Annotated in this window: 55 protein-coding genes, 1 tRNA gene and 1 riboswitch (1 of these 57 only partly in view); of the genes, 29 read left to right on the top strand and 27 right to left on the bottom strand. The window is 66.8% G+C overall.

Translation table 11 applies throughout. The annotated features are described in order from the left end of the window. A protein-coding gene (locus tag ACXAJT_RS24525; protein ID WP_475240512.1) for a serine protease crosses the window boundary here: on the bottom strand, positions 1–293 show its start. It extends 1,504 nt beyond the left edge of the window; only the first 293 of its 1,797 coding nucleotides appear in the window; its start codon is at positions 291–293; its stop codon lies off the left edge, out of view. Between the two features lie 234 nt (positions 294–527). On the opposite strand from ACXAJT_RS24525, the gene ACXAJT_RS24520 reads away from it, so the two are divergent. Both ACXAJT_RS24520 and ACXAJT_RS24515 read left to right on the top strand, forming a co-directional pair. After that, positions 528–1,475 (top strand): glycine--tRNA ligase subunit alpha, encoded by a 948-nt coding sequence (locus ACXAJT_RS24520; protein WP_475240547.1) that lies wholly within the window; start codon positions 528–530, stop codon positions 1,473–1,475. Continuing rightward, positions 1,472–1,984 (top strand): DUF6446 family protein, encoded by a 513-nt coding sequence (locus ACXAJT_RS24515; RefSeq protein ID WP_475240508.1) that lies wholly within the window; start codon positions 1,472–1,474, stop codon positions 1,982–1,984. Before ACXAJT_RS24520 ends, ACXAJT_RS24515 begins: the two co-directional genes overlap by 4 nt. 225 nt (positions 1,985–2,209) lie before the next feature. Here the strand turns inward: ACXAJT_RS24515 and hemC are convergent, their stop codons facing one another. Next, positions 2,210–3,184, bottom strand: coding sequence for a hydroxymethylbilane synthase (gene hemC, locus ACXAJT_RS24510; RefSeq protein WP_475240504.1), 975 nt, complete (start codon positions 3,182–3,184; stop codon positions 2,210–2,212). A gap of 97 nt (positions 3,185–3,281) precedes the next feature. Between hemC and hemE the strand changes: the two genes are divergently transcribed. Beyond that, complete coding sequence (gene hemE / locus ACXAJT_RS24505; RefSeq protein WP_475240502.1) at positions 3,282–4,319, top strand: uroporphyrinogen decarboxylase; 1,038 nt, start codon at positions 3,282–3,284, stop codon at positions 4,317–4,319. Between the two features lie 25 nt (positions 4,320–4,344). On the opposite strand, the gene ACXAJT_RS24500 is transcribed toward hemE, so the two are convergent. Then, positions 4,345–5,340 (bottom strand): DMT family transporter, encoded by a 996-nt coding sequence (locus ACXAJT_RS24500; protein ID WP_475240498.1) that lies wholly within the window; start codon positions 5,338–5,340, stop codon positions 4,345–4,347. Between the two features lie 310 nt (positions 5,341–5,650). Here ACXAJT_RS24500 and ACXAJT_RS24495 point away from each other — a divergent pair, with 310 nt between their 5' ends. The 4 genes from ACXAJT_RS24495 to cobO all read left to right on the top strand — a co-directional run bounded on the left by ACXAJT_RS24495 (position 5,651) and on the right by cobO (position 9,047). Continuing rightward, on the top strand, positions 5,651–6,148 hold the full coding sequence (locus ACXAJT_RS24495) for a MarR family winged helix-turn-helix transcriptional regulator (protein WP_475240493.1): 498 nt from the start codon (positions 5,651–5,653) through the stop codon (positions 6,146–6,148). Next, the gene (locus tag ACXAJT_RS24490) at positions 6,139–6,849 is read left to right on the top strand and encodes an SDR family NAD(P)-dependent oxidoreductase (protein ID WP_475240490.1); all 711 of its coding nucleotides are present in this window, start codon (positions 6,139–6,141) and stop codon (positions 6,847–6,849) included. Before ACXAJT_RS24495 ends, ACXAJT_RS24490 begins: the two co-directional genes overlap by 10 nt. Before the next feature lie 120 nt (positions 6,850–6,969). Next, complete coding sequence (locus tag ACXAJT_RS24485) at positions 6,970–8,322, top strand: NAD(P)/FAD-dependent oxidoreductase (RefSeq protein ID WP_475240485.1); 1,353 nt, start codon at positions 6,970–6,972, stop codon at positions 8,320–8,322. A 113-nt stretch (positions 8,323–8,435) separates the two neighbouring features. Beyond that, positions 8,436–9,047, top strand: a complete 612-nt coding sequence (cobO, locus tag ACXAJT_RS24480; RefSeq protein ID WP_475240480.1) for a cob(I)yrinic acid a,c-diamide adenosyltransferase — start codon at positions 8,436–8,438, stop codon at positions 9,045–9,047. Positions 9,048–9,051: 4 nt separating this feature from the next. On the opposite strand, the gene cobD is transcribed toward cobO, so the two are convergent. Genes cobD through ACXAJT_RS24460 form a run of 4 tightly spaced genes read right to left on the bottom strand, consistent with a single transcriptional unit; the run spans position 9,052 to position 12,357 of the window. Next, on the bottom strand, positions 9,052–10,047 hold the full coding sequence (gene cobD / locus ACXAJT_RS24475; RefSeq protein ID WP_475240476.1) for a threonine-phosphate decarboxylase CobD: 996 nt from the start codon (positions 10,045–10,047) through the stop codon (positions 9,052–9,054). After that, positions 10,044–10,994 (bottom strand): adenosylcobinamide-phosphate synthase CbiB, encoded by a 951-nt coding sequence (gene cbiB / locus ACXAJT_RS24470; protein WP_475240472.1) that lies wholly within the window; start codon positions 10,992–10,994, stop codon positions 10,044–10,046. Before cbiB ends, cobD begins: the two co-directional genes overlap by 4 nt. Continuing rightward, positions 10,991–11,773 carry a propanediol utilization protein gene (locus tag ACXAJT_RS24465; RefSeq protein WP_475240469.1) on the bottom strand — a complete coding sequence of 261 codons (783 nt, stop codon included), beginning with the start codon at positions 11,771–11,773 and terminating at the stop codon, positions 10,991–10,993. The genes cbiB and ACXAJT_RS24465 overlap by 4 nt, the downstream gene beginning before the upstream one ends. Then, a complete protein-coding gene (locus tag ACXAJT_RS24460) occupies positions 11,770–12,357 on the bottom strand; it encodes a histidine phosphatase family protein (protein WP_475240466.1) in 588 nt (195 codons plus the stop codon). Before ACXAJT_RS24460 ends, ACXAJT_RS24465 begins: the two co-directional genes overlap by 4 nt. Positions 12,358–12,409: 52 nt before the next feature. Between ACXAJT_RS24460 and cobU the strand changes: the two genes are divergently transcribed. The 3 genes from cobU to cobS are packed head-to-tail and all read left to right on the top strand — an operon-like array spanning position 12,410 to position 14,701. Continuing rightward, positions 12,410–12,949 carry a bifunctional adenosylcobinamide kinase/adenosylcobinamide-phosphate guanylyltransferase gene (cobU, locus tag ACXAJT_RS24455; RefSeq protein ID WP_475240461.1) on the top strand — a complete coding sequence of 180 codons (540 nt, stop codon included), beginning with the start codon at positions 12,410–12,412 and terminating at the stop codon, positions 12,947–12,949. Then, complete coding sequence (gene cobT / locus ACXAJT_RS24450) at positions 12,933–13,949, top strand: nicotinate-nucleotide--dimethylbenzimidazole phosphoribosyltransferase (protein ID WP_475240457.1); 1,017 nt, start codon at positions 12,933–12,935, stop codon at positions 13,947–13,949. The genes cobU and cobT overlap by 17 nt, the downstream gene beginning before the upstream one ends. After that, positions 13,946–14,701: an adenosylcobinamide-GDP ribazoletransferase gene (cobS, locus tag ACXAJT_RS24445; RefSeq protein WP_475240452.1), complete on the top strand. Its 756-nt coding sequence runs from the start codon at positions 13,946–13,948 to the stop codon at positions 14,699–14,701. The genes cobT and cobS overlap by 4 nt, the downstream gene beginning before the upstream one ends. Positions 14,702–14,707: 6 nt before the next feature. Here cobS and ACXAJT_RS24440 read toward each other — a convergent pair whose 3' ends face one another. The 5 genes from ACXAJT_RS24440 to ACXAJT_RS24420 form a co-directional block, all read right to left on the bottom strand. Continuing rightward, complete coding sequence (locus ACXAJT_RS24440; protein WP_475240446.1) at positions 14,708–15,445, bottom strand: ABC transporter ATP-binding protein; 738 nt, start codon at positions 15,443–15,445, stop codon at positions 14,708–14,710. Beyond that, positions 15,442–16,425 (bottom strand): FecCD family ABC transporter permease, encoded by a 984-nt coding sequence (locus ACXAJT_RS24435; protein WP_475240442.1) that lies wholly within the window; start codon positions 16,423–16,425, stop codon positions 15,442–15,444. The genes ACXAJT_RS24440 and ACXAJT_RS24435 overlap by 4 nt, the downstream gene beginning before the upstream one ends. Beyond that, entirely contained in the window at positions 16,422–17,249 is an 828-nt protein-coding gene (locus tag ACXAJT_RS24430) for an ABC transporter substrate-binding protein (protein WP_475240439.1), read from the bottom strand. Before ACXAJT_RS24430 ends, ACXAJT_RS24435 begins: the two co-directional genes overlap by 4 nt. Further along, positions 17,249–19,081 carry a TonB-dependent receptor plug domain-containing protein gene (locus ACXAJT_RS24425; RefSeq protein ID WP_475240436.1) on the bottom strand — a complete coding sequence of 611 codons (1,833 nt, stop codon included), beginning with the start codon at positions 19,079–19,081 and terminating at the stop codon, positions 17,249–17,251. The genes ACXAJT_RS24430 and ACXAJT_RS24425 overlap by 1 nt, the downstream gene beginning before the upstream one ends. A 113-nt stretch (positions 19,082–19,194) precedes the next feature. After that, positions 19,195–19,400: riboswitch (cobalamin riboswitch) on the bottom strand. A 99-nt stretch (positions 19,401–19,499) separates the two neighbouring features. Further along, positions 19,500–20,420 carry a LysR substrate-binding domain-containing protein gene (locus ACXAJT_RS24420; RefSeq protein WP_475240432.1) on the bottom strand — a complete coding sequence of 307 codons (921 nt, stop codon included), beginning with the start codon at positions 20,418–20,420 and terminating at the stop codon, positions 19,500–19,502. Between the two features lie 208 nt (positions 20,421–20,628). On the opposite strand from ACXAJT_RS24420, the gene ACXAJT_RS24415 reads away from it, so the two are divergent. Then, entirely contained in the window at positions 20,629–21,063 is a 435-nt protein-coding gene (locus tag ACXAJT_RS24415; RefSeq protein WP_475240428.1) for a cupin domain-containing protein, read from the top strand. 127 nt (positions 21,064–21,190) lie between these two features. Here the strand turns inward: ACXAJT_RS24415 and ACXAJT_RS24410 are convergent, their stop codons facing one another. The 5 genes from ACXAJT_RS24410 to ACXAJT_RS24390 form a co-directional block, all read right to left on the bottom strand. Next, positions 21,191–22,519: an ABC transporter permease gene (locus ACXAJT_RS24410; RefSeq protein ID WP_475240423.1), complete on the bottom strand. Its 1,329-nt coding sequence runs from the start codon at positions 22,517–22,519 to the stop codon at positions 21,191–21,193. Continuing rightward, positions 22,516–23,196, bottom strand: a complete 681-nt coding sequence (locus ACXAJT_RS24405; protein ID WP_475240419.1) for an ABC transporter ATP-binding protein — start codon at positions 23,194–23,196, stop codon at positions 22,516–22,518. The genes ACXAJT_RS24410 and ACXAJT_RS24405 overlap by 4 nt, the downstream gene beginning before the upstream one ends. A 4-nt stretch (positions 23,197–23,200) precedes the next feature. Further along, the gene (locus ACXAJT_RS24400; RefSeq protein WP_475240416.1) at positions 23,201–23,623 is read right to left on the bottom strand and encodes a hypothetical protein; all 423 of its coding nucleotides are present in this window, start codon (positions 23,621–23,623) and stop codon (positions 23,201–23,203) included. Positions 23,624–23,695: 72 nt separating this feature from the next. Next, a complete protein-coding gene (locus ACXAJT_RS24395; RefSeq protein ID WP_475240543.1) occupies positions 23,696–25,168 on the bottom strand; it encodes an alkaline phosphatase in 1,473 nt (490 codons plus the stop codon). A gap of 302 nt (positions 25,169–25,470) precedes the next feature. Next, positions 25,471–26,643, bottom strand: coding sequence for an ROK family transcriptional regulator (locus ACXAJT_RS24390; protein ID WP_475240413.1), 1,173 nt, complete (start codon positions 26,641–26,643; stop codon positions 25,471–25,473). Between the two features lie 177 nt (positions 26,644–26,820). On the opposite strand from ACXAJT_RS24390, the gene ACXAJT_RS24385 reads away from it, so the two are divergent. The 4 genes from ACXAJT_RS24385 (at position 26,821) to ACXAJT_RS24370 (ending at position 31,116) form a co-directional block, all read left to right on the top strand. After that, on the top strand, positions 26,821–27,837 hold the full coding sequence (locus ACXAJT_RS24385; protein WP_475240410.1) for a substrate-binding domain-containing protein: 1,017 nt from the start codon (positions 26,821–26,823) through the stop codon (positions 27,835–27,837). A 115-nt stretch (positions 27,838–27,952) separates the two neighbouring features. Then, a complete protein-coding gene (locus ACXAJT_RS24380) occupies positions 27,953–29,023 on the top strand; it encodes an ABC transporter permease (RefSeq protein ID WP_475240407.1) in 1,071 nt (356 codons plus the stop codon). Beyond that, positions 29,020–29,814, top strand: a complete 795-nt coding sequence (locus ACXAJT_RS24375; protein WP_475240402.1) for an ATP-binding cassette domain-containing protein — start codon at positions 29,020–29,022, stop codon at positions 29,812–29,814. Before ACXAJT_RS24380 ends, ACXAJT_RS24375 begins: the two co-directional genes overlap by 4 nt. A 258-nt stretch (positions 29,815–30,072) precedes the next feature. After that, the gene (locus ACXAJT_RS24370) at positions 30,073–31,116 is read left to right on the top strand and encodes an L-idonate 5-dehydrogenase (RefSeq protein ID WP_475240398.1); all 1,044 of its coding nucleotides are present in this window, start codon (positions 30,073–30,075) and stop codon (positions 31,114–31,116) included. Between the two features lie 9 nt (positions 31,117–31,125). On the opposite strand, the gene ACXAJT_RS24365 is transcribed toward ACXAJT_RS24370, so the two are convergent. The 4 genes from ACXAJT_RS24365 to ACXAJT_RS24350 are packed head-to-tail and all read right to left on the bottom strand — an operon-like array spanning position 31,126 to position 34,617. Then, positions 31,126–31,959: a metal ABC transporter permease gene (locus ACXAJT_RS24365; protein WP_475240395.1), complete on the bottom strand. Its 834-nt coding sequence runs from the start codon at positions 31,957–31,959 to the stop codon at positions 31,126–31,128. After that, entirely contained in the window at positions 31,956–32,810 is an 855-nt protein-coding gene (locus tag ACXAJT_RS24360; protein WP_475240393.1) for a metal ABC transporter permease, read from the bottom strand. The genes ACXAJT_RS24365 and ACXAJT_RS24360 overlap by 4 nt, the downstream gene beginning before the upstream one ends. Further along, positions 32,807–33,685 (bottom strand): manganese/iron ABC transporter ATP-binding protein, encoded by an 879-nt coding sequence (locus ACXAJT_RS24355; protein ID WP_475240388.1) that lies wholly within the window; start codon positions 33,683–33,685, stop codon positions 32,807–32,809. Before ACXAJT_RS24355 ends, ACXAJT_RS24360 begins: the two co-directional genes overlap by 4 nt. A gap of 23 nt (positions 33,686–33,708) precedes the next feature. Further along, entirely contained in the window at positions 33,709–34,617 is a 909-nt protein-coding gene (locus ACXAJT_RS24350) for a metal ABC transporter substrate-binding protein (RefSeq protein ID WP_475240381.1), read from the bottom strand. Between the two features lie 161 nt (positions 34,618–34,778). Here ACXAJT_RS24350 and ACXAJT_RS24345 point away from each other — a divergent pair, with 161 nt between their 5' ends. From ACXAJT_RS24345 to ACXAJT_RS24320, 6 genes are all read left to right on the top strand, one after another. Continuing rightward, positions 34,779–35,201 (top strand): Fur family transcriptional regulator, encoded by a 423-nt coding sequence (locus ACXAJT_RS24345; RefSeq protein WP_475240374.1) that lies wholly within the window; start codon positions 34,779–34,781, stop codon positions 35,199–35,201. A 143-nt stretch (positions 35,202–35,344) separates the two neighbouring features. Continuing rightward, on the top strand, positions 35,345–36,139 hold the full coding sequence (locus ACXAJT_RS24340) for a uracil-DNA glycosylase (RefSeq protein ID WP_475240367.1): 795 nt from the start codon (positions 35,345–35,347) through the stop codon (positions 36,137–36,139). Then, positions 36,136–36,729 (top strand): hypothetical protein, encoded by a 594-nt coding sequence (locus ACXAJT_RS24335; protein WP_475240364.1) that lies wholly within the window; start codon positions 36,136–36,138, stop codon positions 36,727–36,729. Before ACXAJT_RS24340 ends, ACXAJT_RS24335 begins: the two co-directional genes overlap by 4 nt. Positions 36,730–36,751: 22 nt before the next feature. After that, positions 36,752–37,294 carry a molybdenum cofactor biosynthesis protein B gene (moaB, locus tag ACXAJT_RS24330; protein WP_475240362.1) on the top strand — a complete coding sequence of 181 codons (543 nt, stop codon included), beginning with the start codon at positions 36,752–36,754 and terminating at the stop codon, positions 37,292–37,294. A 108-nt stretch (positions 37,295–37,402) separates the two neighbouring features. Continuing rightward, the gene (locus ACXAJT_RS24325; RefSeq protein WP_475240358.1) at positions 37,403–38,881 is read left to right on the top strand and encodes an efflux RND transporter periplasmic adaptor subunit; all 1,479 of its coding nucleotides are present in this window, start codon (positions 37,403–37,405) and stop codon (positions 38,879–38,881) included. A 4-nt stretch (positions 38,882–38,885) separates the two neighbouring features. Beyond that, positions 38,886–42,269 (top strand): efflux RND transporter permease subunit, encoded by a 3,384-nt coding sequence (locus tag ACXAJT_RS24320; protein WP_475240352.1) that lies wholly within the window; start codon positions 38,886–38,888, stop codon positions 42,267–42,269. Positions 42,270–42,294: 25 nt separating this feature from the next. On the opposite strand, the gene ACXAJT_RS24315 is transcribed toward ACXAJT_RS24320, so the two are convergent. Then, the gene (locus ACXAJT_RS24315; RefSeq protein ID WP_475240348.1) at positions 42,295–43,101 is read right to left on the bottom strand and encodes a protein-disulfide reductase DsbD domain-containing protein; all 807 of its coding nucleotides are present in this window, start codon (positions 43,099–43,101) and stop codon (positions 42,295–42,297) included. A gap of 135 nt (positions 43,102–43,236) precedes the next feature. Between ACXAJT_RS24315 and ACXAJT_RS24310 the strand changes: the two genes are divergently transcribed. Beyond that, entirely contained in the window at positions 43,237–43,821 is a 585-nt protein-coding gene (locus tag ACXAJT_RS24310; protein ID WP_475240345.1) for a YqgE/AlgH family protein, read from the top strand. 124 nt (positions 43,822–43,945) lie between these two features. Here the strand turns inward: ACXAJT_RS24310 and ACXAJT_RS24305 are convergent, their stop codons facing one another. Next, positions 43,946–44,893 (bottom strand): L-threonylcarbamoyladenylate synthase, encoded by a 948-nt coding sequence (locus ACXAJT_RS24305; protein ID WP_475240342.1) that lies wholly within the window; start codon positions 44,891–44,893, stop codon positions 43,946–43,948. 127 nt (positions 44,894–45,020) lie between these two features. Between ACXAJT_RS24305 and ACXAJT_RS24300 the strand changes: the two genes are divergently transcribed. The 4 genes from ACXAJT_RS24300 (at position 45,021) to ACXAJT_RS24285 (ending at position 48,714) form a co-directional block, all read left to right on the top strand. Beyond that, positions 45,021–46,721: an acyl-CoA dehydrogenase gene (locus ACXAJT_RS24300; RefSeq protein ID WP_475240340.1), complete on the top strand. Its 1,701-nt coding sequence runs from the start codon at positions 45,021–45,023 to the stop codon at positions 46,719–46,721. After that, complete coding sequence (locus ACXAJT_RS24295) at positions 46,721–47,755, top strand: MBL fold metallo-hydrolase (protein ID WP_475240338.1); 1,035 nt, start codon at positions 46,721–46,723, stop codon at positions 47,753–47,755. Before ACXAJT_RS24300 ends, ACXAJT_RS24295 begins: the two co-directional genes overlap by 1 nt. A 104-nt stretch (positions 47,756–47,859) precedes the next feature. Next, positions 47,860–47,994 carry an aa3-type cytochrome c oxidase subunit IV gene (locus tag ACXAJT_RS24290; RefSeq protein ID WP_475177407.1) on the top strand — a complete coding sequence of 45 codons (135 nt, stop codon included), beginning with the start codon at positions 47,860–47,862 and terminating at the stop codon, positions 47,992–47,994. Positions 47,995–48,087: 93 nt separating this feature from the next. Beyond that, the gene (locus ACXAJT_RS24285; protein WP_475240334.1) at positions 48,088–48,714 is read left to right on the top strand and encodes a hypothetical protein; all 627 of its coding nucleotides are present in this window, start codon (positions 48,088–48,090) and stop codon (positions 48,712–48,714) included. Between the two features lie 17 nt (positions 48,715–48,731). On the opposite strand, the gene ACXAJT_RS24280 is transcribed toward ACXAJT_RS24285, so the two are convergent. From ACXAJT_RS24280 to greA, 4 genes are all read right to left on the bottom strand, one after another. Further along, the gene (locus ACXAJT_RS24280) at positions 48,732–49,058 is read right to left on the bottom strand and encodes an AzlD domain-containing protein (protein WP_475240332.1); all 327 of its coding nucleotides are present in this window, start codon (positions 49,056–49,058) and stop codon (positions 48,732–48,734) included. Continuing rightward, complete coding sequence (locus ACXAJT_RS24275) at positions 49,055–49,756, bottom strand: AzlC family ABC transporter permease (RefSeq protein WP_475240329.1); 702 nt, start codon at positions 49,754–49,756, stop codon at positions 49,055–49,057. The genes ACXAJT_RS24280 and ACXAJT_RS24275 overlap by 4 nt, the downstream gene beginning before the upstream one ends. Positions 49,757–49,830: 74 nt before the next feature. Further along, the gene (locus tag ACXAJT_RS24270) at positions 49,831–50,850 is read right to left on the bottom strand and encodes a hypothetical protein (RefSeq protein ID WP_475240326.1); all 1,020 of its coding nucleotides are present in this window, start codon (positions 50,848–50,850) and stop codon (positions 49,831–49,833) included. Positions 50,851–50,878: 28 nt separating this feature from the next. After that, the gene (gene greA / locus ACXAJT_RS24265) at positions 50,879–51,349 is read right to left on the bottom strand and encodes a transcription elongation factor GreA (RefSeq protein WP_475240323.1); all 471 of its coding nucleotides are present in this window, start codon (positions 51,347–51,349) and stop codon (positions 50,879–50,881) included. A gap of 318 nt (positions 51,350–51,667) precedes the next feature. Between greA and ACXAJT_RS24260 the strand changes: the two genes are divergently transcribed. The 3 genes from ACXAJT_RS24260 to ACXAJT_RS24250 form a co-directional block, all read left to right on the top strand. Then, positions 51,668–53,314 (top strand): electron transfer flavoprotein-ubiquinone oxidoreductase, encoded by a 1,647-nt coding sequence (locus ACXAJT_RS24260; RefSeq protein ID WP_475240320.1) that lies wholly within the window; start codon positions 51,668–51,670, stop codon positions 53,312–53,314. A 132-nt stretch (positions 53,315–53,446) separates the two neighbouring features. Beyond that, positions 53,447–53,536 (top strand) — tRNA-Ser (locus ACXAJT_RS24255). Positions 53,537–54,035: 499 nt separating this feature from the next. After that, positions 54,036–54,399, top strand: a 364-nt coding sequence (locus ACXAJT_RS24250) for a DUF6880 family protein (protein WP_475240317.1), incomplete at its 3' end; no start/stop codon positions are given.

Here is a 54,399-nt window from a genome sequence, read left to right as displayed (position 1 = left end):
GCGGCGGCGAGATAGGAGTCGCGCGGGATTTGCCCCGCCGCGCGCAGGGCGCGCAGCCGGTCCGCCGCGACCTCTGGATCGAACGGGCCAAGCGCGATGCCGTACCAGCCGCCGCCAAGCGAAAAGCCATTCACGTTCTGCAGACCGCCCGCATAGTCGCGCAGCCGGGCTTCGGCCTCGGTCAGACTGGGCTGGGCCTCGATCTGGATATAGACCACGTCGCCCTGCTGCGCCGCCGCGCCCTGCGCCAGCATCAGCGCCGCCGTGCCTGCAAAAAGAATGGATCTCAACATCAATAAACTCGCTCCTCGGGCCGGACGTCTGCGCGCCGTTTCTCGTCTCTGTCTGCCGTTCAGGAAAAGGATGTAGCAGACGCCCGCCTCGCGTCATCTCAAAAGATGGTCAGGGCTGCGCATTGACCCTTGACCGTTGCACGCATAATCAGGCAGCCGATCAATCGACGAGCGGCGCACGCCCTGTGCCGCGGGCGAGGACGCTAGGAAAAGGATGCCATGACGATGCCCAGCATGAGCGAGAGCAGCAAGCCGCGCAGTTTTCAGGAGATCATCCTGCGTCTGCAGACCTACTGGGCCAGCAAGGGGTGCGCCGTGTTGCAGCCCTACGACATGGAGGTCGGCGCGGGCACCTTCCACCCGGCGACCACGCTGCGCGCGCTCGGCTCGAAGCCCTGGGCCGCGGCCTACGTGCAGCCCTCGCGCCGCCCCACCGATGGGCGCTATGGCGAGAACCCCAACCGCCTGCAGCATTATTACCAGTTTCAGGTGCTGATCAAACCGAGCCCGCCGGACCTGCAGGCGCTCTACCTCGGCTCGCTCGAAGCGATCGGCATCGACATGGCCAGCCACGACATCCGATTTGTCGAGGACGACTGGGAAAGCCCGACACTGGGCGCATGGGGCCTTGGCTGGGAGGTCTGGTGCGACGGCATGGAGGTGTCGCAGTTCACCTATTTCCAGCAGGTCGGCGGGCACGACTGCCACCCGGTCTCGGGCGAGCTGACCTACGGGCTCGAACGGCTCGCCATGTACGTGCTTGGCATCGACCACGTTATGGAAATGCCGTTCAATGACCCCGACGCGCCGATCGCGTTGAAATACGGCGATGTGTTCCGCCAGACCGAAGAGGAATACTCGCGCTTCAACTTCGACGTCGCCGACACCGACGTGCTGCTGCGCCACTTCGAAGAGGCCGAAGCGGAATGCGAGGCGATCCTTGCCCGTGAAGAGAGCGATCCGAAGACCGGCAAGCGCATCGTCATGGCGCACCCGGCCTATGATCAGTGCATCAAGGCCTCGCATCTGTTCAACCTGCTCGACGCGCGTGGCGTGATCTCGGTCACCGAGCGGCAGGCCTACATCGGGCGCGTGCGGGCGCTGGCGAAGAAATGCGCCGATGCCTTCGTCAGCACCGAGGCCGGCGGCTGGACCCCCGAGGCGGCGGAAAGCGCCGCATGAGCGGCAAGATCCTCGGGATCGGCATTCTTGCGGCCGCGCTCATTTTTGGCGCGGTCGTCTATTACACGCAGGTCTTTTATTACTATTACGACCTGCCGGCAGAGGAGGCGGAGGTTCTTCTGACCCCGCGCGATGGCGCTGCACCCCGTGCCATCGCCTTTGAAGGTTTCGAAGGGATCGATGCGACCTCCTCGCCCATCCGCTACCGCGCCTGTTTCGCCACCTCGGAGACTCCCGAGACGCTTGATCCCCTGTTCGAGCGCTACGAAGGCGCCGAGCCGCGCAATGCGCCGTTCTGGTTCGGCTGTTTCGACGCCGAGGAGATTGGCGACGAGATCGCCGCGGGCACCGCGCATGTCTACGCTTCGCAGCGAAACATCGAGTTTGGCATCGACCGAGTGGTGGCGGTGACCGAGGACGGGCGTGGCTATATCTGGGAAGAGATCAACGACTGTGGCGACAAGGCCTATGACGGCACGCCGCTGGGTGAGGATTGCCCGGAGCGGTAAATCGCCAGTTGTGTGGCAGGAGCCGGGCGAGCGCCGTCCCGTGGGAGGGCGCACCGGCATCTGAGCGAGGCGCTTTATGCCTGCCAAATCCGAATGACATCGGAACTTTGCGCGCGGGTGAAAGAGCGCCATCCCGTGGGGACGGCGTCGTCCATCGGGCTTGAACCGATGGCGCCAGAATAGACGACCGCTCGCCCGGCGGCTTCGCCTTGATTCCGGGCGAGTTTAGCCCTCGCGCCAGTCGAAGAACCCGTCACCCGCCTGCGCCAGAAGCTCGCGCGCCAGATCGGCGCCCATGCGCGTGCCCTCGGCGATCGGGCCGCGGCGCTCGCCCTTCAGGGCCTCGCTGCCGTCGGTGCGCAGGATCTCGCCGCGCAGCCAGATCTCGTCTTCGTCGAGCAGCGCCAGCCCGGCAATCGGTGTCTCGCAGCTGCCATCGAGCGTGGCGAGGAAGGCGCGTTCCGCGTCCAGCCGGTGCTGCGTCGGGCGGTGGTGTATCGCCGAGAGCATCGCGGCCACGCGGGCGTCGCTGGTGCGCCGCTCGATGCCGATGGCGCCCTGCGCGATGGCCGGCAGCATGTCCTCGGGGGCGATCGGCGTCATGTGCTCGCCCGCCATGTTCATGCGGTTGAGCCCGGCCATGGCAAGGAAACTACAGGCGGCGACACCGTCCTCGAGCTTTTTCAGGCGGGTTTGCACGTTGCCGCGGAAATCCACCACCTTCAGGTCGGGTCGGCGGTTGAGCAGTTGTGCGCGGCGGCGCAGCGACGAGGTGCCGACCACCGTGCCCTCGGGCAGATCGGCGATCGCCGCATGCGTCGGCGAGATGAAACAGTCGCGCACGTCCTCGCGCGGGAGGTAGCAATCGAGGATCAGCCCCTCGGGTTGCTCGGTCGGCATGTCCTTCATCGAGTGCACCGCGATGTCGATGCCGCCCGACAGAAGCTGCTCTTCGATCTCGCGGGTGAACAGGCCCTTGTTGCCGATCTCCTTCAGAGGCCGGTCGGCGGCGATCATCGCGCGATCATCGCCCATGGTCTTGATCACCTTTACCTCGAAGGCGTCGGCGGGCAGGTCGAAATGCGCGGCCAGACGGTCGCGGGTCTCATGGGCCTGCGCCAGCGCCAGCGGCGAGCCGCGGGTGCCGATCTTCAGCGGGGCGTCGGGCGAGGGCAGGGCGATGGGGGTCTCGATTGTCATGGGCAGAGCTTTATGTCGCGGGAAGAGATGTGGCAATGGGGGGCGTTTTGACATATTGCCGCCCCGACGAGATAGGCAATTCAGACGGGGGTTTCCCATGACCAAGACGATCCTGCGCGCACTGGCTGGCGAGACCCTGCCGACCCCGCCGATCTGGATGATGCGACAGGCCGGGCGCTACCTGCCCGAGTACCGCGCCACCCGCGCCGAGGCCGGGGATTTCCTGTCGCTGTGCTACAATCCGCAGCTTGCCGCCGAGGTGACGCTGCAGCCGATCCGCCGCTACGGTTTCGATGCGGCGATCCTCTTTGCCGACATCCTGCTGCTGCCGCAGGCGCTGGGGCTTGATCTGTGGTTCGTTACCGGCGAGGGGCCGCGGCTGTCGACCATCCAGAGCGATGCGGATTTCGATGCGCTGAAGCCGGTGTCGGCGATCCACGACACGCTGAACCCGATCTACGACACCGTCGGCATCCTGTCGCGCGAGTTGCCGAAAGACACCACGCTGATCGGCTTCGCCGGGGCGCCGTGGACCGTGGCGACCTATATGATCGCCGGGCGCGGCACCAAGGATCAGGGCCCGGCGCATGCGCTCAAGGCCGAGAACCGCGCTTTGTTCGAGAAGGTCATCGACCGGCTCACCGAGGGCACCATCGAGTACCTGTCAAAACAGGTCGAGGCGGGCGCCGAGGTGGTGAAGATCTTCGACAGCTGGGCCGGATCGCTCGAGGGCGACGATTTCCGCAGATATGCGCTCGAGCCCGCCAAGGTGATCACGCAGGAGCTGAAATCGCGCTATCCCGGCCTGCCGGTCATCGTCTTCCCGCGTCAGGCGGGTGAGAATTACATCGGTTTCCACGAGGCCACCGGCGCCGATTGCGTCGCTGTCGATGACAGCGTGTCGCCGGAATGGGCTGCGGCGAACGTGCAGACCTCGGGGTGCGTGCAGGGCAATTTGGCCTCGTCGCATATGGTTACCGGCGGCGAGGATCTGGTCCGCGAGACGCAGCGCGTGGTGCAGGCCTTTTCGAAGGGGCCGCATATCTTCAACCTCGGCCATGGCATCACCCCCGATGCCGACCCCGAGAACGTCAAGCTGATGATCGACACCGTGCGCAGCACGGTCACCGTCTGATCAGCGCCTGATCAGGAACTGACCCTCAACGCCTGACGGCGGTGCTGCCGCGCCGCCGTCCCGGCTGTGGCCGGGCCTTGGCGCGTTCGCGCAGGAACACCATCAGACCAGCACCGACGATCAGCGCGCAGCCCGCCCATGTGGCGGGCACCGGCCATTCGCCGAACATCGTCCAGCCCCAGAAGATTGCCAGCGGCAGGCCGACGTATTCGAACGGTGCGATCACCGCCGCATCGGCCAGCCGGTACGAGGCGCTCAGCGCGTAGCCGACGAAGCCGGAAATGCAGCCGAGCGCCACAAAGACCAGCATGTCCTGAGCGCCGGGCATGACCCATGGGCGCAGCAGAAAGCGCACCGCGTCGCTTTCGAAACTGTCCATGTAGCGCCCGTCTCCGGCGAAGATGTAGAACGCTGCCGATACCACGAGGAACATCACCTGCAGGTGGACCGCCAGCGCCGATGCGCGCGAGGTGACCCCCAACTTGCGCGTCAGCACCTGCAGCAGCGCGTAGAGCAGCGCCGAGAGCACCGGCAGCAGCAGAACCAGCCGCGCGCCGCCCGCGGTCTCCTGCCAAGGCTGCTGCATGATGATCACCCCGGCAAAGCCTGCGCAGACCGCGCCAAGCCGCCATGGCCCGACCTTTTCGCCCAAAAGCGGCACCGACAGCAGCGTGATGAACAGCGGCGCGACAAAGAACAGCGCCGTCGCCTGTCCCAGCGGCATCACCGCCACCGAGGCGTAGAAGGTCATGTTGGCCAGAACCACCAGAACGCCGCGCGCCAGATGCAGCCACGGTGTGCTGCTGCGCAGCAGCCGCCAGCCGCCTTCGATCTGCAGCATCACAAGGATGATGCACAGCCCCACCGCCGAGCGCGTACCGACGATCTGGTGCAGCGGATAGCCATCCGACAGCATCTTGATCAGCATGTCGTTGATCGAAATTCCGACAACGCCCGCGCAGATCAGCGCGATGCCGACGCCGGGGCGATTGAGGCTGGAGATTTGGGTCGCTGTGCTCATACCACGGCTCTAGCCCGGTGCGCTGCTCCGCGTCACGGGAATTTTCGCGACGGTGTGGTACGCGCCTGCGGGCGTGAATCGCCGAACTGGCGAAGATGGCGGGACGCGCGGCGGATGAATCGCCGTGCAGCAGACGGCCGGGGGCGCCGCGGCAGCGCCCTCGGCCGGGGCATCTGCTTTGATCCTGCCCGCAAATCTTGCGCAAGGGCCGTGGTATGCGGTCATATGGTTGTGAAACACAATCTTTTACTTGCGTTCAGGGGCGCTGTCCGGGCGTGATGCCCCCGATGACATGCACAGGTTTGCCTTGATGACGGCTTCTGACCCGCCGCAGGACGATCCGCCGATCGAAATTGGCGGCCTTAGGATAGACATCCTTGAAGGGGCTTTGAGCTGGTACATCCGGTCTCTGGATACGGCGGTCTCGCGCGATCTCGACAGGCGCATGGCGCATCTGGAGATCGCCAAAGGCAAGGGCAAGATCACCACGCTGCTGCTGGTCGACGACTACCCCGGCATCCGCCCGTCGCAGATCGCCGAGGTGCTGCTGCGCGACCGCCCGGCGACCGGGCGGATCATCGACCGCATGGTCGAGGCCGGGTTGATCCGCCGCGAGACCGCGTCCGACGATCAACGCGCCCAAGCGCTGTTCATTACTGACCGGGGCCACGCGCTGTCGCAGGAGGTGCGCGAGATCGTCCGTCAGCAGGAAGCGGAGTTCTTCGACTTCATCGCGCCGGAGGACCGCGAGCAATTCATGCGCATGCTCAAGCGCGCCTATCTGAACATGAGGACAAAATGGAACTGACATCCCAGCGCGTCGCGCTTGTTTCCGGTGCCGCACGCGGCATTGGTGCCGCCACCGCCAAGGCTTTGTTCGATGCGGGCTGGACCGTGTCGCTGGGCATGCGCCGCCTGGAGATGCCGGACTGGGCGCAAGCGGCGCCGGAGCGGGTGCATCTTTACACCTATGAGGCGACGGACCCGGCCACCGCCACTGGCTGGGCGCAGGACGTCATGGACAAGCTGGGCCGCATCGATGCAGTGGTCGCCAGCGCGGGGATCTCGCTGCGCAAGACCCCGGTCGAGATCACCGACGAAGAGATGGCCCACCTGCTTGAGGTCAACGTGCAGGGACCGCGCCGCCTCGCGGCGGCCTGCTGGGAGCCGCTCGCTGCCTCGGGGCGTGGCCGGGTGGTTTTGCTGGGATCGCTGTCGGGCAAGCGGATCAAATCGGCCGGAGCCGGGTCTTATGCGGTGTCGAAGTTCGCCGTCGTCGGGCTGGCGCATGCGCTGCGCCACGCAGGGTACGAGCAGGGCATTCGGGCCGTTGCTGTCTGTCCTGGGTTCGTGGCCACCGATATGGCGACCGCTGTCGCTGGCCGCGACGCCGCAAGCATGACTCAGCCCGAGGATCTGGCCCGGGTCATCCATATGCTGATCGATTTGCCCAACGAGGCGAGCGTCGCCGAGTTTCACGTCAACTGTCAGCTTGGGGAAACCTTCTGATATTTCCAAGCTCGAAGTTGCGCGCTTAGCGCGCGCTGCTTTGCCCGGCACCGATCCAAGCGGCTTGGGCAGAGCAAGAAAGACCCATGGCGCGCAAGGCGCCGAACTAGGAGAAAGACGATGCCAGGACCGACACCGGATCCGGTAGAAAGCAGTGCTGCGCTGCCCGAACGCGCCGACGTCGTGATCATCGGTGGCGGGATCGCCGGGGTTTGCGCAGGGCTGGAACTGGCCGATCAGGGGCTGAAGGTGGCGATCTGCGAGAAGGGCCACGTGGCGGGTGAGCAGTCGAGCCGCAACTGGGGCTGGGTGCGCCTGACGCATCGCGACACCCGCGAGCTGCCGCTGATGGTTGAAGCGCAGCGCATCTGGCAGGGGCTGGACGCGCGTATCGGTGCGGACACGGGCTATACCCGCTGCGGCGCGACCTTCACGGTGACCACCGACGCGGGTCTTGCCTACGAGCGCGAGTCGCTCGACGAGTTGCAACCCTATCAGATCCCCGCGCGGATGCTGGGCCGCGACGAGGTGCTTGGCATGTTTCCGGGCCTGTCGCTCGACATCAAGGGCGCGCTGCACAACCCGTATGACGGCCGCGCCGAACCGCAGAAGGCCGCCCCGGCCATCGCCCGTGCGGTGCAGGCCCGCGCCGGCACCGTGCATCAGAATTGCGCGGTGCGGGTTGTGGAGACCGAAGCGGGCCGGGTGTCTGGCGTCGTGACGGAAAAGGGCCGCATCGCCTGTTCAGCCGTGCTTGTGGCCGGGGGCGTCTGGTCGCGGCTCTTCCTTGGCAATCTCGGGATCGACCTGCCGCAGCTGCGCACCAAGGGCAATGTGCTGCGCACCGATCCGGTGCCAGGCGGGCCCGAGGGCACGCTCAAATACCCCGAGTTCGCCATGCGCAAGCGTGCCGACGGCGGCTATACCATCGCCTCGTCGCTGCCGAGCCGTTACCAGCTCACGCCCGACAGCTTTCGCCTGCTGAAATCCTTCTTGCCCGCGCTCAGGAACGAATGGCGCAGCATCAACCTCGGGGTCGGCCCGTCGTTCTTTGAAGCGCTGCGCACACCGCGTCATTGGAGCGGTGCCGAGGTGAGCCCGTTCGAGAAGACCCGGGTGCTCGACCCCGCGCCTGACAGCACGCTGATCGACCGCGCGTTGCAGGTGGTCACATCGTCTTATCCGGCCTTCGCCAAGGCCACTGTGGCGCAGAAATGGGCCGGATACATCGACGTTCTGCCCGACATCATTCCGGTGATCTCTGCCACCGAGGGCGTGAAGAACGGCATTCCGGGGCTTTACGTGGCAAGCGGCTTCTCTGGGCATGGTTTCGGTTTGGGCACCGGCGCCGGGCGGTTGGCGGCGGATCTGATCGCCGGCCGTAGCCCGGTCGTCGACCCCGCGCCGTTCCGCCTGCACCGCTTCTCGGACGGCTCGAAGATCAGTCCCAAGGCGGGCGTCATTCAGCGCTGAGGGGCGGGCGGAACCTTCCGGCTGCACATTTCCGCTTCGTGCGTTTACACCGGCGGTAGCCTGCGGTCAGATCGACCGGATTTCCCAAAGCTGCCGAAAGCGCGAAGAAGAGCATGAGCGAAGAAGACAACATCCGCCACACCGAGAAGATGAAGAAGATCAAGGCAGCCCGCGACAAGATGATCGCCGGCATGACCGAGGAGAAGGGCCTCATCCTCGTGCACACCGGCCCCGGCAAGGGCAAGTCGTCCTCGGGGTTCGGGATGATCATGCGCTGCATCGCGCATGGCATGCCCTGCGCCGTGGTGCAGTTCATCAAGGGCACATGGGTCACCGGCGAGTCCAAGATGCTGCGTGAGAGATTCTCGGACGAGTGTCGTTTCTTCGTATCGGGCGAGGGCTTCACGTGGGAGACGCAGGACCGAGAGCGCGACATCGCGGCAGCGCAGCGCGGCTGGAAGATCGCGCAGGAGCAGATCCTCGACCCCGAAAACCGCTTCGTGCTGCTGGACGAGATCAACATCGCCCTGCGCTATGACTATCTGGACATCGACGAGGTCGTGTCCTTCCTGCTCGAGCACAAGCCGCCGATGACCCATGTCTGCCTCACCGGCCGCAACGCCAAGCCCGAACTGATCGAGGCGGCGGATCTGGTCACCGAGATGACCATGGTCAAGCACCCGTTCCGCGATGGCATCAAGGCGCAGCAAGGCGTCGAGTTCTGAGCCGCTAAAGCGCGGCGAAGGCGTCTTCAAGCTGCGGCCAGCCTGCCGACGGTGGCAGTCCGATGCGGAGCCAGTTGCCGGAATAGGGAAAGATGCGGGTCCAGACGCGCTGCGCCGCGAGCCTGCGCTGCGCGGTGGGCGCATCCGGGCAGGCGTAGGTTCGAAACAGTGCCGAGGCCCCGATGCGCTGCCATCCTGCCGCAGCCGCCAGCGCATCCAGCCGACGCACGTCGGTGTCGAGGCGGGCTGTGGTTTCGGTCTGCCAGCGGCGGTCGGTGAGCGCGGCGCTGGCGATCTCGATCGCCGGGCCGGAGACAGGCCATGGCCCGGTGAGGTCGGCCACCCTTTGGCCCAAGGGCGCCTCGGCGAGCGCAAATCCCAGTCGCAGACCTGCGAGCCCGTAGAACTTGCCGAAAGAGCGCAACACCACGACGTTCGGCAGCGCGGAGCCGAGGCGGGGCGCGATGGAGAGATCCGGCTCGGGATCGGCGAAGCTCTCGTCGACCACCAGCAGCCCGACCCGTCCCGCCAGCGCGCAAAGCGCTTCGGGGGATGTGCGCCGCCCGTCGGGATTGTTCGGATTGACCACCACGGCCAGATCGGTGCCTGTCAGCGCGGCCATGTCGGCAACCTCGGTGACCTTCCATCCGCCCGTCCGCAGCGCCGCGGCGTGTTCGTTGTAGGTCGGCGCCAGCACTGCGGCGCGCCCGGGCGCGCGCAGCATGGGCACCATCTGGATCGCACCTTGCGCGCCATTCATCGGCACGATGCGGGCTGTGCAGCCATAAGCGTCGCGCGCGGCAGCGATGAGCCGGTCCATATCTGTCTTGCGGGGCAAGGCGGCCCATGCCTCTGCGGGGATCGCGGGCACGGGGTAAGGCTCTGGGTTGATCCCGGTCGAGAGATCGAGCCAGTCGGCGCGATGGCCGCCGAAGCGCGCTATCGCGGCATCGAGATTGCCGCCGTGGTCGCGGGGCTTGGTCTGGGGGCGCACTGTCATGCGGCGCAGCGGAACAGGATCAGCGCCAAGAGCGCAAGGGCACAGAGCGCCATCGTGCGCCGGTAGAGGCGCAGCGCATCGGCAAGATCGCTCGGCGTCGGGTCTGGGGCGGTGGCGTTGAGCCACGGCTCATCGGCGACATGTGTGCCGTAGATCCTTGGCCCCGAGAGGCGCACATCAAGCGCCGCCGCCATGGCGCCCTCGGGCCAGCCGGCGTTGGGCGAACGGTGTTTTGGCGCGTCGCGGCGCATCACCCGCAGCCCCTGCCTCGCGCGCGGTCCCGAAGCAATGGCAAAGAGCGCACCGGTCAGCCGTGCCGGAATCCAGTTCGCCGCGTCGTCGAGCCGGGCGGCGCATTTCCCGAAAGCCTCGAACCGCGCGCTGCGGTGGCCGATCATCGAGTCGAGCGTGTTGATCGCCTTGTAGCCCGCGATACCGGGCAGCCCTGCCACAGCGCCCCAGAACAGCGGCGCGACGATTCCGTCCGAGGTGTTCTCGGCCAAGCTTTCGATGGCGGCCCGGGCGATGCCCGGGGCGTTCAGCTGTGCCGGATCGCGCCCGACGATCATCGCTACGGCGTGTCGCGCGCCCGCCAGATCCCCGCGCGATAGCGGCGTGGCCACCGCCGCGACATGCGTGTGCATCGATCGCATGGCGATCAGCGGCCATGCCAGTAGGGCGCCGATCATGTTGCCCGCCAAACTGTCCGGCAGGGCATTCTGCACGGCCAGTGCCGGAAGCATCGCCAGCGCCACGATCAGCGCGGTTGCGAGCGCCCCGAGCGCCAACTTCCGGCGTCGCCTGCCATTATTCCAGCGCTGCTCGAGCACGGTGATCGCCCGGCCGAGCCATGTCACCGGGTGGCCGATCCTCGCATAGAGGCGATCCGGCCAGCCCATAGCGAGATCGAGCGCGAGCCCGCCCAGCATCATCAGCGCAAAACTCATGCCGTCCCCGCCCGAAAGCTGAGGATGCGAGTCAGCCCGGCCTCGGCCAAAGTTTTGGCGCCATGCGGGGGAAGAGACCCTGCCGCAAAGATCAGCCCACGGGCCGATCCGGTGTGGGCGCGCAGCCAGCCAAGCGCGCCGAGCGCGCGCGCAAGCTCGGGCATCGGGCAGGCGGGCCCGCGGCGGGCGGTGCAGCGACGCGCCGACTCGGAGGCCATCGCAGCCCGCCGCTCGAGGCTGGCAGAGGGATGGGACCAGTCCGCCACAAGGTCGGAGATATCGTCAAATTCGCCATCGGCAGGGTCGGTCTGCTGAGGCGCGCCCCAAAAGCCGCCAAGGATCTCACACGTTGGAACCGGGGGCAGGCGGCGCAGCACCCGCGTCTCGCGCGAGGCCCAGAGCAGGCGGTCGGGGTGGGGATACATCAGCGGATCGGTCGCGCCCTCGATGGCCAAGCAGGCGCGGGCGAGAGTCTCTGGATCGCCGCGAAAGCCAGATGCGCGGGCCAAGGCGACCAGCGTGGCGGTGGAGGCCCCGGCACCAAGCCCGGGCGCAAAGTTGCGCGCCGCGTCGGGCAAGTCACCGGCAATGCCCAGCAGCCGGGCAAAGTGGTCACGCGCCGCGGGGCTGAATATTTGCGGGTCGGTGCCTGCTTCGGTCGGTGCCTGTACAGTGAGCTTGGGGCAGGGAAGCGTGACCAGAGCCACTGGCCCGTCCGGGCCCATGCGCCCTTGCAGCCACTCACCGAAATGGCCGAAAACCGTGACTGCGGCCTTCATAGGCTACCGCTCCCGATCACCGAGACCGGCCCTGCAGGGCCGCAGCGCAGCCGGGTCACCGAGAGCGGCGCGACTTCGAAAGCGAGCCCGGCGTGGACCGCGCCGCAGACCTGAGACAGCGCCGCTCGGACCACTCCGGCGTGCACCATCAGGATCACCGGCGCGCGAAGGTCCGCCGCCACGCGGCCATGCTCGATGAGCGCGGGCGATACACGGCTGCAGAGATCTGCAAAGCTTTCGCCCTCGGGCGGACGCCAGCGCGCCAGATCGGGGCCCTCCAGCGTGCCGATATCGGGAAGCTCGTCGAACCGCAGCCCGTCATGGGCACCAAAATCCTGCTCCCACAGCCGCGCGTCCGGCTGCGCGTGCAGGCCGGGCCAGAGCGCCGCGGCGGTCTGCTGGCAGCGCTGGGCGGGGCTGCAGATCAGCGCGGTGGGCGCGGGAAGGCGGGCGCGCAGCGCGGCGATGTCCGCCGCCGCGATGCGCGCGGCGGCATCGGTGCGGCCAAACAGCCGTCCGGCTTCGGCGAGCGGGGCATGACGGATCAGGATCAGCTCTGCTGTGCGGGGCGGGCGGTTGTGCAACGGACTGCTTTGGCCTTTTCTTTTTCCAACTTTGGTGGTTTCCCATGCGGTGATGAAAAGGTCGATCCTCATTACCGGCGGGGCCCGCTCTGGCAAATCGACCCTTGCGGAACGCAAGGCGCTGTCGGCGTGCGGGCAGGCCATCTATATCGCCACCGCAAGGATTTACGAGGGCGATGCGGAGATGGAAGCGCGGATCGCCGAACACCGGGCCCGGCGCGGGGCCGCGTGGCAGACGCTGCACGCGCCGCGCGACCTGTGTGACGCGCTTGACGCCAGCGATGACGGCGACGGCGGGCGGCCCCGGCTGGTTGATTGCCTGACGCTGTGGCTGACCAACTTGCTGCTCGAAGAGGCCGACTGGCGCGACGAGACGCAGGCGCTGGTCACTGCAATTGCGCGGCAGCGCGCGCCGGTGATTTTCGTCACCAATGAGGTGGGCGCGGGGATCGTGCCGGAGAACCGCCTCGCGCGGGAGTTCCGCGACGCGGCGGGATGGATGAATCAGGCTGTCGCCACGGCCTGCGACGAGGTCTGGCTGGCGGTGGCCGGGTATCCAATGAAGGTGAAACCGAATGAGCATTCTTTCTGAGGTGACCTCGCTGGCCGCAGTGGCCGGGCTTGGCGAAACGCTGCCCGTAGCCGATGAGGCCGCGGCGCAGGCCGCGCGCACGCGGCAGATGAGCCTGACCAAGCCGCCGGGCTCGCTGGGGCGTCTGGAGGATTTGGCGGTGTTCATGGCCGGCTGGCAAGGCACGCCGCGCCCCGAAATCAACCACGCGCAGGCCTTGGTCTTTGCCGGAAACCACGGCGTCTGCGCGCAGGGGGTGAACCCGTTCCCGCAGGAGGTCACGGCGCAGATGGTGGCCAATTTCGAGGCTGGCGGTGCGGCGATCAACCAATTGTGCCGCGCGTCGGGCGCCGAACTGGCGGTCATCGCCTGCGATCTCGACCGGCCCACCGCCGACATCACCGAAAGCGCCGCGATGACCGAGGCAGAGACGCTGGCCGAGATGCGCCGCGGCGCCGATGCGGTGCCTGCCGGGGCGCAGGTGCTGGTCCTTGGCGAGATGGGCATCGGCAATTCGACCATTGCCGCGGCCCTGGCCTGTGCCAGCTTCGGCGGCGATGTCGAGAGTTGGATCGGGCGGGGCACGGGCTCGGATACGGCCGGGCTGGCGCGCAAGGCGGACGCTGTGCGCCGAGCCTGCGCGCGTCATGCGGATGTGACCGGCGCGGGCCTGCTGGCGGCTCTGGGCGGGCGTGAGCAGGCCGCGATCTGCGGCGCGGTTCTGGAGGCGCGGGCGCAGCGCATTCCGGTGCTCCTTGACGGGTTCATCTGCACGGCGGCGACGGCGCCGCTCTACAAGGCCGATCCGACGCTGCTGGATCATTGCCTGGTTGGCCATGTCAGCCGCGAGCCGGGGCATGCGCGGCTGCTTGAGGCGATGGGGAAATCGCCTGTGCTGGCGCTCGACATGGCGCTTGGCGAAGGCTCGGGCGCGGCGCTGGCGCTTGGGGTGCTGCGCGCGGCGTTGGAATGCCACAACGGCATGGCGACCTTTGCCGAGGCCGGAGTCGCGGGCGGATGAGCGGCCTGCGCGAGCGGCGGCGCGAGGTGCAGGTGGCGCTGATGCTGCTGACGCGTCTGCCCGCGGGGCGCCTGACCGGGACCGCGCCGTCGCTGCGGGATGCCCGCTGGGCGTTTCCTTTGGTGGGCGCTTTGATCGGCCTGATTGGCTGGGCGGTATTCGCCGGCGCGTTGGCCGCTGGCGCCTCGGGTCTGCTGGCCGCGCTTTTGTGCCTGACGATCACTGTGCTGGTGACCGGCGCGCTGCATGTGGACGGGCTGGCGGATTTCGCCGATGGCATCGGCGGCGGGCGCGACCGCGCCCATGCTCTGGAAATCATGCGCGACAGCCGCATCGGCAGCTACGGTGTTATAGCGTTGATCCTTGCCGCCGGACTTTGGGGGGCTGCGCTGGCCGATCTGGGGCACGCCGCGGGGCCTGAGGTCTTTGCGGCGATCGGGGCGCTCAGCCGCGGCGCGATGGTGGTCTTGCAGGAAACTCTGCCTCCGGCGCGCGTGGATGGCATGGGCCACCTCGCGGCAGGGCGCAGCCGCGCGGGACGGGTGGCCGTGATCGGCGCGGCGCTGATCGTCGTGCTGGTTTGCGGTGCTGCCGGGATCGTGTTGGCCGCGACATGCGGCTTCGTGGCGCTGGCGCTTGGCGCGCTCGCGCGGCGGCGCTTGGGCGGGATCACCGGCGACGTGCTGGGCGCGGCGCAGCTGTTGTCGGAAGTTGCCTCGTGGACGTTGCTGGCGATCCTGTTGACCGGCTGATTTTGCTTAGCGCGCCCGGCCCATCGGCTGGAACACCGGCCCGTCGGGGGTTTGCGCGTGATAGGCGGTGATGCCGAAGCCGCGCGCCAGAAGGTCGTCGGTCAGCACGTCTTCGGGCCTGCCGTCGGCCAGCAGTCCGCCCTCGGCCAGCAGCACCAGCCGTGTGCAGTGCCGCGCGGCCAAGCCAATGTCATGCAGAGATAGCAGCACGCCGCGGCCTTCCGCGGCGAGATCGCGGAACACTTCCATCGTGGCGATCTGATGCGCCGGATCGAGCCCGGCGTTGGGCTCGTCGGCCATCAGCAGCGGCGTCTCCTGCGCCAGCGCACGGGCGATCAGCGCGCGCGCCTGTTCGCCGCCCGAGAGGTTGGTGGCGCGGCGCTTGCGCAGCGGGCCGAGCCCCATCTTGGCAATCGCCGCCTCGACCGGCGCGGTCGCGCGGTCGCCATGCGGCAGGCGCCCCAGCGCCACGAGGTCTTCGACCTTTACCGGCCACGCGATTTCGCGCGCCTGCGGCATCCATGCGGCGGCCTTGGCGCGTTGCTCCGGGGTAAGGGCGGCCAGCGAGCTGTGGCCCTGCGCCGGGATCAGCCCGAGCGCGGCGCGCATGAGGCTGGTCTTGCCCGCGCCGTTCGGGCCGATAAGGCCGACCACCTCGCGTTCGGCAATGTCCAGCGAGAGGCCCGAAAAGACCGGGCGGTTGCGCAGGGTGACTGACAGGTCGGAGAGGCTGAGCAGGGTCATGCGCGCTCTCCGCGGCTGCGCCAGACGAGATGCAGGAAGAAGGGGGCACCGACCAGCGCGGTCAGCACGCCGAGCTTCAGGTCCCGCTCGGGGGCGACCAGCCGCACAGCGATATCGGCAGCCAGCAGCATCGCCGCGCCGCCCGCCGCCGAGACCCAGAGCAGCGGTCCGGGCCGACCGCCGACCGCGCCGCGCAGCAAATGCGGCACGACAAGCCCGACAAAGCCGATCGCTCCGGCCACCGCGGTGCCCGCGCCCACCACGCAGGCGGTGCCCAGCACCACGCGCAGCCGCAGCCGCTGCAGGTTAACCCCCATGGAGGCGGCGGCGTCCTCGCCCAAGGTCAGCGCGTCCAGCCCCCGTCCGACGCCTGCCAGCAGCAGCGCGCCCACCACCATGAACGGCAGCGCCAGCCAGACGTGCAGCATCGAGCGGTCGGCCAGCGAGCCCATCATCCAGAACACGATCTCGCTGGCGGCAAAGGGGTTGGGCGACAGGTTCAGCACCAGCTGCGTCAGTGCGCCCGCCACCGCCGAAAGCGCGATCCCGGCGAGGATCAGCGTCAGCGTCTCGCCGCGGCGCCCCGCCAGCACCAGCAGGATCAGCACGGCGACCACCGCCGCCGCCAATGCGCTCAGCGGCAGGGCGAGGGCGAAGGCGGCGGATAGCCCGGTCTGGATCGCCAGAACGGCGCCGAGCGCGGCGCTGGCGGAGATGCCCAGCAATCCCGGTTCGGCCAGCGGATTGCGCAGATAGCCCTGCAGCGCTGCGCCCGCCAGCCCCAGCGAGCCACCGATCATCAGCGCCAGCAGCATGCGCGGCAGACGGATTTCGCGCATCACCATCGGCAGCGGGCCATCGCCCCCGGCGACAAGCGCGCGTAGGCTGTCGGGCAGGGTCGCCTCGGCCGGGCCGAGCGACAGGGAGATCCCCGCGAGGGCCAGCACCAGCGGCAGAAGGAGCGCGAGGGCGCGGATCATTTGATCTCCTTGCGGAAGTCGCTCAGGTCGTTGATCGCCCGTAGCACGTGCGGGGTGCCGCAGATCCAGTCACTGCCGGTCATCGTGTGCCCGGCGCGTGCCTCGCGGATTTGCCGCAGCACCGGGTGTTCAAGGATTTCCTCGGACCGCGAAGCGCCGGGGTAGGGCCGGGCGGTGATCAGTGCGTCGGGGTCCGCCATGGCCAGCGCCTCGAGCGGCAGGTGACCGCCGCCGCCGGGACCGGCGATATTGTCGAACCCGGCGGCTAGCAGGATCTCCCCGGCGAGCGTGTTGTCCCCGGTGGTGTAGCCATTGGCGTAATAGAGCGCTGCCGAAGGGTGCTGTGTGGTCTCGTCGCGCAGTGCCGTCAGCCGTGCCTCGAACTCGGCGATCAGCGCCTCGGCCTGCGGCTCGCGCCCCAGCGCCTTGCCGACGCTGCGGATGCGATCGGGCACGTCGTCGAGTGAATAGGCGGGGGGCAGCGTCAGCACCTCGGTGCCCAGACGGCGCAGCATTTGTACCGCCGCCTGTGCGGTGAAACTGCCCGAGAGCACCAGATCGGGGCTCAGCAGCCAGATTTGCTCGGCCTGCCCGTGGTTGGCGGGATAGCCGCGCGCTTGCTCGGCCATGGCGGAACTGTGTGGGTCTTGCGCGAGATGGGAAACCGACACGAGTTGCCCCGGCCCAGCAAGCAGCATTGCCAGTTGATCCGTGCAGAGGTTCATCGACACGACGCGCGCCGGTGCTGTGCCCGTCGCCTCCTCCGCCGCGCCCGCAAGCGGGGCGGTGGCAAGGCTCAGGCAAACCAGCGCGCGCCGCAACATCAGAAGCTGCCCCGGACGCCGAAGTAGGCGGCGCGGTCGGACGTGCCGTAGCCGGTCACCGTCTGATACTGCTCGTCGAAGAGGTTCTCGACCCGCAGATAGAGTTCGGCGCTGCCGCTCAGCGCGTAGCGCAGGTTCATGTCGGCGACGGTGTAGTCGGGCAGCGAGGCGTTGGTGTCTTCGACCCCGGCCACATGGCGCACGCGCAGCGCGCCGCGGAACGCGTCGGTGAACTCGGCATCCAGCGTCAGCGCCAGATCATGCAGTGGGACGCGGGTCATCCGATCACCGGTTCCGGCGTCTTCGCTGTCCGTCCACGTGTAGGCCGCGGCGAGGCCAAACCGATCGGTGATTTGCGTGCCCGCCGAAAGCTCAAGCCCCTGCATCCAGCTTGTCCCGTCGACCTGAGAGTAGGCGTAGGTGTCGTAGTTGTAGTCGATCAGGTCGGTGATCTCGGTCCGGAACAGCGTGGCGGCGATCTTGCCACTCTCGAAGCGCTTCTCGGCGCCAAGCTCGTAGCTGAGCGAGGTTTCCGCTTCGAGGTCGGGGTTGCCCGCGTAGCCGTTGTAGCGCTCGTAAAGCGACGGCGCGCGGAAGCCGGTGCCGACGCTGGCGCGCAGGGTCACATCGTCGCTGGGCAGATAGGCCAGCGAGACGCGGCCGGTGGTCTTGCCGCCGAAGTCGGAATGGTCGTCATGGCGCAGGGCGGTCACCAGCTCGAGCTGCTCCGACAGGTGCCAGTTGGCCTGGCCCCAGATGCCGTAGGTGTCCTGATCGCCGTCGTCCGCCTCGTTCTCATAGCTCTCACGCGTGGCGTCGGCGCCGAAGGTGAGCGTCGTGGCCGACAATTCTGCCTGACCTTGGTAGCCCAGCGTCCAGCGCTGCCCGAAGAACGGGTACTCAATGCCATCGCCCCAGCTCGACCGGTCATTCTCGAAGTACTGCGCCGAAAATTCATGGCTGAGCGCGCCTGCGTCGACGCGGGCAAACCCGCGCAAGCCGTATTGGTCGCTTTCCGTGAACTCGTCATGTGTGCCATCGGCAAGCACCGGGTAGCTTTCGTCATACTCGGTTTCGGTTTCCTGCCAGAAGCCCGAAGCGCCCAGTGTGACCGTGTCGGTCAGCGCGTAATCCCCCGCGAAGCTGAGGCGGGTGGATTCGTGCCCGTCCGCCTCGTCGTTGCCGTCGTTCTCGTCGGCGGCAGAGAACCCGTCGGTTTCAACCCGGCTCAGGGTGGTGGCAAAGCTGCCGCGCTCGCCCAGATAGCCGAGGTTGTAGCTCAGCTTGCGGGTGTTGTAGCTGCCGTATTCGGCGGCGATGTTCTGGCTCAGGCCCGGCTCGGTCGGGCGCGCGGTGGTGATGTTGATCACCCCGGCGATCGCCTCGGAGCCGTAAAGCGCCGATTGCGAGCCCTTCAGCACCTCGATGCGGCTGATGTCGGTGGTGGTCAGCGCGCCGAAGTCATACTCCATCTGCGTGCCCGAAGGGTCGTTGACGTTGATCCCGTCAATGTAGACGCCGATGTACTGGCCGCTGGCGCCACGAATGCGCAGCGCGGTGTTGGTGCCGATACCGCCGTTGGTGGTGACGCTGATCCCCGGCAGGCTGGCGAGGTAGTCGGCGACGCGGGTCTCGCCGGTCTGGTCGAGGTCCTGCTTGGTGATCACCTCCACCGTCGCGCCGCTGCGCTCGAGTTCGGTGCTTTCGCCGCGGTTGGCGCTCAGCGTGATGGTGCCAAGATCATAGCCATCCTGCGCGAAGGCCGCGCCGGAGAGGCTGACTGCCGTAAGGGCAGTGGCGGCGCGCAGGCCGAATAGGGTGGGTCGCTTCATGGTCCCTTTTCCGTTCTTTATATGTCGCGGGAAGGGACTCGTCCCTCCGCAGACGGTTAGCGTGATGCCACCTCTACGGAAGGTCCGTTGCCCGCGGCGCTCCCCGCACCGGGACTGGGTGATCGGCTTCGGCAGGTCTCCTGACTTGCGGGTCACAGCTTCGCCGGGTCTTCCCGCCCCCGAAAGGAGCAGTGACATGGTCCGGCCTCGCTCTCCGCCTACAGTTGCGGGGGCAGTCGCGGAGTTGGGCCGTGGCCCGCACCGCATTCCCTATTCACCGAGCGGCAGGCCGCCCGGAACCGAAGCAGCCACCGAATAGCGACTTGCCCCCCGCCGCGCAACAATCACAAACGGTCAAGGGCTGTGAAATCAGCGGCCAGATGTCGCGGCCCGGGCGGTGCGCGCGGCGGGGCGGCCTTCAGTATCCTGCGCGTTCTGGGCTGTGCGCCTGCGGCGCAAACCCCTCGCGATCAACCTCGGCGTGGATCCAGTCGGAAAATTCGCGGATCATCGGATCGTCGCCACGGGCCTCGGGGAAGGCCACCGAGTAGATCACGAAGGGCATCACCACGGTGTCGAAGAGGCGCACCAACCGGCCTTCGCGCAAAGTGCCCTGCACCACCGCATCATAGGCCAGCGCAACCCCTTGGCCACGTTCGGCGGCGGTGGTGGCGAGCTCGCAATTGGGGAAGGTGGGGCCACGGGGAAACACCGGCGGCGAAAGTCCGGCGGCCTCGAACCAACTGCCCCATGCATCCATCGTTTCGTCATGCATCAGCGTCAGCCGGGCAAGGTCGGCGGGTTCGCTCACGCCTTCACGGTCGCGCAGTTCCGGGCTGATCACCGGGTAGCGCCCCGATTGCATCAGCGGTAGCGTCACCACGCCCGACACCGGATCATCCGCCCATTGGATCACAAGATCGGCGTCGTTCGAGGCAAAGTCGAGGGAGGGGGCGCCGTCGGACACCCGCAGCCGCACACGGTCGCCAAAGCTCAGACGGTCGAGCCGGGGGACGAGCCAGCGCGCGGCGAACCCCGGGGTCGAGAGCACACGGAAGGGGCGATGCCCCGCCTCCCGCACTGCGCGTGTCGACTCGTCGAACGCGTCCAACAGCCGGGTCATCTTGCCTGCATAGGCGCGGCCGGTCAGAGTCAGCGCAAGCCTGTTGCCGCTGCGCTCGAAGAGCGCGGTGTCGAAATAGCCTTCCAGCGCGCGGATCTGATGGCTCACCGCCGAGGGGCTGAGGCAGAGTTCCTCGGCTGCGGCGGTGACGCTCAGATGTCGCGCGACCGCCTCGAACGCTCGTACCGCTGCAAAGGGGGGAAGTTTCCGTGCCATGTGGCGGCGCCCTCCGGTCTGCGTCGTCGCGGATGTCGGGTCAGACTAACATGCCCGCCCGGCGGGACAAAATTCCGGTTTGTGCCGGATGTCTGGGGCGCGCCTGAATCCCTTTCAACCTTCATTGAAAAAGACGCATTCGGCGGGGGCGCTTGGGGCTGCTAGCGTCGGGTCATACCAAAAAATCTTTTGAATAAGGGAGTTCACCATGCCGCGTCATCTTCAGGTCATACCCACCGGTGCGCTGTGCGCCATCGTTGGCGCCGCCGCCGTCTCCGCGCCTATCGCGCTCGCGCAGATGTCCGGGCCGTCCGAACACGCGGGCCTTGCCGTGGATCTGCTCGAGGAATTGCCAGCCGAGACCATGGCAGCGACCATCGGTCTGGAGGGGTACACGCTGCGGATGCGGGCGATCGAGATCGCGCCGGGGGGACAGATCGCCGAACACGGCCATGCCGAGCGTCCGGGGATCGTCACGGTCATCGATGGCGCGTGGGTCGAAGGCCGGCCCTCGGGGGAACGGACCTTTGAGTCCGCCAGCCTCGGCACCTTTCCTGAGAAGGAGGATACTGTGCATTGGGTTTACAACCGCAGCGATGCTCCGGCGACCGCTCTGGTCTGCGACATCGCGAAAGTGGAGTAGCCCGCGGGCTGCGAGGGCCAATGCGGCCCTCGCCGGGAGCGCGCCGGTACAATTCTGCTCCCTGCCAGCGCGCTTCCCTCAATTCGTCGCCGCTATATATCTCGGGCCGCCCCGAAAGGCGGCCCGTTCAGCTGCGAAGTCCGTCGACCACCGGCTGGCGCAGCACCACGGCGGCGGGCAGCAGCGATAGTAGCATGGTCACCGACACGAAGCCGGCGAGGAAATGCAGCTCGCCCCATCCCAGCGGCGCGGAAATGGCGATGTCGGTGCGCGCCGTGACCAGCTTCGAGAGCAGCTGTGCCGCGCCCCAGCCGACGCCCAGGCCCAGCACCGCACCACTCAGCAGCAGCGCCGCGCTGAACGCCCAGACCGTGGCAAAGACAAAGCGGCGCGGCGCCCCGAGTGCGCGGAGCAGCGCGATCTGGCGACGGAACAGGCGCGTGAGTATGAACAGGCCCAGCAGAACCGACGCGGCAACCAGCACCTGCGTGACCAGCGCCATCAGCGACATCGCCTGCCGGACATCGCCCATCACCCGGTAAAGCCCGGCCAATACGGCTCCGGGGAAGAAGGCCATCGTCTCGCCGTCGCGGGTGAACTCCGAGCGCAGGGCATAGTTCGCCCAAAGCTCGTTCGAGCGGATCACCACCGCAGGGGTGCCGGGAAAATACTCGGGATCGAAGGGCGGGCCGATTTGCGCCTCTCGCTCCGGCGCATGGCCGTTGGCAAGGCCATGGACTTCCCAGACGAATTCGACGGGTATAAGGATTGCCCGGTCCCAAGGCGTGCCGGTGGCGGCCATGCGCCCGGTCACGCTGATGCCGCCGTCGTGGTCGTGATCGCCGCCGTGCGCGTCTGCATCGGCGGCATCGCCGACTCCATGTGCTGGGGTGAACCGCGCGCCGATCTCCAGCGGGACAAGCGCACCGACCACCGCTTCGGTGTGGTCCTCCCAGAGCCTGCCTTCGATCCGATCCTCCGAAAGATGACGCAGGAACTGCGCCGTGGTGCCCACCACTGGCGCAGTTCCGTAGCTGTCGCCAAAGGCCAGCGGCGCGGCAATGGACACGTGTTCGTGGTTCTCGATCTCTGCGTAGGCAGGCCCCGAGATGAGCGCCATGTCGGACGGCTGCAGGAACACCGATGCGAAAAGCGCAGTGAGTTCGCTGCCCGGCGCAGCGACGATGAGGTCGAACTTGTCGGCAGCCTGCGCGGTGCCATGGCGCAGCCCGCGTTCCTGCGCCAGAAGTCCGACGCCCATGCCAACCGAGATGGCGATGAGCAGAACAAAGAGCGCGGCGCTGGTGCGAAACCGCCCAAGAAAGCCACGCAGCAGCGGCCAAGGCGCGTAGCCGCGCAGGACCAACGCGCCGGTGATCAGTGCGGGCAGCAGCAGCAGGATCAGAAGCATAATGTCTTGCGCCAGCGCCGGCAGAGAGTCCCAGAGCAGCCTCATGCCGCCACCTCGTCCTGCACAAGCCGCCCGTCCGCGATGGTCAGAACCCGGTCCATGCGTGCCAGCAGGGCGGCATCGTGGCTGACGGCGATCAGCGTCGTGCCCTGCCTGCGCACAAGTGGCACCAGATCGTCGATCAGCCGGTCGGCGTTGGGGCGGTCAAGGCTTGCCGTCGGCTCGTCGGCCAACAGCACCGGCGCCTCGGCGGCCATGGCCCGTGCGATGGCCACCCGCTGACGTTCGCCGCCGGAGAAGCTGGTGACGCGCCGGTCGGTGTCGGCGAGGCCAAGCGCGGCGAGGCGCTGGGCGGCACGTTGGCGCAGGGCGCTGCGTTCGGCGCGGGGATGGAAGAGCGCGGTGAGCGCCGCGTTGTCCAATGCGCCAAGCTCTTCGAAGAGAAGGAAGTCTTGGAAAATCATGCCGATGTTGGATGCGCGAAAACGGGCGCGGCGTTCGGGGCTCTGCGCCAGCAGCTCGGTCTCGCCCCAGCAGATGGCGCCGTCTGCCCGCTCCAGCAGTCCGGCAAGGGCGTAGAGCAAGGTGGATTTGCCAGCGCCAGAGGCGCCGCGGATGCCGATCAGCGCGCCGGCGGGCACGTGGAGGCTGGGCACATCCAGCAGCAGCCGGCCGCGCGGGCTGCGCACCGACAGGCCGGAGATCTCGAGAGGCAGGGACATCAGCTCAGCCGTAGGTCGCGTCGGTGAGGCGCATCATGCTGACAAAGCCGGTGTCGGGGTCGGTGTACGCCCCCAGTTCCAGAACGCCGCTGGTGACGATCTTCACGTTGAACGGGATCACGTCGACGATGCGCTTGGTGTAGACGGCGACGATGTCGTTGGGCCATTCGGCCTCGGTTTCGCAGAACGGGCAGACCGCCATGGGCATCTTCGTGAGCACGAAAAACCGGCTCTGGGCTTTCAGGGGCGGCGCCATGAAGCCCTCGACGGTCAGCCGCTTCCCGGTGCTGGTCTTGGCGAGGTCCGACAGGCCGCGACCCTTGGCCTGATAAAGCTCGCGCACTTTCAGGGGGTCTTCGGCCGCGGCGGTGGAGGCAATGAAGGGCGTGGCGATGGCGGAGGCGATCAGCCTGCGGCGGGTCAGCATAAGCGGTACCTATTGGTCGGAACGGCAGCGGGGGCGGTTGGTGCCGCCCCCGCGCATCCTATCAGATCGTGATCACTCGGCGGTGACGGCGTGGTGCATCACGTGGAAGATCACGTTCTGCTCGATGGTGCCGTCGAACAGATGCGCCCAAGGGCCCTTGGCATAGACGGCGACGTCTTCGCCCGAGTGGCTTTCCGACGACTTGGGGATCAGTGCCTGCTGGACATAGTCCAGATCGGTTGCGTCTTCCTGCGTCACGTCGGGGCGCGAGCCGGAGTAATCGTTCTCGCCTTCGCCCGCCTTGAGGACCGAGCCCGAGCCGTTCAGGAAGCCGATCACGGTGTAGGGCTTGCCATCGTCGGCAAGCACCAGCTCGCCGGAGTGCTTGTCGCCCTTTTGGGCCACATCGTAGCACAGGCCGTCGATCGGGGTGCCGCGACCGCAGTAGCCGTTGAAGGCGATCGAGTGCTCGTGGTCGGCGGTGACGATGATCAGCGTGTCGGCGTCATCGGTCAGCTCGTCGGCCATGGCGACGGCGTCGGCGAAGGCCATGCCGTCGATCATCGTGCGCTTGGCGTTGCCGGCGTGGTTGGCGTGGTCGACGCGGCCTGCTTCGATCTCGAGGTAATAGCCGTTTTCATTGTTCGACAGGTATTCGATCGCCGCCTTGGTCATATCGGCCAGCGACGGCTCGTCATCGTCGGCGCGGTCGGCTTCGTATTCCATGTGGCTGTCGTTGAAGAGGGCCAGCACCGGGGTTTCGCCGTCGAGGCTCAGAGCGTCGAAGGTTTCGGTGTTCCACGCGTATTGCGCGCCCATGCCGGTGGCCGTCTCGATCAGGTTGGCGCCGTCGGCGCGGCGACCCGAGCCACCCTCGTCGGTCTCGGCGCCCTCGGGGACGAAATGGCGGCGCCCGCCGCCCATGGCGAGATCGACGACACCGGCCTCCATCTGGTCGATCAGCTGGCTGGCGATGTCTTTCTGGGCGGTGCAGCCCTCGGGCACGGCGTCTTCCCAGTTGCGGTTGGCGGTCTTGGCGTAGACGCCCGCGGGGGTGGCGTGGGTGAGGCGTGCGGTCGACACGACGCCCACCGATTTGTCCATGCCGGTGACGATCTCGCCGAAGGTGGTCAGCTCGTTGCCTTCTACGGTCGAGCAATCATCGTGGATCGCATCGCCGCCGAGGTTGATCAGGTTGAAGCGCTGCTTCACGCCGGTGTTCATCGCGCCCGCGGTCGGGGCGGAGTCGGGGGTCTGGGCGTTGATGTTGTAGGTCTTCACCAGCGCGCTGTGAAAATCGGGCGTCTCGTAGGGCAGCACGTGCTCTTCGCCCAGCTGGCCTTGCTGCTGACCGGCGAAGAGGCGGGTGGCGTAGTTGGTGCCGACGCCGTTGCCGTCAGCGACGAGCAGAATGACGTTCTTGGCGCGGCCGGTGTTCATCTCGCGGTCGATGATCGCCTGAATGGCGTCCTGACCGGCGGTGAACCACGCGCTGTCGGCCTGCGGCAGGTCTTGGGCGCTGGCCGCGCCGGCGGCGAGGATCATGGCGAGAGAAGTGGTGGTGAAGATCGATTTCACGGCTGTGACGCTCCGAAGTTCGGGGGCAGGGCCCATTGCACGGTTGAAGGTGTCAGGTGCCTGAGACCGCAACTTCGTCACGAGCATGTGATGTCTGGATGACAAGACGATGACAGCTCACGCCGCCGCCCCCAAAGATTGGAGCCGGGCGCAATTCCTGTGCAAAATACCACCTGGGCACGAGCCATTTGCAGCGTCAGTACAGGTTGATTTGGTTATGATATAACATGCCCATGCGTCTGTCGAGACTCACCGGCGCCTGTTTCGCTCTACTGGAAGAAATACTGCGCGTAGATCGGTGCGCAGGCGGCGCCGAGGGCACGGGCATTGGCGCCGACCTGCGCCGCCTCGGGGCGCGGCGGCAGCATGCCGCGGGTGTCGAGCCGGTCGAGCGCCTCTTGCGTATGCGCCACCACCCGCGCGCGCACGTCGTCCGGCATTGCGCCGTCGATCAGCGCCACCTCGAAATCCATCACCGAACCAATCGAGCGGATCGCGTGGGCCAGCGCGTCGCCGGTGCGCGCCACCCATGGGCCGATCTGCGCCTCGAAGGCGCGCCAGTCCTGCGGCTGCGTCCAGAGCGCCGAGGCGTCGAGTCCGTCGGCGACGATCGCGGCCTCCAGCAGGTAGAGCGAGGCGGCATCCAGAAGCGGCACCTCGCCGCCGTCCGGCGCCGGAACGCGCAGCGAGCCGAAGGCGCCGGCATTGTTGTGCGCGCCGACGGTGACGCTGGAATTGAGCACCACGCCGCCGCCGATGAAGGAGCCGATAAAGAAATACGCGTAGTCGCCGAACTCGCGACCCCGGCCAAAGACGTGCTCGGCGCGGCAGGCGGCGGTGCCGTCATTTTCAGTGAAGAGCGGCAGGTCCGAGGTCTTGGCAATTTCTTGCTGTACGTCGATCTCGGCCCAGACGCTGAAATCGACCGGCGCGCCCAGAACCTCGGTCCAGCTCCATATCTCGGAGGGGGCGGCGATGCCGATGCCGCACAGGCGCTCGCGCTGATAGGCGCTCAGGCCCTGCGAGAGCGCCTCCATCCCGGCGCCGAGGTAGTCAAAGATCTCGGCCGGCATCGGGTAGCGGTAGGTGGTCTGCGACTGGCCCAGCACATCGCCCAGCAGGTTCATCACCACGAGGTCTGCAGACCGACGGCCGATTTTCAGCCCGAAGGACAGCGCCGCGTCAGGGTTCAGCGTCATCGGCACCGAGGGCTTGCCGACACGGCCGCGTTTCGGCTCGCCGCGCAGCAGGAACTCCTCGGCTTCGAGCTTGCGCAGGATGTTCGACACGGTCTGCGCCGACAGGCCCGTGTGCTTGGCGATGTCGCTGCCGGGCAGGGCGCCGTAGCGCTGGATCAGCGACAGGATCAGCCGCTCGTTATGAGCGCGCACACCGATCTGGTTGGCGCCGTCGCTGAGCTTGCGGATCTCGCAAATGTCCATGGTCCGTGCCTCCTCGTGATCGGGCTCAGACTAACCGCTCGGGTTAATAAATCAATTTTAATTATTTATTGACGCGAAGTCAGAATCGCCGCTATCAACGGGGCAATCCGTTGGAGGACGGAGATGTTTCGCAACGGCCAAGCGCCGCGCGACGACCAAGAGGGAGGAGAAGACCCAATGAACAAGCTGCTTTCCGTCAGCGCATTTGCGCTGCTCGCATCCACCGCCGGTGCCTATGCGCAGGAAGGTGCCAGCGCCTGCCTGATCACCAAGACCGACACCAACCCGTTCTTCGTGAAGATGCGCGAAGGTGCGTCTGCTAAGGCCGAGGAGCTGGGCATGACGCTCAACTCCTATGCCGGCAAAGTGGATGGCGATAACGAGACACAGGTGGCCGCTGTCGAGACCTGTATCGCCAATGGCGTCGACGGGATCCTGATCACCGCGTCCAGCACCTCGGCCATTGTGCCTTCAATCCAGCAGGCGCGCGACGCGGGCATTCTGGTGATCGCGCTCGACACGCCGCTCGATCCGATCGACGCCGCCGACATGACCTTCGCCACCGACAACTACCTTGCTGGCGAGCTGATCGGCCAATGGGCGGCGGCAAAGCTCGGTGACGCGGCTGCGGATGCGAAGATCGCCTTCCTCGATCTCGACGTCAGCCAGCCCACGGTGGGCGTGCTGCGCGATCAGGGCTTCATGTCGGGCTTCGGCATCGACACCGGCGACGAGAACAAATGGGGCGACGAGGACGACCCGCGCATCGTCGGCCACGACGTGACGCAGGGCAACGAGGAGGGTGGCCGCAAGGCGATGGAGAACCTTCTCGCCACCGACCCGATGATCAACGTGGTCTACACGATCAACGAACCCGCCGCCGCCGGCGCCTATGAGGCGCTGAAGTCGATCGGCCGCGAAGGCGACGTGCTGATCGTTTCGGTCGATGGCGGCTGCCCCGGTGTGCAGAACGTCGCCGACGGTGTGATCGGTGCCACCTCGCAGCAATACCCGCTGCTCATGGCCTCGAAGGGCATGGAAGCGATCGCCGCCTACGCCAAGGACGGCACCAAGCCCGAGGCCACCGAAGGCAAGAACTTCTTCGACACCGGCGTGGCGCTGGTGACCGATCAGCCCGTCGAGGGCGTCGACTCGATCTCGGTCGAGGAAGGCACGGACCTCTGCTGGGGCTGAACCCGGCAGGCGCGGCCCGTCCCTGACCGGGGCGGGCCGGGTCCGATCATTCGCAATTCATTCGCGCGGCTGCCGGTGAGGGGCCGCCGCGCAAACGCGAGAGGAGGGGCTCCAGATGGCCAGCTCGGACAGATACGAAGACGTTGTCCGAACCCGCAGCGACGAGAAGTTCGCGGAGTTCGAGGATACCGGCAAGGGCTTGTGGGGGCGGTTTCACGAACTGCTGCACACCACCCCGGCCATCGTGCCGCTGATCGTGCTGATCGGCGCCGGCGTGGTGTTCGGGCTGGTGCTGGGCTCGAAATTCTTCTCGCCCTTCGCGCTGACGCTGATCTTGCAGCAGGTGCAGATCGTCGGCGTTCTGGCTGCGGCGCAGGCGCTGATCATCCTGACCGCCGGCATCGACCTGTCCGTCGGCGCGGTGGCGGTGCTCTGCTCGGTGATCATGGGGCAGGTGACCTTCCGCTATGGCGTGCCCGCCGGGCTTGCTGTGCCCATCGGGCTGGCCTGCGGTACCGCCATCGGCGCGGTCAACGGCTGGCTGGTCAGCAAAGTGAAGCTGCCGCCCTTCATCGTCACCCTCGGCATGTGGCAGATTGTGCTTGCAGTGAACTACCTCTACTCGGCCAACGAGACGATCCGCGCGCAGGACATCGAGGCCCAAGCCCCGTTCCTGCAGTTCCTCGGCACCAAGTTCAACGTCGGCGGCGCGGTGTTCACCCTTGGCGTGGTGCTGATGCTCGGTCTCGTGCTGGTGCTGGCCTATGCGCTGCGTTCGACCTCGTGGGGGCGGCACGTCTATGCCGTGGGCGATGACCCCGAGGCGGCACAGCTGGCGGGTGTCGACCGCCACAAGACAATTATGTCGGTCTACATGCTGGTCGGCTTTATTTGCGGCCTTGCAGGCTGGGTGATGATCGGACGTTTCGGCTCGGTCTCGCCTTCGGCCACGACCGGCGTCATCGGCAATATTCAGGCGATCACCGCAGTGGTGATCGGGGGCATCTCGCTCTTCGGCGGGCGCGGCTCGATCCTCGGGGCTTTCTTCGGGGCGCTGATCGTCGGCGTGTTCGAGCTTGGCCTGCGCATGGCCGGGGCCGACCCGCAGTGGACCTATCTTCTCATCGGCGTGCTGATCATCGGCGCGGTGACCGTGGACCAGTGGATCAGGAAGGTGACGGCATGAGCTCTGCAGATCAGACCAAACCCATTCTCGAAGGCCGGGGCCTCGTGAAGCGCTACGGCAAGGTGACCGCCCTTGATCATTGCGATTTCGACCTGATGCCGGGGGAAATCCTCGCCGTCATCGGCGACAATGGGGCCGGCAAGTCGACGCTGATCAAGGCGCTCTCGGGCGCGATCCAGCCCAACGCGGGGGAAATCTTCCTCGAGGGGCGACCGGTTGCCTTCGACTCGCCCAATGATGCCCGCGCCGAGGGGATCGAGACGGTCTACCAGACCCTCGCCATGTCGCCCGCGTTGTCTATCGCCGACAATATGTTTATGGGGCGCGAACTGCGCATGCCGGGGGTGATGGGCTCGGTCTTCCGCAAGCTCGACCGCAAGCGCATGGAGGATTTTTCGCGGCAGAAGCTGGCCGAACTGGGACTGATGACCATCCAGAACATCAACCAGCCGGTGGAAACCCTCTCGGGCGGCCAGCGGCAGGGCGTGGCGGTGGCGCGTGCAGCGGCCTTCGGCTCGCGCGTGGTGATCCTCGACGAGCCGACGGCGGCCTTGGGTGTGAAAGAAAGCCGCCGGGTGCTCGACCTGATCCAAGAGGTGCGGGCGCGGGGAATTCCGATCATCCTGATCTCGCACAATATGCCGCATGTCTTCGAAGTGGCCGACCGGGTGCATGTGCACCGTCTGGGCAAACGGTTGTGCGTGATCGACCCCAAGCAGCACAGCATGTCCGACGCGGTGGCCTATATGACCGGCGCGGCGGTGCCCGAAGGCGTGGCCGAGCCCGCCTGACAGCGGCGCGACCTTTGGCATGGACTTGGAGGGGCGGCCTTGCGGCGGCCCCTCTTTGCGTATGTGGGTGCCAGGGAAAGCGGTATTGCACCGCGTAGAGTTGCGGGTGCCCGCGTTTCACCTTGAAACTCAACCGCCTGCCTGTCTAGCTGGCTCCGAGGAACGGCGCGTCCGCGCCAGTGAGGAGACCCCCGTGATCATGCCCAACGCCGAAATGCCCCGACCCTCTGCCGCTCAGACCCTCGGAGGGAGGCGCTAATGGACGCTGTTGTCATCCACGCCCCCAAGGATCTGCGGCTCGACACGATCACGGCGGCGCCCGCCCCCGGCCCCGGCGAAGTGCGGATCGCGGTCAGCCACGGCGGCATCTGCGGCTCGGACCTGCACTACTACCTGCACGGAGGCTTTGGCACGATCCGCATCCGCGAGCCGATGGCGCTGGGGCACGAGGTGTCGGGGATCATCACGGATATCGGTGCCGGGGTCAGCGGGCTGTCGGAGGGGGACAAGGTGGCGATCAACCCCTCGCGCCCCTGCGGCGAGTGCGAGTACTGCCTGCGCGGCATGGCCAACCACTGCCTCGATATGCGCTTTGCCGGCTCGGCGATGCGCATGCCGCATGAACAGGGGTTCTTCCGGGCGCAGCTGACCCTGCCGGCGCGGCAGGCGGTGCTGCTGTCGCATGGTGCCGATCTGGCGCTCACCGCCATGTCCGAGCCACTCGCCGTTTGTCTGCACGCGGTGCGGCAGGCGGGCAGCCTCATCGGCAAACGCGTTGCAGTCTCGGGCTGCGGCCCCATCGGCTGCCTGACCATCGCGGCGGCAAAGCTCGCCGGGGCAGAGGAGATCATCGCCACCGACATCTCCGCTGCAGCGCTGGAGGCGGCAAAAACCATGGGTGCGGACCGGGTGCTGAACCTTGCAGAGCACGAGGGGGCGCTGACGCCGCTGCAGGCGGGCAAAGGGCAGGTCGACGTGGTGTTCGAGTGCTCCGGCGCGCCGGTTGCGGTGGGCGCGGCCTGCTCGATCCTGCGCCCGCGCGGCGCACTGGTGAGCGTGGGCCTTGGCCCCGAGACGCCGCTGCCGATGACGGTGATCGTCTCGAAGGAACTACGGCTTATGGGCAGCTTCCGCTTCGATCCCGAGTTTGCGACCGCCGCGCGGCTGATCGACAGCGGGCGGCTCGACGTGAAGCCGCTGCTCACCGGCGTGCTGCCGGTGGCGCAGGCGCAGGAGGCGTTTGAACTGGCCGCCGACAAAAGCCGGGCGATGAAAGTGCAGATCGCCTTCCCGGCACCGTAACTGCGCGTCTTACCCCTGCGCCGAAGCCCGGCGGGTGAGGATTATGCGCCGGGCCAGCGCCGCGAGGAACATCGCAGTGAGGATCAGGATGATCGTCGGCGCCGGAGCACTGTCGATGTGAAAGCTCAGGTAGGTGCCGGCCAGCATCGCCGACAAGCAGGCCGCGCAGGCCGCCGCCATCATCTTGCCGAAGCTGCGGGTCAACAGAAAGCCGATGGCGCCCGGCGCGATCAGCAGCCCCACGGCGAGGATCAGCCCGGTGGCCGCAAGTGTCGCCACGATGGTCAGCGAGATCAGCGTCAGCAGCCCGTAGTGCAGCAGGGCCACAGGCAGGCCGCTGGCCTGCGCTTGCGCCGGGTCGAAGGCGTGCAGAAGCAGGTCCTTCCACTTCAAAAATAGCGCAGCGCTGACGAACAGAGAGATCAGTCCGGCGGACCAGAGGTCCTCCGCGCCCACGCCCAGCATGTTGCCAAAGAGGATGTGGTCGAGGTGCACATTGGTGTGGATCTGCGTGTAAAGCACGATCCCCAGCGCAAACATCCCCGAGAAGACCACGCCCATCACCGTATCCTGCTTCACCCGGCTGTTGCCCGCAAGAAATCCGGTGGCCAGCGCCGTGATCATGCCGGCGGCGAAGGCGCCGAGGATCAGCGGCAGGTTCAGGATATAGGCCAGCACCACGCCGGGGAGGATGGCATGGCTGACCGCATCGCCCATCAGCGCCCAGCCCTTGAGCACCAGAAAGCACGAGAGCAGCGCAGTAGGAATGGCGACGAGCACGCAGATCGCGAAGGCATTCTGCATGAAGGGAAACTGGAAGGGCAGGGTAAGCGTCTCCATCATGCCGCGTCCTCCAGCGCAGCGCGCGCCTTGCGTTTCGCCGCAAGGCGCCCGTGTTTCGGTGCGAAGACGAAGGTCAGCAGGAAGATCAGCGTCTGCAGCAGCACGATGATGCCGCCGGTCGCGCCGTCGAGGAAGTAACTGAGATAGGCGCCGGCGAAGCTGGTCACCGTGCCGATCGCCACCGAGGCAATGATCAGCCGCGGAAACCGGTCGCACAGCAGGTAGGCGGTGGCCCCAGGCGTGACCACCATAGCGACCACCAGAAACGCGCCCACCGTCTGCATCGCCGCCACCACGCAGGCCGAGAGCAGCACGAAGAACAGCGCCTTCAGCAGCCCCGGTCGCAGCCCGATCGAGCGCGCGTGGCTCTCGTCGAAGAATACGACCATCAGGTCTTTCCACTTGGCTAGAAGTACCGTCAGCGACACCACGCCGATGATCGCCAGCTGCAACGTGTCGCCCGGCGTGATGGCTAGGATGTTGCCCATGGTGATGGTCTGGATCGACACCGCCATGGGGTTCACCGAGGCCATGAACAGACCCAGGCCGAAAAAGGAGGTGAAGATCAGCCCGATAATCACGTCGCTCTTCAGCCCCGAGCGGTCCGACAGCAGCAGCATCGCCGCCGCCGCCAGCCCGCCCGACAAGAAGGCCCCCAGGGCGAAGGGCAGGCCAAGCATGTAGGCGCCGGCAACCCCCGGCACCACCGAGTGTGAAAGCGCGTCGCCGATCAGCGACCAGCCTTTGAGCATCAGATAACTCGACAGAAAGGCACAGACCGCGCCGACCAGCGCCGAGACCCACATGGCGTTGGTCATGTAGCCGTAGGTGAAAGGCTCAAGCAGGCTCATTCCTCGCGCTCCTTGGCGGCGCGGCGGGTTTCGCCGCCGTAGCGCACCAGCGGGCGCTCGTCGTCGGTGAGGATCGACACGCGGCGCGGGTCTTCGTCGTCGTGCAGGTCCGGCCCTTCGATGGTGAAATGCCGCAGCACCCCGCCAAAGGCTTCCTCCAGCGCGGCGCGGGTGAACGTGGTTTCCGTCGGGCCGTGGGCAAGCACCGTGCCCTTCACCAGCACCGTGCGGTCGCAAAATTCGGGAACCGTGCCGAGGTTGTGGGTCGACACCAGCATGACGCGGCCCTCGGCCTTCAGTTCGCGCAGCAGGGCGATGATCTGCGCCTCGGTCTTCACATCAACGCCGGTGAAGGGCTCGTCGAGCAAGATCACCTGCCCCTCCTGCGCCAGCGCGCGGGCGAGGAAGACGCGCTTCTTCTGCCCGCCCGACAGCTCGCCGATCTGACGGTGGCGAAAGTCGCTCATGTTGACCCGCGCCAGCGCTGCCTCGACCGCGGCATAATCGGTCTTTGACGGGCGGCGCAGAAAGCCCATATGTCCGTAGCGGCCCATCATCACCACGTCTTCGACCAGCACCGGGAAGGACCAGTCGACCTCTTCCGACTGCGGCACATAGGCGACGAGGTTGCGCTTCAGCGCCGCCTTCACCGACTGGCCAAGCAGGGTGATATCGCCCTGTGCCACCGGCACAAAACCCATGATCGCCTTGAACAGCGTCGATTTGCCCGCGCCGTTGACCCCCACGAGCGCGGTGATCGTGCCGCGTGGGATCTCGAAACTGGCGCGGCGCAGGGCGGTGTGGCCGTTGCGGTAGGTGACGGTGACGTCCGCGACGCGGAGGCCGTCCCCGGTGCTGACTGGGCTGTCCTTCATCCTAGCCTCCCCGGGCTTTAGGGTCATTGCGCCGCGATGCCGTCCGAAAGACCCGTGGCGATGGTCTCGGAGGTCACGCGCAGCAGATCAAGGTAGCTCGGCACCGGGCCGCCGGGCTCCGACAGGCTGTCGACATAGAGCACGCCGCCATAGGCGGCGCCGGTCTCGCGCGCCACTTGCTCGGCGGGGCGGGTGCTGACCGTGCTCTCGCAGAACACCGTTGGAATATCGTTGTCTCGGACTCCGTCGATCACCGCGCGCACCTGCTGTGGCGTGCCCATCTGGTCGGCGTTCATCGGCCAGAGGTACAGTTCCTGCATGCCGAAATCGCGCGCCAGATAGCTGAAGGCGCCCTCGCAGGTGACCAGCCAGCGCTGCGCCTCCGGGATTTGCGCGATCTGATCGCGCAGCGGCTCGATCGTGCCCCGCAGCCGCGCCTTGTACGCTTCGGCGTTGGCCGCGTAGGTGTCGGCGTTTTCCGGGTCCTGTTCGGCGAAGGCGGCGGCAATGTTGTCGATATAGACTTGCGCGTTCTCCAGCCCCATCCATGCGTGCGGATTGGGCTGGCCCTCGTAAGCGCCCGCCGCGATCGGGATGGGATCGATGCCGTCCGACAAGGTGACCGAGGGCACGTCTCTGAGGTTCGAAAGGAATTGCTCGAACCACAGTTCGAGGTTCAGCCCGTTCCACAACACCAGATCGGCGCCTTGTGCCCGGACAATGTCGCGCGGCGTCGGGGCGTAGCCGTGGATCTCGGCGCCCGGCTTGGTGATCGAGACCACCTCGGCGGCATCGCCGGCCACCTGTGCCGCCATGTCGGCCAGCACCGTGAACGTGGTGACGACCTTCAGCTTTTCCTCCGCCGCGGCCTGCTGGGCGACGAGCAAGCCAAGCGCGGTGAGCGCGGCGATGTGGCGAGGGGTGGCGGGCATGGGGCTCTCCTGGGCAGTTCGATATCAGATGTAAATGCGAGGCATTCGCAGAAGTCAAGGCAGATGCGAGCCGTTCGCATCTTTTTGTGGAGCCTCCGCTGCGGCGTGGTTGCCTCGCCATGGGGCAGGAGATAGAAAACGGCTCTGAACAGGAGATGCTCATGACCTCGGTGTCATCGGATTTTGCACAGGCGCTGCGGGATGCGGGGCTGCGCGTGACGCAGCAACGCATGATCGTGCTGTCGGTGCTGATGGAATCCGGGGATCATCCCAACGCCGACGAGCTTTTCGCCCGCACCAAGGTGATCGATGGCTCGGTGTCCTTCGCCACCGTTTACCGCACGCTTTCGGCGCTGGAAGAGGCGGGGTTGATCCGCAAGCTCAGCTTTGAGCACGAACCGGCGCGCTTTGAACTGACCCCGGCGGCCGAGCACGATCATCTGGTCGACGTCGACACCGGGGAGGTGATCGAGATTGAGAGCGAGGAGATCGAACGTCTGCGCCGCGATCTGGTCGAGCGCCTCGGCTACGAGATCATCAGTCACAATACGCTGATCCGCGCTCGCAAGAAGCCGCGCTCGTGAGGATCTGTTTGGGAGATCTGATCTTTCATTGTTCTAAGAAAACGCATGGCATTCGCTTCGGCCAATGCGGCACCACGCGTATTTCGGGAACAATGAAGTCAGGGGCGATTTGCTCTGCCGTCGGGCTCGGCTAGGGTCAGAATATGGATTCGGGGATGGATTGGCACTGGGCCCGCGCGGCGCTCGACTGGCAGGTCGAACTGGGCATCGACGAGGCGATCGGCGAGGCGCCGGTGGACCGTTTCGCGCATGAAGCGGCAGAGCAGGCGGCGCGCGCCGCGCCCGCCGCCGCGCCCGAGCCTCAGGGCGGTGGCGTTGCGCCGCCCCCAGCCGAGCCGGCTGGTCCCGATCCCGTGGCGCTGGCCCGCGATGCCGCGCGTGGTGCCGGCAGTCTCGAGGCGCTGCGCGAGGCGATGGCGGCGTTCGAGCATTGCGAGCTTCGCCGCGGCGCGCGCAACCTTGTGTTCTGCGATGGTGTGCCCGAGGCGCGGGTGATGATCGTCGGAGAGGCACCGGGACGCGACGAGGATCGGCAGGGCAAACCCTTCGTCGGTCGCGCCGGTCAGTTGCTGGACCGCATGCTGGAGGCCATTGGGCTCAGCCGGTCCCAGTCGGTCTATATCACCAACGTTCTGCCGTGGCGTCCGCCACAGAACCGCGATCCGCGCCCCGACGAGATCGCCATGATGACGCCGTTCCTGCTGCGGCACATCGAACTGGCCGACCCCGATCTGCTGGTGATCATGGGCAATATTTCCTGCGATGCGCTCTTGGGCAAACGCGGCATCACCCGCCTGCGCGGCACGTGGGCCGAGACGGCGGGCCGGCCGGCGATGCCGATGTTCCACCCCGCCTACCTGCTGCGCCAACCGGGCATGAAGCGGCACGCCTGGGCCGATCTGCTGGAGCTTCAGGCCAAGCTCAAGGCGTTGGGGTGAGGCCGCCTGCGGCGCGCGCCGGGGCCGGGTTGCTCTGCGTCCTGCTGGGCGGCGGGTTGGCGGCGGGCGCGTTCGCGAAAACCGAGGCGCGGGGCTTTCAGCCCGACTTCGAGGCGCTTTTCGCGGATCACTCTGGCCAAGTTGCGTCTCCGGCGCCGGGGGTGGAGGTGCTGGAACTGCCGGGGCCGGTGATCGTCACCCGCAGTAGCGGGCGGCACGTCCGCGCCGAAGACCAGAGTGGCCATGGCCGCGCCGGATGCGCGCTGGAGCGGCTGATCGAGATCACCGCCGCGGTTCAGATATGTCCCGAGCTGCTGAGCCAGCACGCGCGCGACCGGTTGGCGAGCCTTCTGCTGCGCGCCGCCGCGTTCGCGGGCCGCAACACCTATCCGCCGCTCACTTCAACGGAGCAGAAGAGCGCGCTGCGCGCGGCGCTCGCCACCGCGCGAAAGGACGAGGCCGGTCTGTGTCCGGCGCCCGACGCCGATTGGGTGCGCTTCGCCCGTAACTTGGCCACTGACGCGGCGGCGCGCCGTTTCGATCGTATCTTCTCGGTGCCGCGCCTGCCGCTGGCGCAGCCCTGTCCCTGACCCCCAGACCTGCGGAGGCCGTATGAGCCGTATCGACGAAACCCAAGAGTTCATCCCCGTGCGCATCGCCGTGCTGACCGTGAGCGACACCCGCAGCCTTGCCGACGACCGCTCGGGCGACACGCTGGTGGCGCGGCTGACCGACGCGGGGCATAAGCTGGCGGATCGCGCAATCGTGAAGGACGACCGCGCGGGAATTGCCGAGCAATTGCGGGTCTGGATCGCGGATCCGGACGTGGATGTGATCCTGTCCACCGGTGGCACCGGGCTGACCGGGCGCGACGTCACCGTCGAAGCGCATCGCGACGTCTACGAAAAGGAAATCGAAGCGTTTGGCACCGTCTTCACCATTGTTTCCGTGCAGAAAATCGGCACCTCTGCGGTGCAGTCGCGGGCCACGGGCGGGGTTGCGGGCGGCACCTATCTGTTCGCTTTGCCCGGCAGCACCGGGGCCTGCAAGGACGCATGGGACGAGATCCTGCGCTGGCAACTCGACTATCGGCACCGCCCTTGCAACTTTGTGGAAATTTTTCCGCGTCTGGACGAGCACAAGCGACGGAAATGACCCGCGCCCGCGTATACTTGTCACGGCTTTCATTGCGCGCAAGCTCGGGCATAAGGTGGTAGCAGCCAGACAGAGGGGCAACGCTCCTCCATTTCGCGGGACGATCACATGCGGTTTCTTCGGCGGAGCCTGACCGGGCTCTTTCTTCTTTCGCTGACGCTGGGCCTGCTGGTCTGGGCCGGGCTTTTGGTGCGGGACGCCGTGCAGACGCGGCTGTCGGATGAGCCAAATATCCCCGAGGCGCGCGAGCGGGTGTTCGCGGTCAATGTGGTGGAGGCACGGCAGGGCCGCCTATCGCCTGAGATGACCGCTTTTGGCGAGATCCAGAGCCGCCGGACTCTGGAATTGCGCACAGCCGTGGGCGGTACGCTGATCGATCTTGCGCCGGAGTTTGTCGAGGGCGGGCGCGTTGCGGCGGGCACGCTGTTGGCGCGGATCGACCCGGCGGACTCGCAAGCGGAGCTGGAGCGTGCGCAGAGCGCTTTAGAGGATGCCGAAGCCGAGCGGCGCGAGGCAATCCGTGCGGTTGAGCTGGAAAAGGATGCTCTGGCGGCGGCCGATGAACAGGCCGCGCTGCGGCAGCGCGCCTATCAGCGGCAAACCGATCTGCAGTCGCGCGGTGTCGGCACCTCGGCGCTGGTGGAAGAGGCCGAACTGTCGGCCTCTTCGGCGCGGCAGGCGGTGGTCACCCGGCGACAGGCGCTGGCACTGGCCGAGGCGCGGGTCAACCAGAGCGCCACGGCGCTCGCGCGGGCACGCATCGCGCTCGACGAGGCGCAGCGGCGGCTCGACGAGACCGAGATCCGCGCCGGGTTCGATGCCCAACTCGAAGATGTTTCTGTTGTCGCCGGACGCCGGGTCTCGGCCAACGAACAGTTGGCCACGCTGATTGACCCGCAAGCGCTGGAGGTGGCGTTCCGGGTTTCCACCCAGCAGTATCTGCAATTGCTCAACGCTTCGGATCGCCCGCGCGAACTGCCGGTGACGGTGACGCTCGACTTCTATGGCGCTTCGGTTAGTAGCGCGGGCACGCTCACCCGCGAGGGCGCGGCCGTGGGCGAGGGGCAGACCGGGCGTCTGCTGTTTGCGTCGCTGGAGGCTCCGCGCGGCTTCAAGCCCGGCGATTTTGTCACCGTGAAGATCGCCGAACCCGCGCTGGAGCAGGTGGTGCGCCTGCCCGCGACAGCGCTGGGGGCGGATGGCGATGTGCTGGTGATCGACGCCGACGCGCGGCTCGAGGCGGTGCCGGTGGAGCTTTTGCGGCGGCAGGGGGATGAGGTCATCGTGCGGGCCGCGGCCCTCGACGGGCGGCTCGTCGTCTCTGAGCGTACGCCGCTGCTGGGCGCGGGGATCAAGGTGCGTGCGCTCAACGCCGAGGCGTCGGCGGGCGGGCCGGGCGCACCGGATGCCGCCACCGAGGCGGCGATGCTGGAGCTTAGCGCCGAGCGCCGCGCCCAGCTTGTCGCCTTTATCGAGGGCAGCAATGGCATGCCCGCGGACGCCAAGCAGCGGTTGCTGGCGCAACTGTCGGAGCCCAAGGTGCCGGCGCAGGTGATCGAACGGCTTGAAGCGCGGATGGGAGGCTGAGCCCATGCGCCATATCCCCGGATCCGCCAGCGGCCTGCTGAGCTATTTCACCCGCCACCGCACTGTGGCCAACCTGCTTCTGGTGATCCTTCTGGGTGCGGGCCTTCTGGCAGTGCCCAACATGCGGGCGCAGTATTTCCCGGACGTAGTGGAAGACGAGATCGACGTGAGGGTCAACTGGGATGGCGCCGGGGCGCAAGACGTCGACAACGCCATCGTACAGCTGCTCGAACCAACGCTACTGGCGGTCGAGGGGGTGGTGGCCACCGAGAGCCGTTCGCGCGAGGGTTCGGCGCGGATCGAGCTGGAGTTCGAGCCGAACTACAACATGGCCAAGGCACTGGACGATGTGCAGACCGCCGTGGACAGCGTCGATAACCTTCCCGAAGAGGCAGATGATCCGCGCGTCACCTCCGGCGGTTGGCGCGACCGGGTGACCGATGTTGTGGTCTCGGGGCCGGTGGCGGTGGACCAACTGGGGCGCTTTGCCGACGAGTTCGTCGTGCGCCTGTTTGCCGAGGGCGTCACGCGCACCACCATCCGCGGCGTCGCCGCGCCGCAGATCATCGTCGAGGTGCCGACGGCCAATCTGCTGGGGTACGATGTGACCATGCAGCAGATCTCAGAGGCGATCGCCGCCGAGGTGGACGCCGCACCCGCCGGGGATGTGACCGGGGCCAACGCCCGCGTGCGGGCCGGGGTCGAGAAACGCGCGCTGCGCGACATTGCCGCCATCGTGCTGCGCTCACAGCCGGACGGCACCAAGCTGACCATCGGTGATGTGGCGCGTCTGCGCGAAGAGGGGATCGACCGCGAACGCGCCTATTTCGTCGGCGACAACCCGGCGATCTCGGTGCGGGTCGACCGCTCTGCCGACGGCGATGCCATCGACATCCAGCAGACCGTGGCCGAGGTCGCGCAGGAATTTCAGCCGGTGCTGCCTGAGGGCACGACGATCGAGCTGATCCGCACCCGTGCAGAGGCGATCACCAATCGGCTCGATCTGCTGCTGGGCAACGGCCTGACGGGGCTCGTGCTGGTGGTGGGGCTGCTGTTCCTCTTCCTCAACGCCCGCACCGCCCTTTGGGTGGCGGCGGGGATCCCGACTGCGATGCTTGCGGCGCTGGCGCTGATGTATGCCTCGGGGCTGACGCTTAATATGATCTCGCTGTTCGCGCTGATCATCACGCTGGGCATCGTTGTGGATGATGCCATCGTGGTGGGCGAGCACGCCGACCACCTGCACCGCAAGGGGCTGCCCCCGGTGGAGGCGGCGGAGACCGCGGCGCGGCGCATGGCGCTGCCGGTGTTCAGCTCGACGCTGACCACGGTCATCGCCTTCTTCGGGCTCACCGCCATCGGCGGGCGCTTCGGCGAGATGATCGCCGACATCCCGTTCACGGTGATCGTGGTGCTGATCGCCAGTTTGATCGAGTGCTTCCTGATTCTGCCCAATCACATGGCGCATGCCATCGCCAAATCGACCGAGCATCATTGGTACGACTGGCCCTCGCGCATGGTGAACCGGGGCTTCCGCTGGGTGCGCGAACGCCTGTTCCGGCCTTTCATGGCGGGGGTGATCACCGCGCGCTACGTGGTGCTGGCGCTGGCGGTGCTGCTGCTGGCGGCGCAGGCGGCAAGCTTTATCCGCGGCGACGTGGTCTGGCGCTTCTTCAATTCGCCCGAGCGGCCCTCTGTCAGCGGCAATTTCGCCATGGCACCGGGGGCGACGCGGGCCGACACGCTGGCGCAAATGCGCGAGATGCAGCGCGCCACCGAGGCGCTCGGGCGCGAGTATGAAGAGCGCTATGGCCGCAACCCGCTCGACTACGTGATCGCCGAGATCGGCGGCAACTCCGGTCGGCCGCTGGCCGAGGCCGAGAACAAGGAGGCGGATCAACTGGGCGCCATCTCGATCGAACTGATCGAGCCGGACCTGCGGCCCTATTCCAGCTACCAGTTCGTCGGCGAGTTGCAGGAGCGGGTGGCGGCGATGCCCATGGTCGAGGTGATCAGCTTCCGCGGCTGGCGCTCGGGGCCGGGGGGCGATGCGCTCGACGTGCAGTTCTACGGCGCCGATGCCGCGGTGCTGAAGGCCGCCGCCGAGGATCTCAAGCAAGCCGTGCTGCGCTTTCCCGAGGTGTCGGCGGTCGAGGACAATCTGTCGTACGACAAGGACGAACTGGTGCTGGAGCTGACCCCGCAGGGGCAGGCGCTGGGTCTGACGGTGGATGATCTGGGCCGGGTGCTGCGCGGGCGCATCGGCGGGCTTGAGGCGGCGACTTTTCCGGTGGGCCCGCGCAGCGCCGAGATCCGGGTCGAGCTGCCGGAGCGCGAACAGACCGCCGACTTCCTGCAGCGCACGCAGATCCGCACGCCCGAGGGTGCCTATGTGCAGCTGGCCGATATCGTACGGGTGGACCGCCAGAGCGGCTTTTCCACGGTGCGCCGCGAGAACGGGCTGCGCACCATCTCGGTCAACGGCGATATTTCAGAGGACGATCCAGAGCGCGCCGCCGACATCCTGCAGGCGCTGCAGGAGGACATCCTGCCCGCCATCGCCGCCGAGCGGCAGGTGGAGTTCCGCACCGCGGGCATGGCCGAGGACGAGCGCAACTTCCTTTCTGACGCCGGCACCGGGCTGGTTCTGGTGCTGCTGGGCATCTACCTTGTTCTGGCGTGGGTGTTCGCCAGCTGGACGCGCCCGCTGGTCGTGATGGCGGTGATCCCCTTCGGCCTTGTCGGCACGATCTACGGGCATGCGCTTTGGGACGTGCCGCTGTCGATGTTCACCGTGGTCGGCCTGCTGGGCATGACCGGCATCATCATCAACGATTCCATCGTTCTGGTGACGCAGATTGACGAATACGCCCCCGACCGCGGCATGTTTCAGGCGATCATCGACGGCGCAGCGGACCGGCTGCGCCCGGTGTTCCTGACCACGGCAACCACGGTGCTGGGCCTTGCGCCGCTGCTCTATGAGCGCAGTTCTGACGCGCAGTTCCTCAAGCCGACGGTGATCACGCTGGTCTACGGGCTGGGGTTTGGCATGCTGCTGGTGCTGCTCGTGGTGCCGGCGCTGCTGGCGGCGCAGCACGACATCGGACGCCGGATTGCCGCCTTCCGCCGCGGGGCGCGGCACCGGCATCGGCGCGTGCGGGTGCTGATGCTGGGGTTGCTTGGGCTGGTGCTGGCGTGGCTGGGCGCGACCATGGGCATTGTGGCGCTGACCGGCGCACTGCTTCCGGGGCTGGCGATCGGGCCGGTCGCCGCGCTGCCGCCGGTGGTGGCGGGCTTTGCGCTGTTCATCGCCGGGGTGGCGCTGGCACTGGGGCTGATCTGGCTGGTCACGCTGGGCAGCAAGCTACGCCGCCACCGCACGAGTTGAGCGACCACAGCGGGCAGGGGTGCGCTCAGGACGAGCAGCCGTGAATGTCCACCGCGTGCTGCTTGCCAAGCACGGTGATCCGCAGCTTCGAGCGATCGAGCGCAAACGCCTTGCCCTCCATGTGCATCAGCTTGGTCTTGCTGACCAGAGTGGCTCCCTCGCGACGGGTTTTCGGCTCGGAGGCCCAAATCTCGGGCTGACCGGCCTCGACGACGAGTTCCTCTTGGCCGCCGGCAGAGGGCATGTCGATCTCGGTTCTCAGCAGCATCCCGCCTTTCTTCGCCGGGCTGATCGCGCAGCGCACCGCGCCGACGCGCGCTTCTTGGGCGCTGAAAGGGGCCTCTGCCAGCGCCGCGGCAATCACTGGATCGACGCTCTTGCTGTCGGGCAGAGTGGCGCGGACGTGCAGCGTCTGCGGCACGCAGATGTCGCTGCAGACCCCGATCATCATGTTGGCCTCCAGCGTCACCGGCCCGCCCGTCGCCGCCACGCGCAGCGGCAGCACAAGCTCGTCCTTGTAGCCGACCGAGCGCGCACCGGACTGGCGGAACACATGCGGCGTTGGCCACAGCGCGGCGACGTCCGCCACATTGTCTGATCGGCTCCAGTCGAAGACCGGGGGAATGCCGGCATCGCCCGGGGCGCGCCAATAGGTCTTCCACCCCGGTGCCAGCGTCAGGTGCAGCGCCGCCATGTGATCGCCGTTGGGCAGGCGCCAGCCGGGCCGCAGCTCGGCGGTGACCGGCTCCATCGAGGCAGCGGCGGTGGCGATGACGCCGGACATCGCCAGCGTGCAACCAAGGGTGACAGCTCTGAAAGCATTCTGGATCATGCATTTCAAATGGAGGCTCTGAGCGCTCCTGCCAAGTCACATTGAAGCGAGACCGTGGCAATTGTGCCCGCTTGTGTGCTTGCGCCGACACTGCGGGGCGGTCACACTCGGCGGGCAGACTGCAGAAAGGATCCCATGACGCACAGCGAGACCGCCTCCGGCGCCACCGATCTGACCGGCTCTGTCCTGATTGCCATGCCCGGCATGGGGGACGAGCGTTTCGAACACGCGGTGATCTATCTTTGTGCCCATTCCGACGAAGGGGCGATGGGGCTGATCCTCAACAAACCCTCGGCCGATGTGACCCTCGAGGGGCTTTTTGAACAGCTGGGCATCGATGCCGAACCCGGCGCCGGCAGCCAGCCGGTGCATTTTGGCGGACCGGTCGAAATGGGCCGGGGCTTCGTCCTGCACAGCGCCGACTACCGCTCTGAACTGACCACGCTGCAGGTCGATGACGCGATCTATATGACCGGCACGCTGGATGTGCTCGAACATATCGCCCGCGGCGATGGGCCCCGCGACTGGATGGCGATGCTGGGCTATGCTGGCTGGGGGCCGGGCCAGCTTGAGGGCGAGCTGGCCGAAAACGCCTGGCTGGTCTGCCCGGCGAGCCGCGAGCTGGTCTTCACCACGCCCGATTCCGGCAAGTGGAGCGCGGCGCTTGACGTGCTGGGCATCCCGGCGCTGTCGCTCTCCGGCGAGGGCGGTCGGGCCTGAGCGCGCCCGCGCCGTTTTCATTGTTCTCCAAATACGCCCGCCGGAGGTGGTGTGCGTCTTGCCGGATGCAGTGCGCGCGCGACCGCGGGGCCCGCGTATTTTCGGAACAATGAAGCGGTGGCGCTCAGCGCGGTGCGGCGGCGCGGCTGAGGCGGTCGTTGATCGCCACACCGGCGCCGAAATGGGGCACCGGGGCCACGGCGATGATCGTGGCGCCGCTTTCGTCGAGCCGGTGCAGATGCGCAAAGAGATTGGCCGCCGCCTCCTCAAGATCACCGCTCGGCGAGAGGTTCAGATCGCACTCCATGTCGCCAAAGCCGAGCCGGGCCTCGCCCTCGCGCCATTCGGCGGCGTTGAGCCGCATGCGCGCGTTCGGGGCGTAGTGCGATGCGGTCTGCCCGGGGGCCGAGATCGCCTCGCTGTCCTGTCGCCGCATCACCGGATGGCCAAGCGCCTCGGAAAGCTGTTCGGCGCTGATCCCGCCGGGGCGCAGCAGGGTGGGGCGTCCGGAAAGCCCGAGGATGGTGCTTTCCAGCCCGACGGTGCAGGGGCCGCCATCCAAGACCGCGGCGATGCGCCCGTCGAGGCTGGAGAGCACGTGGTCGGCAGTGGTGGGGCTGATCCGCCCCGAGCGATTGGCCGAAGGACCGGCCAGCGGGCCACCGAAGGCGGTCAACAGCTCGCGCGCCAGTGGGGCTGCCGGCAGGCGCACCGCCAGCGTGTTCAGCCCGGCGGTGACCCGGTCGGAGATGCCCGCATCCCAGCGGATCGGCAGCACCAGCGTCAGCGGTCCGGGCCAGAAGGCGCGGGCGACGTTGTCGGCGGTGCCCGACCATTCCACCAGCTCCTTGGCGTGTTCGATGCTGGGCACATGCACGATCAGCGGATTGAAGCTGGGCCGCCCCTTGGCTTCGTAGATCCCCGCCACCGCCGCGTCGTTGCGCGCGTCCGCACCAAGCCCGTAGACCGTTTCGGTCGGAAAGGCGACAAGGTCACCCGCGCGCAGCAACTCGGCGGCGCGGTCGATCCCGGCCTTATCGGCGGGCAGGCGCAGGGTGGAAGTGTCGGGCATCGGGCTATCCGTGACGCTGCGTTCTATTTGGTCGGCGGCGAGCCATGGTCTTAGGGTCGCACCGAAATCGTGGGATCCTCCCTAGCCGAGGGGATCCGACTTGCCAACCGGGATCGGAGGAATTGCCATGGCCTATCGCGCGCCTGTCGCCGAATTTACCTTTTTGCTCGACAAGGTGGTGGGCTTTGATGCGGTGAGCGCGACGGAGCGCCATGCCGAAGCCACCCCCGACATGGTCGCGGCGGTGCTGGGCGAAGCGGGACGGATTTGCGACGAGGTGCTGGCGCCGCTCAACCGCGCCGGCGATCTGCAGGGCGCGGTGCTGGAAAACGGCGTGCTGCGCTCCACGCCGGGCTTTGCAGCGGGCTACAAGGCGATCGCCGAGGGCGGCTGGGTGGCCGTGGCCGGTCCGGCGGAGCATGGCGGCATGGGGCTGCCGCTGACCGTTGCTTCGGCGGTCAACGAGATGATGTCGGGCGCCTGCCTTGCGCTGCATCTCAACCCGCTGCTGACGCAAGGTCAGATCGAGGCGCTGGAGCATCACGCCAGCGAGGAGATCAAGGCGCTCTACCTGCCCAAGCTGATTTCCGGCGAATGGTCGGGCACGATGAACCTGACCGAGCCGCAGGCGGGCTCGGACGTCGGCGCGCTGTCTAGCAAGGCGGTGCCCAATGGCGACGGCACCTATGCGATCACCGGCCAGAAGATTTTCATCTCGTGGGGCGATTGCGATTTCACCGGCAACGTCTGTCATCTCGTGTTGGCGCGCCTGCCCGATGCGGCGCCGGGCACCAAGGGCATCAGCCTCTTTCTGGTGCCGAAATACATCCCCGACGCCAGCGGCGCGCCGGGGGTGGCCAACGATCTGCGGGTGGTCAGCCTTGAGCACAAGATGGGGCTGCACGGCTCGCCGACCTGCGTGATGAGCTTTGAGGGTGCGCGCGGCTGGATGATCGGCGAGGAGGGCGGCGGCATGCGAGCCATGTTCACCATGATGAACAATGCCCGGCTCGGCGTCGGTTGCGAGGGCGTGGGGGCGGCGGAGGGTGCCTATCAGCACGCGTTGAGCTACGCGATGGAGCGCAAACAGGGCCGCACGCCCGAGGGCACCATCGTCGGCCATGCCGATGTGCGGCGCATGCTGGCGGGGGTGAAGGCCGACGTGCTGGCGGCGCGGTCGATTGCGCTAAGCTGCGCGGTGGCGCTCGATATGGCGGCGGCGACGGGCGAGGCGGACTGGGCGGCGCGCGCCGCCTTCCTGACGCCGATCGCCAAGGCCTTCGGCACCGACGTCGGCATCGCCTCGGCGCAGGCCGGGGTGCAGGTCTGGGGCGGCATGGGCTATGTCGAGGAAAGTGGCGCGGCGCAATACTACCGCGACGTGCGGGTCACGGCGATCTACGAAGGCACCAATGGCATTCAGGCGATGGACCTCGTAGGGCGCAAGCTGATGGACGGCGGTGAGGCGGCGGCGCGGCTGCTGGACGAAATCGAGGCGCAATCCGAGGCGGCGAAGGCCGAGATGCCCGATCTGGCCGAGGCGGTCTGGCAGGCCGCCGAGAGCTTGCGCGAGGCCACCGAGGCGCTGGCCGCGCGCCCTATGCCCGAGCGCTTTGGCGTGGCGGTGCCGTATCTGCGCGCCTTTGCCCGCGTGCTCGGGGGGCATTTCCATCTTTGCGCAGCCATGGCAGACCCGGCGGGCGCGCATGCACGGCTTGCGCGGTTCTACATCACGAGGCTTCTGCCCGAGCATGTCGGCCTGTTGGCCGAGGTCGGTGCGGCGGATGCCGACCTGATGGCCATCACTGCCGAGGATCTAGCCGCCTGATGAAGCCCGGATTGCACTACCCGCACGATACGCCGCCCGGATGGGGCGAGGCCACCGAGATCGCCGAGGGCGTTCTGTGGCTGCGCCTGCCGCTGCCGATGAAGCTCGATCATGTGAATTGCTATGCGCTCGATGACGGCGATGGCTGGACGCTGATCGACACCGGTCTCAATTCGGGGCGCGCGCGGGGCATCTGGGAAAAGCTGCTGGCCGGTCCGCTGGCGGGCAAGCCTGTGCGGCGGGTGGTGGTCACCCATCACCACCCCGACCACATGGGGCTGGCGGGCTGGTTTCAGCAGCAGGGCGCGGAACTGCTGACCACGCGCACCGCGTGGTTGTTCGCGCGCATGCTGCAGCTTGATGCGCAGGAGGCTCCGCCGCCCGAGCAGATCGCCTATTGGCAGCGCTGCGGGATGGAGCCGCGGGTGCTGGAACGGCGGCGCGAGGAGCGGCCGTTCAACTTTGCCGATTGCGTCTGGCCGATGCCTCTGGGCTTCACTCGGTTGCAGCAGGGCGACGCCCTGCGCATGGGCGGGCGCGACTGGCAGGTGCATATCGGCAATGGCCATGCGCCAGAGCATGCGACGTTCTGGTCGAAGGACGACGCGCTTGTCTTGGCGGGTGATCAGGTGCTTTCGACGATCAGTTCCAACCTCGGCGTCTATGCCACCGAGCCGGAGGCCGATCCGGTGGGCGATTGGCTGGAGTCCTGCGAGCGACTGGCAAAGATGGCGCGCGATGATCATTACGTGCTGGGCGGGCACAAGCTACCGTTCACCGGGCTGCCTTTCCGCCTGCGTCAACTCATCGACAACCACCACGGCGCGCTCGAGCGTCTGGAAGAGTTTCTCGATACCCCGAAGAGCGCCGGCGGGTGCTTTGCGCCGCTCTTCAAGCGCACCATCGGCGATGCCGAATACGGGCTCGCCATTGTCGAGGCGATGGCGCATTGCCAGCATCTTTACCTGCAGGGTCGGGCGACCCGGACGGAAGGCGCGGACGGTGCGTGGCTGTGGCAGGCCGCGCGCGGCTGACCGGGGTCACGCGCGGCTCAACAACAGGTGACAGCTTGCGCAGAATCCGCTAAGCCTCTGAGCGGAGAAGAAACGCCCGTTGGGGATGGAGACAGGACGGACACATGGCAGACTACAAGCCCGGCAGCATGGACATCACCGAACAAGAGAAGACCTTTCACGGCTTCATCAAGTTCACCATCCGCATGGTCTATGTGATCATCGCGGTGCTGCTTTTCCTGGCGATCTTCAACTCCTGAGCCGCGCGCTTCCGGGAGGAGACATCAGTCACGACGTCAGTCACGTTCGGGCGGCGGAGGAGGCCGCCCGCTGACCGGAAAGGGTCGGCTTTCATGTTCTATCGCGCCACGTTTCTGGCCGGTCTTGCAGCGCTTGCGCTCGCAGGCTGCAGCACGCCGGCCATGCGCTATCCAAATGCAACGCCAGAAGAGGTGGCCGCCGCACGCTATGTCGACGACGGCCCGCCCGCGCTGACGCTTTATACGATGATCAACAACCGCTCGAATGCCGGGGCGCATTCCAGCCTGATGATCAGTGCGCCGTCGCAGCGGGTGATCTTCGATCCAGCGGGGTCGGTGCGGGCGCGCAATGTGCCCGAGGTGGACGACGTGCTCTATGGCGTCACCCCCGAGGTCGAACGCTTCTACGCCCGCGCCCACGCGCGCGAGACCTACCGGGTGCGCATCCAGCGCGTCGAGGTGCCGCCTGAGGTGGCCGAGCAGGCGCTGAAGATGGTGCAGGCGCACGGTCCCGTGTCGCAGACGCAATGCACGGTGGCGACGTCTAAGGTGCTAAGCCAGTTGCCGGGGTTCCAAGGGGTTGGCCGCACGTGGTTCCCCAACAACCTCGCCGACGATCTGGCCGAGATGCCGGGGGTCACCGAGCAGGTGCTGCGCGAGCAGGATGCCGACGACAAGACGCTTGCGATTGCCGCCTTCGAGCGGGCCGCAGAGAACTGAACCGGCGACCAGGTCGGTCAGCCCAGCCAGTAGCCGCCGAGCACCAGCGCGGCGGCGCCGCTGAGAATGGCGAGGATCACGTTCTTACTGGCCAGCCCGACGCCAAGCGTGACGAGCGCCGCAATCAGGCGGGCCGGGTCGGGCTGTCCGTCCGTCGCGGCGGGCCAGACCACCAGCGGCGCCACCAGCGCGGGCATCATCGCCACGGCGGTGTAGCGCAGGTGGCGCGTCAGCCACGCGGGCAGGGGGCGGTCGCCGACGAGCCCGAGGAACAGGAAGCGCAGCGCGAAGCTGCCCAGCCCCAATCCGAGGATCACCAGCCAGAGATCTGCGCGTTCGATCATTGCTGAACCCTCCGTTCGGTCTCGGCTCCGGCCATCATCCCGAGCGCCGCGGCGACGAGCACCCCGAGGTTATAGGGCATCCACGCCAGCAGCAGCGTGCTCAAGGTCGCCACCAGCGCCGCGACCACATGCGCGCCGGTGCGCAGGGCCGGGGCGATCATCGCCAGAAAGGCGATGGGCAGCGCGAAATCGAGACCGAAATCGGCGGGAATGGCTTCGCCGACCCAAGCGCCGATCAGGGTGAAGATGTACCACGGCGGGCAGATCGGGGTCATCGTTCCCATGAAGAAGGCGAACTTCTGCGGCAGGGTCATCTCGGGCGCACGCTCGAATTGCAGCGCCGAAGATGCGTAGGTCTGATCGACGAGGAAATAGGCGCAGAGCGCGCGTTTCCACAGCGGCAGCGCGCCCAGATGCGGGGTGATCGCAGCGGAGTACATCGCCATTCGCAGGTTTACGGCCAGCGCCGAGGCCAGCACGATCAGCGCCGGCACGTGATCGTTCAGCATCTGCAGCGAAACGAACTGCGCCGCCCCGGCAATCACCACGACCGAGAATGACAGCGTGTCGAACAGGTTCAGCCCGGCCTCGGTCGCCAGAACACCGAACAGGGTTGCGAAAGGGCCGATGACCAGCAGGAAGGGCAGGCCCGCGCGTACGCCCTGCCAATAGTATGACCTCGTGTCCGAACCTGCCATGCGATGCCTTGCCTCCCGTCAACCGGGCAAGCCGTAGCGAGGCTTCTCCGAAGATGCAATCGGCAGGGCGCGGCTTAGTCGAAAGCCCCCGCGACACGGCCCAGCAGCATGAAGGCGCGGGCGGTGCGGGTGTTGGCCAGTTCGGTGATCTCGGCGTCGCTGGCCTGCTCTTCGAAGCGCACGAAGGCGCGGTCGTAGAGGCGCAGGAAGTGATGCGCGACGTCCTTGAAGATCGCATCTTGCTTCATGCGGCCCGAGCTCAGTGCCAGCGAGGCCCGGTCGCGCACGCCGCCAAGCGCCGCCACTTCGCGCCCGCGTGTGCCCTTGGCAAAGGCGCGCCAGACCTCGGGGCGGGCCATGTCGGGCTGCAGGTCATCCATGTAGATGCCGTCCTGCGACAGCAGGGTCAGAACGTCCTGCGAGGCCTGAATCAGCTGCGCGGACTGCCGGTCCTTCAGGGCGCGGCGCAGCGCGGCGAAGCCTTCAAGGTCCTCGGCCGTGTCGGGGAAGTTGAGCGCGCGGATGAAGTCGGCATTGGCCAGCGGTGGCTCCAACTCCTCGGCGGGGGTGCCCAGCGACAGCGCCGGCTGGTCGTCGTGGGCGACCGGCTCTGGTGTGGCAACCGGCGCGCTTTGCGCCTGCACCGCCGCCTGCGCGGCGCGGGTGGACCCCAGCATGGCAAGGGTCGTCTCGATCTTGCGCTGCGCCGCGGCCACGTCATCGAGCTTGCGGGCCAGCGTGCTGGCCGAAGGATCGTTGCGACCGGTCTGCGCCTGCGTCAGATAGGATTTGCGGATCGCCTCGATGGCCGTCTGCAGACGCGCGCTTTCCTCGCGCATGATGCGGCTGGCCCGCATGGCCATCGCCGCCACCCAGATCATCGCGATGGGCAGGAAGACGACCATGACCACCAGCAGGAACCGCAACCCGCCCGCGCCGATGGTCTCCCCGCCGCCGAACACATAGCCGCCGGAGATCAGCAACCATAAGACGCTGAAGCCGAGCGCGGCGACCTCGATCCCGGTCATGCCGCGCTTTTCCTCGCGGTCGTAGACGCCGATGGGCGCCGAGCGGCTGTCGTTGCTGTCTGCCATGATGCGGCGCGACCCTTACCTTTGGGTGTTACTTGTACGCGATCGTCAGGATCTCGTAGCTCTTCTCGCCGCCGGGTGTGCGCACCTCGACGCTGTCGCCTTCTTCCTTGCCGATCAGGGCGCGGGCGATGGGCGATTTGATGTTCAGCAGTCCCTTTTCGATGTTGGCCTCATATTCGCCGACGATCTGCCAAGTCTTCTCTTCGTCGGTGTCTTCGTCGACGACGGTGACGGTGGCGCCGAACTTGATCGCGCCGGTCAGCTTCGAGGGATCGATCACCTCTGAGAGCGACATCACGCTTTCGATCTCCTTGATCCGCCCTTCGATGAAGCTCTGCTTCTCGCGCGCAGAGTGGTATTCGGCGTTCTCCGACAGGTCGCCGTGCTCGCGCGCTTCGGCGATGGCCTTGATGATGGCCGGGCGCTCAACGGACTTGAGCGTTTTCAATTCGGTCTCGAGCGCGGTGAAGCCCGCGCGGGTCATCAGTATCTTTTCCATAGAGTCTTTCCGGAACTGTCCCGAGGGCCGCTCTCCGGCCCTTTTGCGTTTGCCGTCTAAAACCATGAGTGGTCAGTTCTGGCAAGAGTGGGGATTGTCCCCGGCTTTGGCAAGGGCGCGCTGCGCTTCGCCGGGGCTGTCGGGCAGGGTGCTGCCGTGGGCGGTGCGCCACTGGGCGGCGTTTTTGCCCGCACAACTATTATTTTCCGAAGGTCGCGTCAGGTACCTTTTATGCCGCGTTTCGATTGACCTGTGCTGCGCCGCCGCGCTACGCCAATCGGCAAGATAAATATAGCCAACAGCCAACGGAGGGCCCCTATGGCCGAGATCGAGCGCGAGTCGATGGAATATGACGTGGTGATCGTAGGGGCAGGCCCGGCTGGCCTCTCTGCGGCAATTCGGCTCAAGCAACTCGATGCCGACCTCGATGTGGTGGTCCTCGAGAAAGGCTCCGAGGTTGGGGCGCACATCCTGTCGGGTGCGGTGCTCGACCCGTGCGGTCTGGATGCGCTGATCCCCGACTGGAAAGACAAGGGCGCGCCGCTCAACGTGCCGGTGACGCAGGACAAATTCTACCTTCTGGGCGAGGCCGGCAAGGTCAGCATCCCGCATTGGCCGATGCCGAAGTTCATGTCGAACGAGGGCAATTACATCGTCTCGATGGGCAATGTCTGCCGCTGGATGGCCGAGCAGGCCGAGGGTCTGGGCGTCGAGATCTTCCCCGGCATGGCATGTTCGGAGCTGGTGTTCGGCGAAAGCGGCGAGATCAAGGGCGTCGTCGCCGGCGAGTTCGGCAAGGATGCCGACGGCAACCCCGGGCCGGGCTACGAGCCGGGCATGGAGCTGCACGGCAAATATGTCTTCCTATCCGAAGGCGTGCGTGGCTCGCTGTCGAAGGAAGTGATCGAGAAGTACAACCTGTCGGAAGGCAAGTGCCCGCAGAAGTTCGGCCTTGGCATGAAAGAGATCTGGGAGATCGATCCCGCCAAGCATCAGCAAGGCCGGGTTGAGCACACCATGGGCTGGCCGCTGGGCGGCAATGCCGGGGGCGGCGCCTTCATCTACCACCTCGACAACAATCAGGTCTACGTCGGCTTCGTGGTGCACCTGAACTACCGCAACCCGCACCTGTTCCCCTACATGGAATTCCAGCGCTTCAAGCATCACCCGCATGTGGCCGAGCTGCTCGAGGGCGGGAAGCGCGTCGCCTATGGCGCGCGGGCGATCTCCGAGGGGGGCTATCAGTCGATGCCGAAGATGGTCGCCCCGGGCGTGGCGCTGCTCGGCTGCTCGGTGGGCATGGTCAACGTGCCGCGCATCAAGGGCAACCATAACGCCATGCTCTCGGGTATCGCCGCGGCCGATGCGGCGCATGAGGCGATCAAGGCAGGCCGCGCGTCGGACGAGTTGACCGCCTATGAGACCGAGGTGCGCGAGGGTGCCATCGGGAAGGATCTGTGGAAGGTGCGCAACGTCAAGCCGCTGTGGTCGAAGACCGGGCTTGCGGGCTCGCTGGCGCTCGGCGGCCTCGACATGTGGACCAACAGCTTCGGGTTCTCGCTGTTCGGCACGGTCAAGCACAACAAGAGCGATGCCGAGGCGACCGAGAGCGCCGCGGCGCACCAGCCGATCGACTATCCCAAGCCAGACGGCAAGCTTAGCTTCGACCGGCTGACCAACGTCAGCTTCTCGTTCACCAACCATGAAGAAAGCCAGCCCGCGCATCTAAAGCTGAAGGATCGGCGCGTGCCGCTGCTCGACAACCTGCCGAAATACGCCGGTCCGTCGCAGCGCTACTGTCCGGCGGGGGTTTACGAGTTTGTCGAGAAGGACGGCAAGACCGAGTTCGTCATCAACTTCCAGAACTGCGTGCACTGCAAGACATGCGACATCAAGGACCCTTCGCAGAACATCAACTGGACGGTGCCGCAGGGGGGAGATGGCCCGAATTATCCCAACATGTGAGGTCGTTGGGCGGCCGTATTTGCCCGCGCTCTTTGCTTGAACAACGATCGAGCCCCGGTTTTGCGCCGGGGCTCAATTTTTTGGCAAACCGCCCCTTGCACCCGGCCCAGACTTTCCGGTAAAGCGGTCCGCGGAGAGGTGGCCGAGTGGTCGAAGGCGCACGCCTGGAAAGTGTGTAGGCGGGGAACCGTCTCGAGGGTTCGAATCCCTTCCTCTCCGCCACCTGCCCGATAGGAAACGTTCTCCGGTCGTGTCGGGCGGACAAAATCATCGTTATTATTGAGAGTTATGAGCGAGCGGCTGTTGACTGTGCCCAGCGCCAAGCAATGCGCCTGTGTTCTCTCTTCCGCTGTTTTCTCTCAAGCTGACGACTGTTCTCGTTTGGTGAGTGGATTTGTAAATAATTATTAATAATGAAATTTATCGCACATATGGCTCCTGCGTTCGGTGCCGGTCGCGACCGCGCAAAAGGTACTCAGGTCGAACGAGCGTGTCTTGCTGCATGAAACTGGGTCGCGAGAGGTGTCGGGCATCGAAGTGCCGGGCACCCGGCATGTCTGGGGAACGGCGAAGGGCGCCGTGTGCCGACGTCGATAATGCAGGGCAGGTGCCGCCTGTACAGTGATTTTTTCCCGGTGTCATGGGCGCTAGCACTGACGCTGGAAGGGTGGAGCGCGCATGGCCCGGAAAGCCCTCAACAGAAAGAACCTGTTCGGACGTATTGGCAGAGCTTCTTTTCGAATTCATGAAGGGAGACGCCGCGCGACAGAGGCGCGTGCGCATGGCGCTGTCTGCGGCTCCGAGCCCGCAGGAAGCTGCGGCAATTGTTCGGAAGCTATTTGCGTCGATCTGGTGGTCCGGCAGCTTCACCGCTTGTAGGACGCAGAAGACGTTCGCGAATGAGCTCCGCGATCTGATCTCTCTGATCGAAACGCGGATCCGCCTAGCGCAGAAAGCCGACGGAAGAGTGGCTGAGAAAAGCTACAACCATGCACTAGGCTCAGGACTCGTTCTCCTTCAAAGCCAGAAGATTACGGTCGCAGCGAGTGCGATTGCTGAGAAGAAGGCTTGTGGGCAGCGGTCGT

This window comes from Salipiger sp. ABF4_146 (assembly GCF_056161345.1).
This window is presented reverse-complemented; position numbering and strand designations above follow the sequence as displayed.

Bases quoted from the DNA above. Each gene is read 5' to 3' on its own strand.
- ACXAJT_RS24290 (WP_475177407.1), top strand. From the start codon at position 47,860: ATGGCAGACTACAAGCCCGGCAGCATGGACATCACCGAACAAGAGAAG.
- ACXAJT_RS24440 (WP_475240446.1), bottom strand. From the start codon at position 15,445: ATGACCCTGCTCAGCCTCTCCGACCTGTCAGTCACCCTGCGCAACCGC.
- ACXAJT_RS24515 (WP_475240508.1), top strand. From the start codon at position 1,472: ATGAGCGGCAAGATCCTCGGGATCGGCATTCTTGCGGCCGCGCTCATT.
- ACXAJT_RS24350 (WP_475240381.1), bottom strand. From the start codon at position 34,617: ATGCCCGCCACCCCTCGCCACATCGCCGCGCTCACCGCGCTTGGCTTG.
- ACXAJT_RS24315 (WP_475240348.1), bottom strand. From the start codon at position 43,101: ATGATCCAGAATGCTTTCAGAGCTGTCACCCTTGGTTGCACGCTGGCG.
- ACXAJT_RS24390 (WP_475240413.1), bottom strand. From the start codon at position 26,643: ATGGACATTTGCGAGATCCGCAAGCTCAGCGACGGCGCCAACCAGATC.
- ACXAJT_RS24425 (WP_475240436.1), bottom strand. From the start codon at position 19,081: ATGAAGCGACCCACCCTATTCGGCCTGCGCGCCGCCACTGCCCTTACG.
- ACXAJT_RS24495 (WP_475240493.1), top strand. From the start codon at position 5,651: ATGACGGCTTCTGACCCGCCGCAGGACGATCCGCCGATCGAAATTGGC.
- ACXAJT_RS24345 (WP_475240374.1), top strand. From the start codon at position 34,779: ATGACCTCGGTGTCATCGGATTTTGCACAGGCGCTGCGGGATGCGGGG.
- ACXAJT_RS24435 (WP_475240442.1), bottom strand. From the start codon at position 16,425: ATGATCCGCGCCCTCGCGCTCCTTCTGCCGCTGGTGCTGGCCCTCGCG.
- cbiB (WP_475240472.1), bottom strand. From the start codon at position 10,994: ATGAGTTTTGCGCTGATGATGCTGGGCGGGCTCGCGCTCGATCTCGCT.
- cobD (WP_475240476.1), bottom strand. From the start codon at position 10,047: ATGACAGTGCGCCCCCAGACCAAGCCCCGCGACCACGGCGGCAATCTC.
- ACXAJT_RS24340 (WP_475240367.1), top strand. From the start codon at position 35,345: ATGGATTCGGGGATGGATTGGCACTGGGCCCGCGCGGCGCTCGACTGG.
- ACXAJT_RS24380 (WP_475240407.1), top strand. From the start codon at position 27,953: ATGGCCAGCTCGGACAGATACGAAGACGTTGTCCGAACCCGCAGCGAC.
- ACXAJT_RS24520 (WP_475240547.1), top strand. From the start codon at position 528: ATGAGCGAGAGCAGCAAGCCGCGCAGTTTTCAGGAGATCATCCTGCGT.
- ACXAJT_RS24420 (WP_475240432.1), bottom strand. From the start codon at position 20,420: ATGGCACGGAAACTTCCCCCCTTTGCAGCGGTACGAGCGTTCGAGGCG.
- ACXAJT_RS24365 (WP_475240395.1), bottom strand. From the start codon at position 31,959: ATGATGGAGACGCTTACCCTGCCCTTCCAGTTTCCCTTCATGCAGAAT.
- ACXAJT_RS24385 (WP_475240410.1), top strand. From the start codon at position 26,821: ATGAACAAGCTGCTTTCCGTCAGCGCATTTGCGCTGCTCGCATCCACC.
- ACXAJT_RS24375 (WP_475240402.1), top strand. From the start codon at position 29,020: ATGAGCTCTGCAGATCAGACCAAACCCATTCTCGAAGGCCGGGGCCTC.
- ACXAJT_RS24410 (WP_475240423.1), bottom strand. From the start codon at position 22,519: ATGAGGCTGCTCTGGGACTCTCTGCCGGCGCTGGCGCAAGACATTATG.
- cobO (WP_475240480.1), top strand. From the start codon at position 8,436: ATGAGCGAAGAAGACAACATCCGCCACACCGAGAAGATGAAGAAGATC.
- ACXAJT_RS24400 (WP_475240416.1), bottom strand. From the start codon at position 23,623: ATGCTGACCCGCCGCAGGCTGATCGCCTCCGCCATCGCCACGCCCTTC.
- ACXAJT_RS24465 (WP_475240469.1), bottom strand. From the start codon at position 11,773: ATGAAGGCCGCAGTCACGGTTTTCGGCCATTTCGGTGAGTGGCTGCAA.
- ACXAJT_RS24395 (WP_475240543.1), bottom strand. From the start codon at position 25,168: ATGATCCTCGCCGCCGGCGCGGCCAGCGCCCAAGACCTGCCGCAGGCC.
- ACXAJT_RS24485 (WP_475240485.1), top strand. From the start codon at position 6,970: ATGCCAGGACCGACACCGGATCCGGTAGAAAGCAGTGCTGCGCTGCCC.
- ACXAJT_RS24370 (WP_475240398.1), top strand. From the start codon at position 30,073: ATGGACGCTGTTGTCATCCACGCCCCCAAGGATCTGCGGCTCGACACG.
- ACXAJT_RS24405 (WP_475240419.1), bottom strand. From the start codon at position 23,196: ATGTCCCTGCCTCTCGAGATCTCCGGCCTGTCGGTGCGCAGCCCGCGC.
- ACXAJT_RS24270 (WP_475240326.1), bottom strand. From the start codon at position 50,850: ATGGCAGACAGCAACGACAGCCGCTCGGCGCCCATCGGCGTCTACGAC.
- ACXAJT_RS24320 (WP_475240352.1), top strand. From the start codon at position 38,886: ATGCGCCATATCCCCGGATCCGCCAGCGGCCTGCTGAGCTATTTCACC.
- ACXAJT_RS24355 (WP_475240388.1), bottom strand. From the start codon at position 33,685: ATGAAGGACAGCCCAGTCAGCACCGGGGACGGCCTCCGCGTCGCGGAC.
- ACXAJT_RS24280 (WP_475240332.1), bottom strand. From the start codon at position 49,058: ATGATCGAACGCGCAGATCTCTGGCTGGTGATCCTCGGATTGGGGCTG.
- cobT (WP_475240457.1), top strand. From the start codon at position 12,933: ATGAGCATTCTTTCTGAGGTGACCTCGCTGGCCGCAGTGGCCGGGCTT.
- cobU (WP_475240461.1), top strand. From the start codon at position 12,410: ATGAAAAGGTCGATCCTCATTACCGGCGGGGCCCGCTCTGGCAAATCG.
- ACXAJT_RS24415 (WP_475240428.1), top strand. From the start codon at position 20,629: ATGCCGCGTCATCTTCAGGTCATACCCACCGGTGCGCTGTGCGCCATC.
- ACXAJT_RS24310 (WP_475240345.1), top strand. From the start codon at position 43,237: ATGACGCACAGCGAGACCGCCTCCGGCGCCACCGATCTGACCGGCTCT.
- ACXAJT_RS24500 (WP_475240498.1), bottom strand. From the start codon at position 5,340: ATGAGCACAGCGACCCAAATCTCCAGCCTCAATCGCCCCGGCGTCGGC.
- ACXAJT_RS24285 (WP_475240334.1), top strand. From the start codon at position 48,088: ATGTTCTATCGCGCCACGTTTCTGGCCGGTCTTGCAGCGCTTGCGCTC.
- ACXAJT_RS24430 (WP_475240439.1), bottom strand. From the start codon at position 17,249: ATGTTGCGGCGCGCGCTGGTTTGCCTGAGCCTTGCCACCGCCCCGCTT.
- ACXAJT_RS24305 (WP_475240342.1), bottom strand. From the start codon at position 44,893: ATGCCCGACACTTCCACCCTGCGCCTGCCCGCCGATAAGGCCGGGATC.
- ACXAJT_RS24325 (WP_475240358.1), top strand. From the start codon at position 37,403: ATGCGGTTTCTTCGGCGGAGCCTGACCGGGCTCTTTCTTCTTTCGCTG.
- ACXAJT_RS24295 (WP_475240338.1), top strand. From the start codon at position 46,721: ATGAAGCCCGGATTGCACTACCCGCACGATACGCCGCCCGGATGGGGC.
- ACXAJT_RS24260 (WP_475240320.1), top strand. From the start codon at position 51,668: ATGGCCGAGATCGAGCGCGAGTCGATGGAATATGACGTGGTGATCGTA.
- ACXAJT_RS24490 (WP_475240490.1), top strand. From the start codon at position 6,139: ATGGAACTGACATCCCAGCGCGTCGCGCTTGTTTCCGGTGCCGCACGC.
- greA (WP_475240323.1), bottom strand. From the start codon at position 51,349: ATGGAAAAGATACTGATGACCCGCGCGGGCTTCACCGCGCTCGAGACC.
- moaB (WP_475240362.1), top strand. From the start codon at position 36,752: ATGAGCCGTATCGACGAAACCCAAGAGTTCATCCCCGTGCGCATCGCC.
- ACXAJT_RS24360 (WP_475240393.1), bottom strand. From the start codon at position 32,810: ATGAGCCTGCTTGAGCCTTTCACCTACGGCTACATGACCAACGCCATG.
- hemE (WP_475240502.1), top strand. From the start codon at position 3,282: ATGACCAAGACGATCCTGCGCGCACTGGCTGGCGAGACCCTGCCGACC.
- cobS (WP_475240452.1), top strand. From the start codon at position 13,946: ATGAGCGGCCTGCGCGAGCGGCGGCGCGAGGTGCAGGTGGCGCTGATG.
- ACXAJT_RS24300 (WP_475240340.1), top strand. From the start codon at position 45,021: ATGGCCTATCGCGCGCCTGTCGCCGAATTTACCTTTTTGCTCGACAAG.
- ACXAJT_RS24275 (WP_475240329.1), bottom strand. From the start codon at position 49,756: ATGGCAGGTTCGGACACGAGGTCATACTATTGGCAGGGCGTACGCGCG.
- hemC (WP_475240504.1), bottom strand. From the start codon at position 3,184: ATGACAATCGAGACCCCCATCGCCCTGCCCTCGCCCGACGCCCCGCTG.